General features: G+C 68.1%; 63 protein-coding genes (2 of these 63 cut by a window edge). 35 read left to right on the top strand and 28 right to left on the bottom strand.

The genetic code is table 11. The features are described from left to right. The 7 genes from BM133_RS21680 to BM133_RS21650 all read left to right on the top strand — a co-directional run. On the top strand, positions 1–243 hold the 3' portion of the coding sequence (locus BM133_RS21680; protein WP_093438182.1) for an endonuclease/exonuclease/phosphatase family protein. The gene continues 525 nt to the left of window position 1, outside the view; 243 of the gene's 768 nt are visible here — the last part of the coding sequence; its start codon lies off the left edge, out of view; the stop codon is at positions 241–243. A 73-nt stretch (positions 244–316) separates the two neighbouring features. Next, positions 317–1,048, top strand: coding sequence for a GTP cyclohydrolase I (gene folE / locus BM133_RS21675; RefSeq protein WP_093438181.1), 732 nt, complete (start codon positions 317–319; stop codon positions 1,046–1,048). Positions 1,049–1,050: 2 nt separating this feature from the next. Continuing rightward, complete coding sequence (locus BM133_RS21670) at positions 1,051–1,473, top strand: BLUF domain-containing protein (RefSeq protein WP_013543155.1); 423 nt, start codon at positions 1,051–1,053, stop codon at positions 1,471–1,473. A gap of 103 nt (positions 1,474–1,576) precedes the next feature. Further along, positions 1,577–2,458: an EamA family transporter gene (locus BM133_RS21665; RefSeq protein WP_093438179.1), complete on the top strand. Its 882-nt coding sequence runs from the start codon at positions 1,577–1,579 to the stop codon at positions 2,456–2,458. Positions 2,459–2,462: 4 nt separating this feature from the next. Beyond that, positions 2,463–3,317: a DUF429 domain-containing protein gene (locus tag BM133_RS21660; protein WP_093438177.1), complete on the top strand. Its 855-nt coding sequence runs from the start codon at positions 2,463–2,465 to the stop codon at positions 3,315–3,317. A gap of 121 nt (positions 3,318–3,438) precedes the next feature. Next, a complete protein-coding gene (locus BM133_RS21655; RefSeq protein WP_093438175.1) occupies positions 3,439–3,636 on the top strand; it encodes a CsbD family protein in 198 nt (65 codons plus the stop codon). Between the two features lie 80 nt (positions 3,637–3,716). Beyond that, entirely contained in the window at positions 3,717–4,235 is a 519-nt protein-coding gene (locus BM133_RS21650) for a BON domain-containing protein (RefSeq protein WP_093438173.1), read from the top strand. An 85-nt stretch (positions 4,236–4,320) separates the two neighbouring features. Here the strand turns inward: BM133_RS21650 and BM133_RS21645 are convergent, their stop codons facing one another. The 6 genes from BM133_RS21645 to BM133_RS21620 all read right to left on the bottom strand — a co-directional run bounded on the left by BM133_RS21645 (position 4,321) and on the right by BM133_RS21620 (position 7,933). Continuing rightward, entirely contained in the window at positions 4,321–4,881 is a 561-nt protein-coding gene (locus BM133_RS21645; protein ID WP_093438170.1) for a ferritin-like domain-containing protein, read from the bottom strand. Then, entirely contained in the window at positions 4,878–5,381 is a 504-nt protein-coding gene (locus BM133_RS21640; RefSeq protein ID WP_093438168.1) for a hypothetical protein, read from the bottom strand. Before BM133_RS21640 ends, BM133_RS21645 begins: the two co-directional genes overlap by 4 nt. After that, positions 5,368–5,751, bottom strand: a complete 384-nt coding sequence (locus tag BM133_RS21635; RefSeq protein WP_093438165.1) for a phage holin family protein — start codon at positions 5,749–5,751, stop codon at positions 5,368–5,370. The genes BM133_RS21640 and BM133_RS21635 overlap by 14 nt, the downstream gene beginning before the upstream one ends. Before the next feature lie 38 nt (positions 5,752–5,789). Further along, positions 5,790–6,167: a hypothetical protein gene (locus BM133_RS21630; protein ID WP_093438163.1), complete on the bottom strand. Its 378-nt coding sequence runs from the start codon at positions 6,165–6,167 to the stop codon at positions 5,790–5,792. Positions 6,168–6,221: 54 nt separating this feature from the next. Beyond that, positions 6,222–6,386, bottom strand: coding sequence for a DUF1328 domain-containing protein (locus tag BM133_RS21625; protein ID WP_013543146.1), 165 nt, complete (start codon positions 6,384–6,386; stop codon positions 6,222–6,224). Positions 6,387–6,613: 227 nt separating this feature from the next. Further along, a complete protein-coding gene (locus BM133_RS21620; protein WP_093438160.1) occupies positions 6,614–7,933 on the bottom strand; it encodes a sensor histidine kinase in 1,320 nt (439 codons plus the stop codon). A 131-nt stretch (positions 7,934–8,064) separates the two neighbouring features. Between BM133_RS21620 and BM133_RS21615 the strand changes: the two genes are divergently transcribed. Beyond that, entirely contained in the window at positions 8,065–8,697 is a 633-nt protein-coding gene (locus BM133_RS21615) for a response regulator (protein ID WP_007837167.1), read from the top strand. A gap of 7 nt (positions 8,698–8,704) precedes the next feature. Here the strand turns inward: BM133_RS21615 and BM133_RS21610 are convergent, their stop codons facing one another. Further along, positions 8,705–9,106: a response regulator gene (locus BM133_RS21610; RefSeq protein ID WP_093438157.1), complete on the bottom strand. Its 402-nt coding sequence runs from the start codon at positions 9,104–9,106 to the stop codon at positions 8,705–8,707. 236 nt (positions 9,107–9,342) lie between these two features. Here BM133_RS21610 and BM133_RS21605 point away from each other — a divergent pair, with 236 nt between their 5' ends. Beyond that, the gene (locus tag BM133_RS21605; RefSeq protein WP_093438155.1) at positions 9,343–11,355 is read left to right on the top strand and encodes an AsmA family protein; all 2,013 of its coding nucleotides are present in this window, start codon (positions 9,343–9,345) and stop codon (positions 11,353–11,355) included. On the opposite strand, the gene BM133_RS21600 is transcribed toward BM133_RS21605, so the two are convergent. From BM133_RS21600 to gpmA, 3 genes are all read right to left on the bottom strand, one after another. Further along, positions 11,352–12,119: a HesA/MoeB/ThiF family protein gene (locus tag BM133_RS21600; protein WP_093438152.1), complete on the bottom strand. Its 768-nt coding sequence runs from the start codon at positions 12,117–12,119 to the stop codon at positions 11,352–11,354. The genes BM133_RS21605 and BM133_RS21600 overlap by 4 nt on opposite strands. Positions 12,120–12,235: 116 nt before the next feature. After that, a complete protein-coding gene (locus BM133_RS21595) occupies positions 12,236–13,678 on the bottom strand; it encodes a S41 family peptidase (protein WP_093438276.1) in 1,443 nt (480 codons plus the stop codon). A 106-nt stretch (positions 13,679–13,784) separates the two neighbouring features. Next, a complete protein-coding gene (gpmA, locus tag BM133_RS21590; protein ID WP_093438150.1) occupies positions 13,785–14,528 on the bottom strand; it encodes a 2,3-diphosphoglycerate-dependent phosphoglycerate mutase in 744 nt (247 codons plus the stop codon). A 105-nt stretch (positions 14,529–14,633) separates the two neighbouring features. Here gpmA and BM133_RS21585 point away from each other — a divergent pair, with 105 nt between their 5' ends. From BM133_RS21585 to nadA, 6 genes are all read left to right on the top strand, one after another. Next, positions 14,634–15,017, top strand: a complete 384-nt coding sequence (locus BM133_RS21585) for a rhodanese-like domain-containing protein (protein ID WP_371286353.1) — start codon at positions 14,634–14,636, stop codon at positions 15,015–15,017. Positions 15,018–15,048: 31 nt separating this feature from the next. Further along, complete coding sequence (grxC, locus tag BM133_RS21580) at positions 15,049–15,309, top strand: glutaredoxin 3 (RefSeq protein WP_093438145.1); 261 nt, start codon at positions 15,049–15,051, stop codon at positions 15,307–15,309. Positions 15,310–15,427: 118 nt separating this feature from the next. Continuing rightward, positions 15,428–15,892 carry a protein-export chaperone SecB gene (gene secB / locus BM133_RS21575; RefSeq protein ID WP_093438142.1) on the top strand — a complete coding sequence of 155 codons (465 nt, stop codon included), beginning with the start codon at positions 15,428–15,430 and terminating at the stop codon, positions 15,890–15,892. Positions 15,893–15,917: 25 nt separating this feature from the next. After that, entirely contained in the window at positions 15,918–16,958 is a 1,041-nt protein-coding gene (locus tag BM133_RS21570; RefSeq protein WP_093438139.1) for an NAD(P)H-dependent glycerol-3-phosphate dehydrogenase, read from the top strand. A gap of 20 nt (positions 16,959–16,978) precedes the next feature. Continuing rightward, positions 16,979–17,857: a carboxylating nicotinate-nucleotide diphosphorylase gene (nadC, locus tag BM133_RS21565; protein ID WP_093438137.1), complete on the top strand. Its 879-nt coding sequence runs from the start codon at positions 16,979–16,981 to the stop codon at positions 17,855–17,857. Positions 17,858–17,864: 7 nt separating this feature from the next. Beyond that, complete coding sequence (gene nadA, locus BM133_RS21560; RefSeq protein ID WP_093438134.1) at positions 17,865–18,983, top strand: quinolinate synthase NadA; 1,119 nt, start codon at positions 17,865–17,867, stop codon at positions 18,981–18,983. A gap of 39 nt (positions 18,984–19,022) precedes the next feature. On the opposite strand, the gene BM133_RS21555 is transcribed toward nadA, so the two are convergent. From BM133_RS21555 to BM133_RS21525, 7 genes are all read right to left on the bottom strand, one after another. After that, positions 19,023–19,385: a 6-carboxytetrahydropterin synthase gene (locus BM133_RS21555; RefSeq protein ID WP_093438132.1), complete on the bottom strand. Its 363-nt coding sequence runs from the start codon at positions 19,383–19,385 to the stop codon at positions 19,023–19,025. A 13-nt stretch (positions 19,386–19,398) separates the two neighbouring features. Continuing rightward, positions 19,399–20,037 carry a 7-carboxy-7-deazaguanine synthase gene (queE, locus tag BM133_RS21550; RefSeq protein WP_093438129.1) on the bottom strand — a complete coding sequence of 213 codons (639 nt, stop codon included), beginning with the start codon at positions 20,035–20,037 and terminating at the stop codon, positions 19,399–19,401. Next, positions 20,034–20,873: a pantoate--beta-alanine ligase gene (gene panC, locus BM133_RS21545; RefSeq protein ID WP_093438127.1), complete on the bottom strand. Its 840-nt coding sequence runs from the start codon at positions 20,871–20,873 to the stop codon at positions 20,034–20,036. The genes queE and panC overlap by 4 nt, the downstream gene beginning before the upstream one ends. A gap of 20 nt (positions 20,874–20,893) precedes the next feature. Beyond that, a complete protein-coding gene (gene panB, locus BM133_RS21540; protein WP_093438124.1) occupies positions 20,894–21,784 on the bottom strand; it encodes a 3-methyl-2-oxobutanoate hydroxymethyltransferase in 891 nt (296 codons plus the stop codon). Positions 21,785–21,857: 73 nt separating this feature from the next. Further along, positions 21,858–23,438 carry an L-aspartate oxidase gene (gene nadB, locus BM133_RS21535; RefSeq protein ID WP_093438122.1) on the bottom strand — a complete coding sequence of 527 codons (1,581 nt, stop codon included), beginning with the start codon at positions 23,436–23,438 and terminating at the stop codon, positions 21,858–21,860. Positions 23,439–23,460: 22 nt separating this feature from the next. After that, positions 23,461–24,297, bottom strand: a complete 837-nt coding sequence (locus BM133_RS21530; RefSeq protein WP_093438120.1) for a segregation and condensation protein A — start codon at positions 24,295–24,297, stop codon at positions 23,461–23,463. 71 nt (positions 24,298–24,368) lie between these two features. Beyond that, positions 24,369–24,575, bottom strand: coding sequence for a DUF3460 family protein (locus tag BM133_RS21525; protein WP_093438119.1), 207 nt, complete (start codon positions 24,573–24,575; stop codon positions 24,369–24,371). A 69-nt stretch (positions 24,576–24,644) separates the two neighbouring features. On the opposite strand from BM133_RS21525, the gene BM133_RS21520 reads away from it, so the two are divergent. Continuing rightward, on the top strand, positions 24,645–25,121 hold the full coding sequence (locus BM133_RS21520; RefSeq protein ID WP_093438273.1) for an outer membrane protein assembly factor BamE: 477 nt from the start codon (positions 24,645–24,647) through the stop codon (positions 25,119–25,121). On the opposite strand, the gene BM133_RS21515 is transcribed toward BM133_RS21520, so the two are convergent. Next, positions 25,118–26,773 (bottom strand): SulP family inorganic anion transporter, encoded by a 1,656-nt coding sequence (locus BM133_RS21515; protein ID WP_093438116.1) that lies wholly within the window; start codon positions 26,771–26,773, stop codon positions 25,118–25,120. The genes BM133_RS21520 and BM133_RS21515 overlap by 4 nt on opposite strands. Positions 26,774–26,934: 161 nt before the next feature. On the opposite strand from BM133_RS21515, the gene BM133_RS21510 reads away from it, so the two are divergent. Then, complete coding sequence (locus BM133_RS21510; protein ID WP_093438114.1) at positions 26,935–28,656, top strand: enoyl-CoA hydratase-related protein; 1,722 nt, start codon at positions 26,935–26,937, stop codon at positions 28,654–28,656. 11 nt (positions 28,657–28,667) lie between these two features. On the opposite strand, the gene BM133_RS21505 is transcribed toward BM133_RS21510, so the two are convergent. The 4 genes from BM133_RS21505 to BM133_RS21490 are packed head-to-tail and all read right to left on the bottom strand — an operon-like array spanning position 28,668 to position 31,862. Continuing rightward, positions 28,668–28,880, bottom strand: coding sequence for a hypothetical protein (locus BM133_RS21505; protein ID WP_093438111.1), 213 nt, complete (start codon positions 28,878–28,880; stop codon positions 28,668–28,670). Positions 28,881–28,912: 32 nt separating this feature from the next. Beyond that, positions 28,913–30,100: a CaiB/BaiF CoA transferase family protein gene (locus tag BM133_RS21500; RefSeq protein WP_256219298.1), complete on the bottom strand. Its 1,188-nt coding sequence runs from the start codon at positions 30,098–30,100 to the stop codon at positions 28,913–28,915. Further along, positions 30,097–31,068 (bottom strand): Bug family tripartite tricarboxylate transporter substrate binding protein, encoded by a 972-nt coding sequence (locus BM133_RS21495; protein WP_093438108.1) that lies wholly within the window; start codon positions 31,066–31,068, stop codon positions 30,097–30,099. The genes BM133_RS21500 and BM133_RS21495 overlap by 4 nt, the downstream gene beginning before the upstream one ends. 38 nt (positions 31,069–31,106) lie before the next feature. Then, positions 31,107–31,862 (bottom strand): enoyl-CoA hydratase/isomerase family protein, encoded by a 756-nt coding sequence (locus tag BM133_RS21490; RefSeq protein WP_093438106.1) that lies wholly within the window; start codon positions 31,860–31,862, stop codon positions 31,107–31,109. A gap of 58 nt (positions 31,863–31,920) precedes the next feature. Between BM133_RS21490 and BM133_RS21485 the strand changes: the two genes are divergently transcribed. Then, entirely contained in the window at positions 31,921–32,592 is a 672-nt protein-coding gene (locus BM133_RS21485; RefSeq protein ID WP_093438103.1) for a GntR family transcriptional regulator, read from the top strand. A 12-nt stretch (positions 32,593–32,604) separates the two neighbouring features. On the opposite strand, the gene metG is transcribed toward BM133_RS21485, so the two are convergent. Continuing rightward, positions 32,605–34,704 carry a methionine--tRNA ligase gene (gene metG, locus BM133_RS21480; RefSeq protein WP_093438100.1) on the bottom strand — a complete coding sequence of 700 codons (2,100 nt, stop codon included), beginning with the start codon at positions 34,702–34,704 and terminating at the stop codon, positions 32,605–32,607. 100 nt (positions 34,705–34,804) lie between these two features. On the opposite strand from metG, the gene BM133_RS21475 reads away from it, so the two are divergent. From BM133_RS21475 to BM133_RS21450, 6 genes are all read left to right on the top strand, one after another. Continuing rightward, a complete protein-coding gene (locus tag BM133_RS21475) occupies positions 34,805–35,443 on the top strand; it encodes an LbetaH domain-containing protein (RefSeq protein WP_093438098.1) in 639 nt (212 codons plus the stop codon). An 80-nt stretch (positions 35,444–35,523) separates the two neighbouring features. Then, positions 35,524–36,555, top strand: a complete 1,032-nt coding sequence (locus BM133_RS21470; RefSeq protein WP_093438096.1) for an isocitrate/isopropylmalate dehydrogenase family protein — start codon at positions 35,524–35,526, stop codon at positions 36,553–36,555. Between the two features lie 18 nt (positions 36,556–36,573). Beyond that, positions 36,574–37,281, top strand: a complete 708-nt coding sequence (locus BM133_RS21465; RefSeq protein ID WP_093438093.1) for a phosphodiester glycosidase family protein — start codon at positions 36,574–36,576, stop codon at positions 37,279–37,281. 50 nt (positions 37,282–37,331) lie between these two features. Continuing rightward, complete coding sequence (locus BM133_RS21460) at positions 37,332–38,018, top strand: YceH family protein (RefSeq protein ID WP_093438089.1); 687 nt, start codon at positions 37,332–37,334, stop codon at positions 38,016–38,018. 49 nt (positions 38,019–38,067) lie between these two features. After that, positions 38,068–38,313, top strand: a complete 246-nt coding sequence (locus BM133_RS21455; RefSeq protein WP_093438087.1) for a hypothetical protein — start codon at positions 38,068–38,070, stop codon at positions 38,311–38,313. After that, positions 38,310–38,675 carry a hypothetical protein gene (locus BM133_RS21450; protein WP_093438084.1) on the top strand — a complete coding sequence of 122 codons (366 nt, stop codon included), beginning with the start codon at positions 38,310–38,312 and terminating at the stop codon, positions 38,673–38,675. The genes BM133_RS21455 and BM133_RS21450 overlap by 4 nt, the downstream gene beginning before the upstream one ends. Before the next feature lie 21 nt (positions 38,676–38,696). Here the strand turns inward: BM133_RS21450 and BM133_RS21445 are convergent, their stop codons facing one another. Further along, a complete protein-coding gene (locus BM133_RS21445; RefSeq protein ID WP_093438081.1) occupies positions 38,697–39,176 on the bottom strand; it encodes an Lrp/AsnC family transcriptional regulator in 480 nt (159 codons plus the stop codon). An 82-nt stretch (positions 39,177–39,258) separates the two neighbouring features. Between BM133_RS21445 and BM133_RS21440 the strand changes: the two genes are divergently transcribed. Together BM133_RS21440 and BM133_RS21435 are read left to right on the top strand one after the other, a co-directional pair. Continuing rightward, positions 39,259–40,428, top strand: coding sequence for a M20 aminoacylase family protein (locus BM133_RS21440; RefSeq protein ID WP_093438079.1), 1,170 nt, complete (start codon positions 39,259–39,261; stop codon positions 40,426–40,428). Between the two features lie 32 nt (positions 40,429–40,460). After that, positions 40,461–41,666: a diaminopropionate ammonia-lyase gene (locus BM133_RS21435; RefSeq protein ID WP_093438077.1), complete on the top strand. Its 1,206-nt coding sequence runs from the start codon at positions 40,461–40,463 to the stop codon at positions 41,664–41,666. A gap of 4 nt (positions 41,667–41,670) precedes the next feature. Here the strand turns inward: BM133_RS21435 and BM133_RS21430 are convergent, their stop codons facing one another. Further along, positions 41,671–42,864: a patatin-like phospholipase family protein gene (locus BM133_RS21430; RefSeq protein WP_093438075.1), complete on the bottom strand. Its 1,194-nt coding sequence runs from the start codon at positions 42,862–42,864 to the stop codon at positions 41,671–41,673. Positions 42,865–42,938: 74 nt separating this feature from the next. Here BM133_RS21430 and apbC point away from each other — a divergent pair, with 74 nt between their 5' ends. From apbC to BM133_RS21415, 3 genes are all read left to right on the top strand, one after another. After that, on the top strand, positions 42,939–44,030 hold the full coding sequence (gene apbC / locus BM133_RS21425) for an iron-sulfur cluster carrier protein ApbC (RefSeq protein ID WP_093438072.1): 1,092 nt from the start codon (positions 42,939–42,941) through the stop codon (positions 44,028–44,030). Positions 44,031–44,097: 67 nt separating this feature from the next. After that, positions 44,098–45,045, top strand: a complete 948-nt coding sequence (locus BM133_RS21420) for a LysR substrate-binding domain-containing protein (RefSeq protein WP_093438070.1) — start codon at positions 44,098–44,100, stop codon at positions 45,043–45,045. Between the two features lie 177 nt (positions 45,046–45,222). Beyond that, on the top strand, positions 45,223–46,881 hold the full coding sequence (locus BM133_RS21415; protein WP_177224899.1) for an OFA family MFS transporter: 1,659 nt from the start codon (positions 45,223–45,225) through the stop codon (positions 46,879–46,881). Positions 46,882–47,001: 120 nt separating this feature from the next. On the opposite strand, the gene BM133_RS21410 is transcribed toward BM133_RS21415, so the two are convergent. After that, complete coding sequence (locus tag BM133_RS21410; protein ID WP_143100175.1) at positions 47,002–47,589, bottom strand: molybdopterin-binding protein; 588 nt, start codon at positions 47,587–47,589, stop codon at positions 47,002–47,004. 109 nt (positions 47,590–47,698) lie between these two features. Between BM133_RS21410 and BM133_RS21405 the strand changes: the two genes are divergently transcribed. Both BM133_RS21405 and tsaA read left to right on the top strand, forming a co-directional pair. Continuing rightward, complete coding sequence (locus BM133_RS21405) at positions 47,699–48,046, top strand: winged helix-turn-helix domain-containing protein (protein WP_093438061.1); 348 nt, start codon at positions 47,699–47,701, stop codon at positions 48,044–48,046. 73 nt (positions 48,047–48,119) lie between these two features. Continuing rightward, on the top strand, positions 48,120–48,614 hold the full coding sequence (tsaA, locus tag BM133_RS21400; protein WP_093438059.1) for a tRNA (N6-threonylcarbamoyladenosine(37)-N6)-methyltransferase TrmO: 495 nt from the start codon (positions 48,120–48,122) through the stop codon (positions 48,612–48,614). Here the strand turns inward: tsaA and BM133_RS21395 are convergent. Continuing rightward, positions 48,575–49,252, bottom strand: a complete 678-nt coding sequence (locus BM133_RS21395; protein ID WP_093438056.1) for a nitroreductase family protein — start codon at positions 49,250–49,252, stop codon at positions 48,575–48,577. The genes tsaA and BM133_RS21395 overlap by 40 nt on opposite strands. Continuing rightward, a complete protein-coding gene (locus BM133_RS21390) occupies positions 49,249–49,488 on the bottom strand; it encodes a hypothetical protein (protein WP_093438268.1) in 240 nt (79 codons plus the stop codon). The genes BM133_RS21395 and BM133_RS21390 overlap by 4 nt, the downstream gene beginning before the upstream one ends. A gap of 109 nt (positions 49,489–49,597) precedes the next feature. Between BM133_RS21390 and modB the strand changes: the two genes are divergently transcribed. The 4 genes from modB to BM133_RS21370 form a co-directional block, all read left to right on the top strand. Then, the gene (modB, locus tag BM133_RS21385) at positions 49,598–50,281 is read left to right on the top strand and encodes a molybdate ABC transporter permease subunit (RefSeq protein ID WP_093438053.1); all 684 of its coding nucleotides are present in this window, start codon (positions 49,598–49,600) and stop codon (positions 50,279–50,281) included. A gap of 34 nt (positions 50,282–50,315) precedes the next feature. Further along, positions 50,316–51,065, top strand: a complete 750-nt coding sequence (modA, locus tag BM133_RS21380) for a molybdate ABC transporter substrate-binding protein (protein ID WP_093438051.1) — start codon at positions 50,316–50,318, stop codon at positions 51,063–51,065. Further along, on the top strand, positions 51,062–51,850 hold the full coding sequence (locus BM133_RS21375; protein ID WP_093438048.1) for an ABC transporter ATP-binding protein: 789 nt from the start codon (positions 51,062–51,064) through the stop codon (positions 51,848–51,850). The genes modA and BM133_RS21375 overlap by 4 nt, the downstream gene beginning before the upstream one ends. Before the next feature lie 105 nt (positions 51,851–51,955). Beyond that, positions 51,956–52,313, top strand: partial view of a response regulator gene (locus BM133_RS21370; RefSeq protein WP_093438045.1) — the 5' portion only. The gene runs 302 nt beyond the window's last position; the window shows 358 of its 660 coding nt (coding positions 1–358); its start codon is at positions 51,956–51,958; the stop codon falls past the right edge of the window.

The raw sequence follows: 52,313 nt of genomic DNA, 5'->3' as shown, positions 1-52,313 counted from the left end.
GGCGATTTCAACGACTGGGGTGCGCGCATGCGCTACGCCATGAACGCGATGGGCCTGCGCGACGCGAGCGACCTGCGCGGCCCGCGCACGCTCACCTACCCCTCGCGGCTGCCGGTGGCGCAGCTCGATTTCGTCTACGGCCGCAAGCTCGAGCCGCTTTCGTGCACGGTGCCGCGCGGCCCGATCTGGGCCCGGATGTCCGATCACCTCCCGTTGGTAGCCGACTTCGCGCTACCTAATTGATAGCATTGCTCCGAGAAGGGACGGGCGTTGCAGCCCGAATGTCCTGGAGCCATTCACTGGTACGATCCCCGCCATGCTGAGGAAAACCGACGTCGAACCGCTCCCCGATCGAAAAGACGATGACGAGGGCACGCCCGTCTCCGTCAAGATCCGCGAGCGCCTGAATGCAGCGCGAAAGCGCTTCAACGCCAACGACAACATCGCCGAGTTCATCGAGCCGGGCGAGCTGGAGGCGCTGCTCGACGAGGTCGAGGTCAAGATGAAGGGCGTGCTCGAGAGCCTGGTCATCGACGTGGCGAACGACCACAACACCGACAACACCGCGCGCCGTGTCGCCAAGATGTACGTCAACGAGGTGTTCCGCGGCCGCTACGTGCCGCCGCCCCCGCTCACCGAATTCCCCAACGCCGAACACCTGAACGAGCTCATGATCGTCGGCCCGATCACCGTGCGCAGCGCCTGCTCGCACCACTTCTGCCCGATCATCGGCAAGCTCTGGATCGGCGTGATGCCCAACGAGCACACCAACGTGATCGGCCTGTCGAAGTACGCGCGCCTGGCCGAATGGGTCATGGGCCGTCCGCAGATCCAGGAAGAGGCCGTGGTGCAGCTGGCCGACCTGATCCAGGAAAAGACCCAGCCCGACGGCCTCGCGCTCGTCATGGAAGCCGAGCACTTCTGCATGGCCTGGCGCGGCGTGAAGGAAATGGACAGCAAGATGATCAATTCCGTGATGCGCGGCGTGTTCCTGAAGGACCCGAGCCTGCGCCGCGAATTCCTTTCCCTCCTGCCCAGAAAGAGCTGAACATGCTGGTCCGTCTTCTCTACGCGAGCCGCGCCGTCGACACCAGCCCTGCGGCCATCGAGGCGATCCTTGCCAAATCGCGCACGCACAACCCGGCGTGCGGCATCACCGGCATCCTCTGCTACGGCGCCGGCACCTTCCTGCAGGCCATCGAGGGCGGGCGCGACGCCATCAGCGACCTCTACGGCCACATCCAGCGCGATGCGCGCCATAAAGACGTGGTGCTGCTGCACTACGAGGAAATCTCCGAGCGCCGTTTCGGCGGCTGGACGATGGGGCAGGTCAACCTCTCCAAGCTCAATGCCTCGACGCTGCTGAAGTATTCGGAAAAGCCCGAACTCGATCCGTACAAGGTCTCGGGCAAGGTCTCGCTGGCGCTGCTCGAAGAACTGATGGCTACCGCCGCCATCGTCGGCCGCCACTAGCCACGTGGCTCCCACGCCCGGCACTTCGTGTCCTCGCTGCCCCCGCGACGGGCCGCTCGCGCCTTGGGGCGGCCCGGCGGCGCTCGCTCTCGCATAGCTCGGGGTGCCGCTCTCCGCCTTCGCGCTGATCCTGCTTGCGGGGATCATCCATGCCGGCTGGAACATCGCCGCCAAGAAGGCGAACGGCGATGTGCGCTTCAGCTTCCAGACGAGCGTGTTCAACATGCTCATCTGGGCGCCCGTGGGCATCACGCTGGGCTGGAACGTGGTGCCGGGCTGGGGCCTCACGGAATGGGGCTTCGTCGTGCTCAGCGGCGTGCTGCACATCTTCTATTTCATCGTGCTGCTGCGCGGCTACCGCAGGTCCGACCTGACGGTGGTCTATCCGCTGGCGCGCGGCTCGGGGCCGCTCCTGTCGTCGCTCGCGGCGGTGCTGTTCCTCGGCGAGAGGATCAGCGCGGTCGGCGTGGCGGGCATCGCGGGCGTGGTGGGAGGCGTGTTCCTGGTCGCCGGCGGCCTCAAGCTGTGGCGCAAGGCGCATGACCCGGTGCAGCGCGAACGCGTGGTCAAGGGCATTCGCTACGGCGTGCTCACCGGCGGCTTCATCGCGGCATACACGGTGACCGACAGCTATGCGGTCAAGTTCCTGGCCATGTCGCCGATCCTGCTCGACTACTTCGGCAATCTCGTGCGCATGGTGCTGCTCGCGCCCGTGGCGCTGAAAGACCGCGCGACCACCGCGCGCATGTGGCGTGCGCAATGGAAATACGCGCTGCTGGTGGCGGCCGTGAGCCCGGTGTCGTACGTGCTCGTGCTGTATGCGGTGCAGCAGGCGCCCATCTCGCACGTCGCGCCGGCGCGCGAGGTGTCGATGCTGTTCGCCGCGCTGATCGGCGGGCATCTGCTGCGCGAAGGCGACCGGTTGCTGCGGCTGCTGGGCGCACTCTTCATCGCCGCCGGCGTCGTGGCGCTCGCGCTGGGCTGAGGCCATGCTCTTCGGTTGCGATTTTTCGAGCGCGCCGACCCCGCGCAAACCGATCGTGGTGGCCATCGGGGAAATAGGGGAGACCGGCGCGGTCGGCGAGTTGGCCGGGGCCGGTACAGGCAGCGTCACGCTGACCGGCCTGCAGCGCTTTGCAACGCTCGAAGCCTGGGGCCGATGGTTGCGCGACACGCCTGCGTGGGTGGGCGGTTTCGACTTTCCCTTCAGCCTGCCGCGCGAACTGGTCGAGCACCTGAAATGGCCGCTCGAATGGGCCCCGCTGATGGCGCACTACGCGAGCCTGAGCCGCGTCGAGATCCGCGAGACCTTCGCCGCCTTCTGCGCCGCGCGGCCCGTCGGCGGCAAGTTCGCGCACCGCGCCGCCGATGCACCCGCGGGGTCGAGCCCATCGATGAAGTGGGTCAATCCGCCGGTCGCCTTCATGCTGCATGCGGGCGTGCCGCCGCTGCTGGCGGCCGGCGCCAGCCTGCCGGGCCTGCACGTGGGCGGCCGCGATGACCGCGTCGCGCTGGAGGCCTACCCGGGCCTGCTGGCGCGCGAGCTGATCGGCCGCCGCAGCTACAAGAGCGACGACTTGGCCAAGCAGACGCCCGAGCGCCTCGCGGCACGCACCGACCTCGTCGCCGCGCTCGAGGCGGGCGCGACGCGGCTCGGCCTTCGCCTGCGGCTCAGCGCCGGTCAGCGGGCCGAACTGCTGGCCGACGCCCGCGGCGACCACCTCGACGCGGTGCTGTGTCTCGTGCAGGCCGCCTGGGGCCTGGAACGGGCCGCGAGCCCCGGGCCCGGCTACGGATTGCCGGTGCAATTCGATCCGCTCGAAGGATGGATCGTCACGGCCTGAGCCTTCTTGTCCTACACCGCTTCGGGCCCCCGGCCACGTCCCGGGCCGCGGGGCGGCGACTAGATTGAAATGAGTGGGCCATACCGGCCCACGCATCTCATCCACACAGGAAGGAAGCGACATGAACAAGGACCAAGTGGCAGGCCGCGTCGACGAAGCCAAGGGCAAGCTCAAGGAAGTGACCGGCAAGGTCGTGGGCAACGAAAAGCTCGAAGGCGAGGGCGTTGCCGACCAGGCCGCCGGCAAGGTGCAGAAGACCTACGGCGACGTGAAGGAAAAGACCAAGGACGCCATCAAGTCGGGCGCCGACAAGCTGTGACCGACCCAGGTTGCGCCGCAAAAAAGGCGCAACCCTTTTCTCGTTCCATTTCCATGCGAACGATTGACTGGAGGATTCCAATGAACAAACCCCATCGACCCATCGCCATGCCGTCTTCGCGCGCATGGCTCGCCGTGCTGGTGGCCGGCGCCGCGCTGACGCTGGCGGCCTGCGACAAGTCCGACAACCGCACTGCCGGCGAAAAGCTCGACAGCGCGGTGGCCAAGACCGAACAGGCCGCCGAAACCGCCGCCGCCAAGACCGGCGAAGCCGTGAAGGACGCCAAGGCGAAGGTCGATGCCTCCGGCACCACCTCCGAGGTGAAGGACGGCATGGCCAACGCGAAGGAAGCCGCCAAGGACGCCGGTGCCGCCGTGAGCGCGACGGTGGACGATGCCGCCATCACCGCCTCGGTGTCCGCGGGCCTGGCGAAGGACCCGGACCTGAGCGCGATCAAGATCAACGTCGACACCAAGGGCGGCGCCGTGAGCCTGAAGGGCCCGGCCCCCACGGCAGCGGCGAAGGCCCGCGCCGAGGAAATCGCCAAGGGCGTGCAGGGCGTGACCTCGGTGAGCAACGAGCTGGAAGTGAAGAGCTGATCCTCAGCTCCGCTCCAATGAAAAAGCCCGGTTCGTCCGGGCTTTTTCATGGACGAGGCCTCTTGGGCCCCGGGTCTTCGATCGGTCAGTGGCCGAGCCAGTCCTTCAACTCGTCGGCGTGTTCTTCCTCGTCGGAAAGAATGTCTTCGAGCATGCGGCGGGTGGTGGGGTCCTTGTCGCCGATCAGCACGATCATCTGGCGGTACGTCTCGACGGCAATGCGTTCGGCCACCAGGTTGGCGCGCACCATGGCCTGCAGGTCGGTCGATTCGTCGTAGCCCGCATGGCTGCGCTCCAGCAGGTGGCCGGGTGCGAAGTCGGGCTCGCCGCCCAGCTGCACGATGCGCTCGGCAATGCGGTCGGCGTGGGCGGACTCTTCGTTGGCGTGCACGAGGAACTCCTCGGCGATCGCTGGCGACTCGACGCCGTTGGCCGTGAAGTAATGGCGCTTGTAGCGCAGCACGCACACCAGTTCGGTGGCGAGCGCGTCGTTCAGCAGCTTGACGACGTCTTCGCGCCATGGCCCGTAGCTGGGCGTCACGGCGCCTTCGTCCAGGCTCCGGCTCGCGGCGTCGATGGCGCTCTGGTCAAGCACCAGGTGCTGGTGGGATTCCGCTGCCTTGGCGGATGAAGCATCGGCTTTCATGGGGGGTCCTTTCGTGGGGGGCTTGGGGTCTTCTGCATCAACGTGTTGACGACGTCAGCCACGTCGGATGTCTTGAGTACCGCTGCCAGCACGGCAGTGACCGACAGCAGCCGCCACGGCTTCACGAGCACCAGCAATGCGCCGGTGGCCGCGGCCGCAGCCATGAGCTTGGCCGGCTCCTTGCGCGCGTAGTGCTCCAGCAAGGGGCGGGCGAGTTGGCCCACGGCGTGGGCCGGGTGGCGGCGCCACCAGCGCTGCGCCACGCTGCGCGCCACCGAGCCCCAAACGTTGCCCCGGCCGCGAGAGCGGGGTTCGTCGGCTGGCGCGGTCGAGGCGTCGTGGTGCGCGTATTCGAGGTCGTCGTCGGGTTCGGACGCCAGGTAGCGCGCGTCCTGCGCGTCGCGCGGGTCTTCGCCGCCATGGAGTTGCCGCACCAGCGCGCGGCGCGAAATGGCCAGGCGCTGCTGCGGAGTCAGCGGGGAACGTTCAACGCCGGTCATGGTCAGCTCCGGCAGCGCGCAGGGCCTGCAGGTCGGCCTCCAGTTGCGAGCGAAGGTCTTCGAAACCGTAGCTCGGGCTGGGGCGCGTCGCATACCAACCGCAAACGGCCGCGATCACCACGGCCACGCCTGGCACGGCCACCAGCACCCAGTGAAAGCTGCCGTGGAGCACGCCGAGCAGCACGGCCACACCGATCAGCCCGAGGGCGAGCATGGCGCTGGCGGCTGCCAGCACCCCCGCGACGATGCGGGCGACGAGGCCGCGCCCCGCCTCTGCAGATTCCTGGCGGACGAGGGCGGCGTAGTTGGCGAGGTGTTCAGCGACGAGGTCCGGATGCCCGAGCACCGTGGAGAAAATCGGATGAAGCATGGTGCCGGGGATCCAGGGAACGAAGAAAACTCAAGCGATCAGTAATCGTCCCGGCTGCGGCGGCTGGCCAGCACGATGAGTGCCGTGATGGCGGCGCCGGCGGCTGCAGCCAGCAGCACCGAGCGAACGGGCTGGTCGGAGATGTAGCGCCCCGTGACGTCGGCGGCCGCCTCCAGGCGGCGCTGCGCCCGTGCGCTCGTGGTCGATGCGGCGTCCAGGCCGCGCTGAACGGCTTGCTGCACGCGGGCTGCCAGCTGCTCCACGGCAGGCTCGGCATCGCGGCGCAGTTCGCGGACCTTTTCGCCCGCCGCATTCACCGCGTTCTGAGCGTAGGCGCGGGTGGATTCGACCGCATCGTTGGCGGTCTGGCGCGCGTCGTCGGCGAGTTGCGAGGGAGTCTTGGTCGTCGTGTTCATGTGAAAGTCCTTTCCGGGAAGATGAAATGCGGGAGCCTGTTGATCGTAACTACGCTACTTGCGTCGTAGCAAGCCGGCCAGGAAGCTCGCGATGGCAAGCACGGCGAAGATCACGAAAAGGATCTTGGCGATCCCGACTGCGCTGGCCGCAATCCCACCGAAGCCGAACAGGGCGGCAATCAGTGCGATGACCAGAAACACCACGGCGTAATGCAACATGTGGAACTCCTTCGAGGCTTTCCCTCGTTGTTTTTGGGAACGGCGCATCCGGTCTTCGTGGGAAGCATCGGATGGCACAGGAGCAACCTTAAGTGGGGGCCCCTCCGCACCCTGTCAGCGACCGGGGGCGGGGAGCGTAGGAGACGACCGAGTCCACCCGCGCCAAGGTGTGACGCAATGCCGCGAATGCAGTTTCTTGCGAGCGGCGCTCAGGGCGCTCAGGGCGCTCAGGCGGGTTTGACGACGGGCAGCATCGCGCTCAGGCGCGTGCCCCTGCCGGGCGTCGAGGAAACCGTGAGCTTGCCGCGCGCCGCCTCGACCCGGTGGCGCATGCCCGCAAGGCCGTGCGTGGACGGTCGCATGCGCTGCGTGTCGAAGCCCTTGCCGTTGTCCGTGACCTCCACGATCACGTGGTTCTCGTAGTTCTTCATCACGATCGTCGCTTCGCCGGCCTCGGCGTATTTGCCGATGTTGGTCAGGCTCTCCTGCACCATGCGGTAGATCGTGAGCTGGCGCGACTCGTCCAGCGTCACGGGCTCCAGCGCCATCTCGACCTGCAGCCCCGAGCGCTCGGCGAACTCGCGCCCCAGGATCTCCAGCGACGCGACCAGCCCGAGGTTGGAGAGCGACGAGGGCCGCAGGTCCTCGATGATGCGGCGCTTGAGCGCGATGCCGCTGTTGAGCAGCTCGGTCAGGTGCTGCAGCCGCTGGATGGCATCAGGCGCCTCCGCCAGCCGCGACTTCAGGCGTGCCACGTCGAGCTTGGCGGCGGTGAGCAGCGAGCCGAGCTCGTCGTGCAACTCGCGCGCCAGGTAGCCGCGCTCGGTTTCCCGCACGTCCTGCAGGTGGGTGGCCAGCTCGGCCAGCGAGGCGGTGCGCTCGCGCACCTCGTCTTCCAGCGCATTGCGTTCGCGTTGCAGCGCTTCCTGCTGGCGCTCGCCGATCGAGCGCAAGGCATGCGTCTGGCGCAGGTAGAGAAAGAAGGCGATCAGCGCCGCCAATGCCACGATGGCCGTGCCGATGCGCGCGAGCTGCAGCGACCTGAGCACCTGCACCTGGCCCTCGTGCAGCGTCTGGTTGCTCACGTTGACCAACTGGAGGGCCGTGGCGCGGATGGCGTCCATTTCCTCGCGCCCGACGTCGGTCGTGATGACGAACTTCCAGGCGTCTTCCTTGCCGTCCTGGCGCAGGCGCACGCTCATGTCCATTTCGGCCACCTTGCGCAGCACGTGCTTGGAAAGCTCGCCGATCTGGGCGAGTTCTGCGGGCCTGTCGGCGTACAGTTGCCGCAGGGCCGCGAGATTGCCGTCGACCTCCTTGATCGCCGTGTCGTAGGGTTGCCGATAGCTGGCCTCGCCGGTCAGCAGGTAACCCCGCTGGCCGGTTTCGGCGTCGAGCATGTTCTGCAGGATCTGGTTGACCACGCCGCGCCCCTTCTGGGCCTCGTCGATGTCTGCCAGGGCGCGGGCGGACTGGCGAAAGCCGGCCTCGTTGATGCCGATCAGGGCCAGCGCGGCCAATGCCGCGAGCAGCAGGCTCAAGGCCATTCGAGGGGGGGCTAACCAGTGCATGAAACTTTCAGGGCTGCGTTCGGCGCAAGTTCGTGAATAATTGACAACATTCAGGGACCGGCATGTTGCGGCCTAGGTGGCGCGCAACACAACGACGAAAGTAACAGATGATCAAAATTGGAATTGTGGACGACCACGCCATCGTGCGATCGGGGCTCCGGCAGTTCTTCTCCGAGCACGTGGACCTGCGCGTGGCGGGCGAAGCAGCCAGCGGACGCGAAGCCATCGAGCTCGTGCGCACCACCGAACTCGATGTGCTCGTGATGGACCTTTCCATGCCCGGGCAGAGCGGCATCGATGCGCTCGCCATGATCCGCGCCAAGGCGCCGGATGTCGGGATCCTGATCCTGAGCGGCTATCCCGAAGAGCACTACGCGATGAACCTGATCCGCCAGGGCGCGAGCGGCTACCTGAACAAGGAGTGCGATCCGATCGAGATCGTGAATGCCATCCGCACCATCTCGCTGGGCCGCCGCTACATCACGCCCGCCGTCGCCGAACTGCTCGCGCGCCAGCTCGACCGCAAGGACGACGCCGCGCCGCACGAACAGCTCTCGGAGCGCGAATTCCAGGTGTTCCTGAAGCTGGCCAAGGGCGAGACCGCGGGCGACATCGCCAAGACGCTGTCGCTGTCGGTCAAGACGGTGAGCACCTACCGCACGCGGCTGATGGAGAAGATGAATCTTTCCTCCAACAGCGACCTGACCTACTACGCGCTGAAGAACAAGCTCATCGATTGAGGAGCGCCTAGGCCCCGGGCGAAGTGCGCAATGCCTTCGCCTGCAGGACGCAGAAATCGACCAGCGCATCGATTTCGTTCGACTTGTCGAACACCGCGTCGACGCCGAATTCGGCGCAGCGCCGGCGGATGTCGGGCGTTGCATAGTTGCTGAGCACCACCACCTTCTGGGTCGGACTGCGTGACCGGCAAGCCTGCAGAACACCCAGGCCGCTTCCCTGCTTGAGAAAAAGGTCGACGATGGCAAGGTCCCACCTGTTGCCGGCGCCGAGCAGCCACGCGCGTGCGTGGTCTTCGGTCTCGGCAAAGCCGACGACCGTGGTGCAGGTGAGCTCTTCCAGAGTGCCAATGAGGTTTTCACGGATCGTGAGGTTGTCTTCGACGACGTATGTCTGCAATCTGGAGTCCATGCCGAACCGCGCTTCCTCTCACGTTGGCGGGTGCATCCCGAACGTCCCGCTGGCGGAATGCCTGCATGCGGACACTGAGGCTTCGCTCAAGCGCATCATGCAGGGTTCATGTGCAGGGCGTTGTAGGCGTGTTCCGACGACTTCGTTCGCAGCGCGCCGTCCGTAGGCAATACCGCACGGTTGATGCGGTCCGTTGCCGACCCGTGTGTGGTCTGAAGAGGGTTATTCAAGCAAACATGGCTACGAACATTCTTGGCGCCCGCCCGATGTGGCAAAAATTGCTGGCCTCACTCGTGCTGCTGTTCGCTGCCTTGCTGATCGTGCTCGCGTTCTTTCCCTGGGACGTGCTGCGCGAACCGGTCAATCGCTACGTGAGCGAGAAGACGGGGCGCAAGTTCGAGATCACGCGGCGGCTCGACGTGGACCTGGGCTGGCGCGCGGCCACCGTCAAGTTCGACGGCATCGAGTTCGCCAACCCCGCCTGGGCGCGCGACCCTTACCTCGTCAAGGCGGACCGCGCCGAGTTCGACATCCGGATCTGGCCGCTGGTCACCAGCAAAATCGTCATTCCGCGCCTGGCGCTTTTCTCGCCCACCCTCGGGCTGCAGATGGAGCAGGACGGGCGTCGCACCTGGGCGTTCGGCAAGGACACTTCCGACGCGGGCACGGTGCCGAGCATCGGCCTCATGCAGATCGACAGCGGCGCGATCGACTTCCTCGCCAAGCACCTGGGCGTCGACCTGCACGCCGACGTGAACTACGACACGAGCCTGGGCGAGATGCCCCTGAGCTACCGCATCAAGGGCCGCTACAAGGGCCAGCCCCTGACCGCCGATGGGCGCACGGGCAACGTGCTGCAGATCAACGCGGCCGGCGCGCCGCCGTTCCCGCTGGAGATCAACGCGGCCGCCGGCCAGACCAAGCTGAAGGCGTCGGGCACGGTGGCTGAACTGGCGGGGCTCGATGGCATCGATGCGAAATTCCAGCTCAAGGGCCAGACGCTGGGAGCGCTGTTCCCGCTGTTGGGCATTGCGCTGCCGCAAACCTCGCCTTATGCATTGAGTGGCGACCTGAGCAAGCGCGGCACGCTCTGGCAAGTGGCCGGGCTCAAGGGCAAGCTGGGCCTGTCCGACATCGCCGGGGACATGAAATTCGACCAAGCCACCCAGGTGCCGCACCTGGCCGGCGACCTGCGCTCCAAGGTGATGGACATGGACGACCTCGGCCCGCTCATCGGCCTGCCGCCCACGGCGCGATCGGCTGGCGCGGTCGAAGGCGTGGCACCGCCGCCGAGCATCACCCAGGTGAAGCGCCCGGCGGGCGCCAAGGTGCTGCCGACGGCGCCGCTGGACTTCGAGCGCCTGCGCGCCATGAACGCCGATGTCAAATACACGGCCGACCGCATCCAGAACGTGCGCGAGATTCCGCTCGACCGCGGCAGCGTTCAGGTGAAGCTGAAAGACAGCGTACTGACGCTCGATCCGCTCGACCTGGGCGTGGGCGGCGGCAAGCTGGCTGGCGCGATCCGCATCGATGCTGCGAAGAACCCGGCGGACATCCGCGCCTCGCTCGACCTGCGCGGCATGCAGCTCGCGCGCCTGTTCCCCAAGCTGGAAACCACGGGCAACAGCGTCGGCCGGCTCGACGGGCGGCTCAATCTGTCGGGCTCGGGCAGCTCGGTGGCCACCTGGCTCGGTGGGTCGTCCGGCGACGTGGCGGTGATGGCGGGTCGAGGCCAGTTCGGCAACCTGCTGCCCGTGTTCGCGACGCTGGTGGGCGGGGACATCATCAAGTTCCTGCTGCGCGGCGACCGCAATGTCGAGCTGCGCTGCGCGGCCGTGGCATTCGACGTCAACAAAGGCCTGATGACCGGGCGCACGCTCGTGGTGGACACGACCAACGCGGTCTTCACGGCCACCGGACAGGCCAGCTTGGCCAACGAGACGCTCGACTTCGTCGTGCGGCCGGAGCCCAAGTCGAAGAACATCCTCTCGCTGCGCACGCCGCTGGTGGTGCGCGGCACGTTCGGCGCGCCGTCGGGCGGGGTCGAGGTCGGACCGCTGGCCGGACGCGGGCTGGCCGCGCTCGCGCTGGGCGCCGTCAATCCGCTCCTGGCGCTGGCCGCGACCATCGAGACCGGGCCCGGGCAGGATGCCGATTGCAAGGACGTGGTGGCGGAGGCCAACAAGCCCACCGCGGGTGCCGCGGCCCAGGGCGCAGCCCGCGCCAAGGGCGCGAAACAACCTTAGGCCAGGGGCGTCGCAGGGCGCTGCGCGCAGACGCTGCAGTGCGGATCGCGCACCACGCGCAGGGTGTCGAAGCTCGTGCTGCGCCCGTCGAACATCAGGAGCTTGCCGGCGAGCGAAGGGCCGATGCCGGCCAGCAGCTTCAAGGCCTCGCTGGCTTGCAGCGTGCCGATGGTGCCGACCACGGGACCGAACACGCCCAGCACCGCGCAACGCGTTTCCTCGAAAGCCGCATCGGGCGGGAACAGGCAGGCGTAGCAGGGGGAGGCCGCATCCCGCGTGTCGTACACGCTCAACTGGCCGTCGAAGCGGATGGCGGCACCTGCCACGAGCGGCTTGCCATGCGCCACGCAGGCGCGATTGACCGCATGGCGCGTGGCGAAGTTGTCGCAGCAGTCGACCACCACGTCGGCGGCCGCGACGAGGCGCGACAGCAGGGCCTCGTCGGCGCGCAGGGCGTGCGTCTCGATGGCGATGTCGGGGTTGATGTCGCGCATCGCCTCTGCGGCGGATTCGACCTTCGGGCTGCCCACGCGGGCGTTGGTGTGGGCGACCTGGCGCTGGAGGTTGGTGAGGTCGACCTCGTCGTCGTCCACCAGCGTGATGTGGCCGACGCCGGCTGCCGCCAGATAGAGCGCTACGGGAGAGCCCAGTCCACCCGCGCCGATGACCAATGCGCGGCCGGCACTGACGCGCGCCTGGCCGTCGATGCCGAATTCTTCAAGCAGGATGTGGCGCGAGTAGCGCAGCAGGTCGTGATCATTCATGGCTCGCCCCCAGGCCTGCCCACTTCGCGTGGCGGCCCACCCCCTGCCGGGGGCGATACCTGCGGCCCGGCAAAGCCGGTTCCGCGGTACCTTGGAATGAACCGAGCGCCTGGCGCTCAGTTTTCCTTTTTCTCGTCCTTGTTCTCGACAATGATCTGCGTCTTGCTCACGAGCACAGGCTGGCCCTTGAGGCGGTTGAGTGCCTGCACCAGCGGGAAGTCCTTGTCGGTGCCGAACTCGGGCGCCTTGCGGTCCTGCGGCGGCTTCTTGGCTTCTTCCTCGAGGCGCTTGCGGGCTTCGTCGCGGGCCTTTTCGCGTTCCGGGTCCTTGGTTTCCGGACCCTGGCCGCTGGCCAGGTGCTTCTCGAGGTCGGCCTCGCGCATACGAAGGGCTGCGAACGGGCTGCCCTCGGCGCTTTCGTCGACCAGCACGTTGGGCACGATGCCCTTGGCCTGGATCGAGGTGCCGCTGGGCGTGTAGTAGCGCGCCGTGGTGATCTTGAGGCCCGTGTCCGGGCCGAGCGGGCGCACCGTCTGCACCGAGCCCTTGCCGAAGGTCTGGCTGCCCATGACGATCGCGCGCTTGTGGTCCTGCAGCGCGCCGGCCACGATTTCGCTGGCGGAGGCCGAGCCTTCGTTCACCAGCACCACCAGCGGAACGTTCTTCAGGGCGGCAGGCAGGTTGCGCAGCGGGTCGCTGCCGGAGCGGCGCTGGTAGAACTCGGGCGCTGCCTTGTAGATCGACTTGCTTTCGGCAAGCTGGCCGTCGGTGGTCACCACCGTCACGTTCTCGGGCAGGAAGGCCGAGGACACCGCCACCGCCGCGTCGAGCAGGCCGCCCGGGTCGTTGCGCAGGTCGAGCACCAGGCCCTTGAGGTTCGGGTCTTCCTTGTACAGGTCTTCGACCTTCTTCACGAAGTCGTCGACCGTGCGTTCCTGGAATTGCGACAGGCGGATCCAGCCGTAGCCCGGCTCCATGATCTTGCCGCGCACCGACTGGGTACGGATCTCTTCGCGCGTGATCGTGACCGGGAAGGTGCGGCTCTCGTCCTTGCGGAAGATGGTGAGCAGCACCTTGGTGTTGGCCTCGCCGCGCATGCGCTTGACGGCTTCGTTGAGCGAGAGGCCCCGCACGGCCGTGTCGTCGATCTTGGTGATCAGGTCGTTCGGCTTCAGGCCGGCACGGAAGGCCGGCGAGCCCTCGATGGGCGACACGACCTTGATGAGCCCGTCTTCCTGGGAAATCTCGATGCCGACGCCGACGAAGCGGCCGGTCGTGCCTTCCCTGAATTCCTTGAAGGACTTCTTGTCGAAGTACTGGGAATGCGGGTCGAGCCCGGCGACCATGCCGGAAATGGCGTCGGAAATGAGCTTTTTCTCGTCGACCGGCTCGACATAGTCACTCTTGACCATGCCGAACACGGCAGCGAGCTGCTGCAATTCCTCGAGCGGGAGCGGCGCAAGCGATCCGCGTGCGACCGTCTGCAGGGAGACGGTGGTCAGGACGCCAGCTACGGCGCCGGCGGCGACCCAGCCGGTGATCTTCAGTTTCTGGCCCATCATGAGTGGTTGTCCTTGTCGGCGGCTGTCGAACCAATATACACAGCTTGGAAGCAATTTGTTTGCCGGGGTTCCACGGGGGGACCGGCACGCGGGGGTTTTCTTTTCAGCCCTTGCCTTGCGAGGCCACCGCGGCGGCGGCCTTTTCGGCGGCTGCGGCATCGCCCAGGTAGTAGTGGCGCAGGGGCTTGAGATCGTCGTCCAGTTCGTAGACCAGCGGGATCCCGTTCGGGATGTTCAGCCCGACGATGGCGTCGTCCGAGATGCCGTCCAGGTACTTCACTAGCGCCCGGATCGAGTTGCCGTGGGCCGCCACGACCAGGCGGCGCCCGGTGCGGATGGCCGGCGCCATCGATTCGTTCCAGAACGGCAGCACGCGCGCCACCGTGTCCTTGAGGCACTCGGTCAGCGGGATCTGCTCGGGCGAGAGCTTGGCATAGCGCACGTCGCTGCGTTCGCTGCGCGGGTCGTCCGCTTCCAGCGGCGGGGGCGGGGTGTTGTAGCTGCGGCGCCAGACCAGCACCTGCTCGTCGCCGTACTTCTTGGCGGTTTCCGCCTTGTTCAGGCCCTGCAGGCCGCCGTAGTGGCGCTCGTTCAGGCGCCAGGAGTGCACCACGGGCAGCCAGGTGCGATCGAGTTCGTCCAGCGTGTGCCAGAGGGTGCGCGTGGCGCGCTTCAGGACGCTGGTGTAGGCCACGTCGAAGTCGTAGCCCTCGGCCTTGAGCAGCCGGCCGGCCTGCTTGGCCTGTTCCACGCCGGTCTCGGTCAGGTCGACGTCGGTCCAGCCGGTGAAGCGGTTTTCGAGGTTCCAGGTCGATTCGCCGTGGCGGATCAGTACCAGTTTGTGCATGTGGGAGGCCTTTGGAAGCGCTTGGGAAAACCAGCATTCTAAAATCCCGGGTTTGCCATCCAAGGAACCCCCGTGAAATTGATCGAATTCGTCACCGCGAACTGGATGCTGATCCTGATCGCACTCAGCTCGGGCGGCATGCTGGCCTGGCCGCTGGTCCGGGGTTCTGGCGGCGGGACGCTCACGGCCCAGGGCGCCGTGCAGCTCATCAACCGCGAGCGCGCCGTGCTGGTCGACGTGCGCGAACCCGAAGAATTCGCCACCGGCCACATGATCGGCGCCAAGAACGTGCCCCTGAACCAGCTCGACGAAAAGCTCGCCAGCACGGTCAAGAACAAGAACGTGCCGCTCCTCCTGGTGTGCGCCACCGGCGCCCGCGCCCAGCGCGCCGTCGCCATGGCCAAGAAACTCGGCTACGAGCAGGCCCAAGCGGTTGCCGGCGGACTCAAGGCCTGGAAAGACGCTAATCTGCCGGTTGAAAAGGCCTGAAATCTCCCCGAACTTCCCCGAGATAGAGCGTATGCAAGCAGTCAAGATGTACACCACCGCCGTTTGCCCCTACTGCACGCGTGCGAAGCAAATCCTCAAGTCCAAGGGCGTCGAGCAGATCGAAGAGATCCGCATCGACAGCGACCCCGAGGCCCGCAACACCATGATGGAGATCACCCAGCGCCGCACGGTGCCGCAGATCTTCATCGGCGACACCCACGTGGGCGGTTGCGACGACCTGATGGCCCTGGACAGCCGCGGCGGCCTGGTTCCGCTGTTGCAAGGCGCCTGAAACACAAAGCGCCAGGAACCGTCTTGTGACCGGGCGATAATCGTCTGCTCATCCATCTGCAGCCCGCTGCGGGAACCTCTCCCCGGCGGGCATTGTTTTGATCCTCGAAAGTTCAGCCATGGCCGACCAGCAAGCCCAAGATCCCGTGTTCCAGATCCAGCGCGTCTACCTCAAGGACCTGTCGCTCGAACAACCCAATTCGCCCGCGATCCTGCTGGAGCAGGAACAACCCACCGTCGACATCCAGCTCGGCGTGGACGCCCAGCCCGTGGCCGAAGGCATCTTCGAGATCACCGTCTCGGCCACCGTGCAGACCAAGATCCAGGACAAGACCGTGTTCCTGGTCGAAGCCAAGCAAGCCGGCATCTTCGAAATCCGCAACCTGCCCGAAGACCAGATGGGCGCCATCCTGGGCATCGCCTGCCCGCAGATCGTCTACCCGTACCTGCGCGGCAACGTGGCCGACGTGATCCAGCGCGGCGGCTTCCCGCCCGTGCACCTGGCCGAAATCAACTTCCAGGCGATGTACGAGCAGCAGCAGGCACAGGCCGCCGGCCAGCCTGCGCCGACGCTCGCGCAGTAAGCCTGCACAACTGCCGCCAACGCCGATGAAGATCTGCGTTCATGGCGCCGGTGCCTGGGGCACGGCAGTGGCTGTCAACGCGGCTGCCCGCCACGAGGTCACGCTCTGGGCGCGCGACGCCGCCCAGGCCGATGCCATCGCGAAGGCGCGCCAGAACACCCGCTACCTGCCGGGGCTGGCGCTGCCGGCCTCGCTCGCCGTGCGGGCGGGCGATATCGGCCAGGCCCATGCCGGCGCCGACCTCGTCATCGTGGCCACGCCGATGGCGGCCCTGCGCGAACAGCTCGTCGCCCTGCGCGGCTGCACTGCGCCGGTGGCATGGCTGTGCAAGGGCGTCGAGCCCGCGCTCGATGCCACATCCTTCGGCCTGCTCGCCCACGAAATATGGGGGCAGGTCGCTCCCGACTTGATGGCTGGCGTACTCAGCGGCCCGAGCTTCGCGCAGGAAGTCGCCGAAGGCCGTCCGACCGCGCTGGTCGCCGCCAGCCCGCATGCGGCGGTGCGCGATGCGCTGGTCGACGCCTTCCACGGACCGGCCCTGCGTGTCTACGCCAACGAGGACATCGTCGGCGTCGAGGTCGGCGGGGCGGTCAAGAACGTGCTGGCCATCGCCACGGGCCTGTGCGACGGCCTGGCGCTGGGGCTCAACGCGCGCGCCGCGCTCATCACCCGCGGGCTCGCCGAAATGACCCGCTTCGGCCTTGCGCTCGGCGCCCGCGCGGAAACCTTCATGGGCCTTTCGGGCCTTGGCGACCTCGTGCTGACTTCCACCGGCGACCTGTCGCGCAACCGCAAGGTCGGCCTGCTGCTGGCCCAGGGCCGCACGCTGGCGCAGGCGGTCGATTCGCTGGGCCACGTGGCCGAAGGCGTGTACTGCGCGCGCACCGTGGTGCAGCGCGCCCGGGGCCTGGGGCTCGAGATGCCCATCGCCGAGGGCGTGGTCGCGCTGCTCGACGGCCGCGTGAGCCCCCAGGACGCGGTCGCCGCGCTCACGGGCCGCGACCCGGTGCCGGAATCGGTCGCGGTCCCGTCCGGTGCAGCGGCTTCCCCTCGTCAATCTTCTTAAAAACGCAGAGACAAAGTGCCATGAGCCTTCGCTTCGATTTTTCAGCGTCGGCCGTGGCCGCGCTGGCCCTCGCCGATGCCACCCGTGCATTGCAGGAAGACGTCGCCGACGGCGACCTCACCGCCTCGCTGGTCGATCCCGCCCGCAAGGCCCGCGCCCGCGTGCTGGCGCGCGAAGCCGCCGTGGTGTGCGGCGCGCCCTGGGTCGAAGCGACGCTTCGGCAACTCGATCCGCAGGTGCGCATCACCTGGCTCTGCGCCGAAGGCGAACGCTGCGCGGCCGACCAGACGGTGCTGGAAATCGAAGGCACCGCCCGCGCGCTGCTGACGGCCGAGCGCACCTCGCTCAACTTCCTGCAACTGCTGAGCGCCGTTGCCACCAAGACCGCCCTGTATGCCGACGCCGTAGAGGGCACGCGCGCCCGCATCGTCGACACCCGCAAGACGCTGCCCGGCCTTCGCCTTGCGCAGAAGTACGCGGTGCGCACGGGCGGTGGCCTCAACCACCGCATCGGCCTCTACGACGCGGTGCTCATCAAGGAAAACCATATCGCCGCAGCCGGCGGCGTCGCCGCAGCCCTGCGCGCGGTGGCGCCGGTGGCCGATCGCGCCGCCTTCGTCGAAGTCGAGGTCGAGACGCTGGCCCAGTTGCGCGAAGCGCTTGGCGCCGGCGCGCGCATGGTGCTGCTCGACAACATGGACCTGCCCACGCTGCGCGAGGCCGTCCGCATCAACGACGAGGCGGGCGACGACCGCAAGGCCGTGCTGGAGATCTCGGGCGGCGTCACGCTCGAGGGCCTCCGCGCCTTGGCCGAGACCGGTGTAGACCGCATCTCGGTCGGCGCGTTGACCAAGGACGTCAAGGCCATTGATTTCTCGATGCGTTTCCAGGAAAGCTGATCCGCCCATGTCGTCCCCGGTCATCGATGTCGACTACGAGCAACCCGCAGCGAGGGCAGGCGCCGTCTGCGACACCCGCCACGCCTGGGCACGCGTGCCGGCCGAGCCCTCGCCGGACCAGCGCGTCGCCCTGAAGGAGCGCATCCGCCGCCTGCTGCGGGAGCGCAACGCCGTGATGGTGTCGCACTTCTACGTGCATCCCGACCTGCAGGACCTGGCAGAGGAAACCGGCGGCATCGTGAGCGATTCGCTCGAGATGGCGCGCTTCGGCCGTGACCACGCAGCGACCACGCTGGTGGTGTCGGGCGTGCGCTTCATGGGCGAGACCTCCAAGATCCTCTCGCCCGAGAAACGCGTGCTGATGCCCGACCTGGACGCGAACTGCTCGCTCGACCTGGGCTGCCCGGTCGACGAATTCAGCGCGTTCTGCGACCAGCACCCCGACCGCACCGTGGTCGTCTACGCCAACACCAGCGCGGCCGTGAAGGCGCGCGCCGACTGGCTCGTCACATCGAGCTGCGCGCTGGACGTGGTGGGCGCGCTGCATGCGCAGGGTCGCAAGATTCTCTGGGGCCCCGACCGCCACCTGGGCGACTACATCCAGCGCCAGACCGGCGCCGACATGGTCAGCTGGAACGGCGCCTGCATCGTGCACGACGAGTTCAAGGCACTGGAGCTCGAACTGCTCATCAAGGCGCACCCGTCGGCAAAGGTGCTGGTGCATCCGGAGTCGCCGGCCGACGTGATCGCGCTGGCCGATGCGGTCGGTTCGACCTCGGCGATCCTGAACGCCGCGCAGCGCATGGACGCGAGGGAGTTCATCGTCGCCACCGACACCGGCATGTTGCACAAGCTGCGCACGCTGAACCCCGGCAAGACCTTCATCGAGGCACCCACGGCCGGCAACGGCGGCACGTGCAAGAGCTGCGCGCATTGCCCGTGGATGGCGATGAACGGGCTGGTGGAGCTGGCGAATGCGTTGGAGACGGGGGCCGGCGAAATCCATGTCGACCCGGCGCTGGGCCTGCGCGCGCGGCTGCCGATCGATCGCATGCTGGCGTTCACCGCTGGTCTCAAGAATGGTCAGCCGCCCGGAAGCCTGATCGCCGGCATCGGCGCCGCCTGAAGTGATGTCTCTTCTCCCCAAGGGGAGAGAGAGCAAAGCCTAGAACTCCAGCGTGCAGCTGTCACCCAGCGCTTCGCGCCAGACACGCACCCGCGCGAGCGACGCCCGGAATTCCGGCAGTGCGTCCGCAATGAACACGCAAAGGTTCTCAAGCGTCGGCGGATGCAGCCCCGCCACGTCGTCCAGCAGGTGATGGTCCAGCAGCTCGCGCACGTCTTCGAGCCGCCGGCGCAGCAACCCCAGGTCGATCACCATCCCCGTCACAGGATCGCGCTCCCCCGCGAGCCAGACTTCGGCGTGGTACGTATGGCCGTGGATACGGCGGCTGCCTTCCACCTCGATGTCGCGTTTCAGCGTGTGGGCGGCGTCGAAGAAAAAGCGTTGGCTGATGGTGAAGCGCATAAAAGGCGGGCAGCTATCGGATGCCTGTGATCTTGTGGGTCTGCACGCTCAGGCGCCAGGCGGGCTGGCGCATGCATTCGGCGATGCAGAGTTCGGTATTGGCCACGCGGTCGGGGCCGTCCATGGGTTGCAGGAAACGGTGCGTGAATTCGCCGGTGCGCGCCATCGTGTCGAGGTCGAACGCGGTCTGCGGCCACACCAGCTTGAGCTCCTGCCCGCGCTGCTGCACCCACGGCGCGCCGGCCTTGGGGCTGATGCAGAGCCAGTCGATGCCTTCGGGCGCCGCGACCGTGCCGTTGCTCTCGACCGCGATGCGAAAGCGCCGCGCATGCAGCGCATCGACCAGCGCCGCGTCCACCTGCAAGAGCGGCTCGCCACCGGTCAGCACCACCAGCCGGTGCTCGGCATCGTTGGCGGGCCATTGCGCGGCGATGGTGTCGGCGAGCTGGTCGGCGCTCTTGAACTTGCCGCCGAGCGTGCCGTCGGTGCCCACGAAATCGGTGTCGCAGAAACGGCAGACGGCACTGGCGCGGTCTTCCTCGCGGCCCGTCCAGAGATTGCAGCCCGCGAAGCGGCAGAACACGGCCGGCATGCCCGCCTGGCCGCCTTCGCCTTGCAGTGTGTAGAAGATTTCCTTGACGCTGTAAGTCATGGGGCGAGGGGGGCGATTTCGAGGTTGTCGATAAGCCGCGTGTTGCCCAGGCGCGCCGCAGCGAGCGCCACCAGCGGCTCGCCAGTCGACGGCGCCTGCAGGTCGGCGCGGCGCCGCAGCACAAGATAGTCCGGTTGCCAGCCGCGCTCCGTCAGCGTCTTCATTGCCCGCGCTTGGATCGCGGCCACATCGCGCTCGCCGGATTGCACGGCGGCGGCCATCGCCTTCAGCGCCTTCGACAGGTGCACGGCTTCCGCGCGCTCGGCCTCGCTCAGGTAGCCGTTGCGCGACGACAGCGCCAGCCCGTCGTCCGCGCGGAAGGTCTCGCTGCCCACGATCTCGATGGGCAGCGCGAACTGCCGCACCATGTGGCGGATCATCATCAGCTGCTGGTAGTCCTTCTTGCCGAACACGGCCACGCGCGGTTGCACGCAGGTGAAGAGCTTCATCACCACCGTGCACACGCCGATGAAGAAGCCGGGGCGAAAGTGCCCTTCGAGGACATCGGCCAGCGCCGGGTCGGGGTGCACCTTGCAGGTCTGCGGTTCGGGGTAGAGCTCTTTTTCGTTGGGCGCGAACAGCACGTCGCAGCCGGCATCGCGCAGCTTGGCGCAATCGCTCTCCCAGGTGCGCGGGTAGGTGTCGAAGTCCTCGTGCGGCAGGAATTGCAGGCGGTTGACGAAGATGCTCGCCACCGTCGCGTCACCCAGCGGCCTGGCTTGCGTGATGAGCGCGATGTGCCCGTCGTGCAGGTTGCCCATGGTCGGGACGAACGCGGGGCGCTTGAAAGCCGAGAGATGGTCGCGCAGCTCGGCGATGGTGTGTGCGATGTACATGGAGTCGGTCCCTTTTTTTCTTACCAGGCGTGGAGTCGATCGTCGGGAAAGCTGCCGTCCTTCACCGCGTGCACATAGGCCGCGAGGGCCTCGGCGATGCTCGAGGAATCGGCCATGAAGTTGCGCACGAACTTCGGCATCTTTCCGAGGTTGATGCCCAGCATGTCGTGCAACACCAGCACCTGGCCGGCGGTGGCCTTGCCCGCGCCGATGCCGATGGTGGCGCAGTGCTTCAGCTCTGTGGTGAGCTCGGCGGCCAGGGCAGCCGGCACCATTTCGAGCACCAGCATCGTGGCGCCTGCGTCCTGCAATGCATGCGCATGTTGCTTCAGGAGTGCGCCCGCGTCACCCTTGCCCTGCACCCGGTAGCCGCCGAGTGCATGCACGGTCTGCGGCGTCAGGCCCAGGTGGGCGCACACCGCAATGCCGCGCTCGACCAGGAAGCGCACCGTCTCGGTCGTCCAGCCGCCGCCTTCGAGCTTGACCATGTGCGCGCCCGCCTGCATCAGCACCGTGGCGCTGGCGAGCGCCTGCTCGCGCGACTCCTGGTAGCTGCCGAAGGGCAGGTCGGCGATCAGCCAGGCCGTGCCCTGCACGCGGCGCAGGCCCCGCGAGACGCTGTCGGTGTGATAGCGCATGGTCTCCAGGCTCACGCCCACGGTGCTGGCAAGGCCCTGGCACACCATGCCCAGCGAATCGCCGACCAGGAGGCAATCGACACCCGCCGCATCGGCCATGGCCGCGAAGGTGGCGTCGTAGGCGGTGAGCATCGAGATCTTCTCGCCGCGCGCGTGCATGTCGGCCAGGCGCGGCAGGCTCACGGGCTTGCGCGAGGCGATCGGCGAGGCGGGTGGCAGCGTGCCGTAGGGCGATGCCGGCGGCGTCTCGGTGGGGGCGGTGGTGTTCGACATGGTTGGGTTTCTCCCTGCGGGCGTCGGTGGCCGGGCATCCTTGGGTGGCGAAAGATGAAAACGGGTGGGGCGGTCAGCCGGCCGGCGGCACCAGGACGGTCGGTGCAGTCGGCTCGGCCAGCGTTGGATAGTCGCGGCTGAAATGCAGCCCGCGGCTCTCGTGGCGGGCCTGCGCGGAGCGCACGATCAGCTCGGCCACCTGCACCAGGTTGCGCAGTTCGAGCAGGTCGCGCGTGACGTGGAAGTTCGCATAGAACTCCTGGATCTCGGCCTGCAGCAGCGCGATGCGATGGCTCGCGCGCTCCAGCCGCTTGTTGGTGCGAACGATGCCCACGTAGTCCCACATGAAGCGGCGCAGTTCGTCCCAGTTGTGCGAGATGACGACGGCTTCGTCGGCATCGGTGACGCGGCTGTCGTCCCAGGCGGGCAGGTCGGCGCTTTCATGCACGGGCGCTTCGACGATGGCCGCCGCGGCGGCGCGCGCGAACACCATGCACTCGACCAGCGAATTGCTGGCCAGGCGGTTGGCGCCGTGCAGGCCCGTGCAGGCGGTCTCGCCGATGGCGTAGAGGCCCGGCACGTCGGTGCGACCGGCGAGGTCGCTGAGCACGCCGCCGCAGGTGTAGTGCGCGGCCGGCACCACGGGAATCGGTTCGCGCGTGATGTCGATGCCCAGCTCCGCGCAGCGCGCGAGGATGTTGGGGAAATGTTCCTTCAGGAACGCCGCGGGTTGGTGCGAGATGTCCAGGTACACGCAGTCCAGGCCGTGCTTCTTCATCTCGAAGTCGATGGCGCGGGCCACCACGTCGCGCGGCGCGAGTTCGGCGCGTTCGTCGTGCCTGGGCATGAAGCGCGTGCCTCCTGCCGATTCAGGCAGCTTGAGCAGGCCGCCTTCACCGCGCACCGCCTCGCTGATCAGGAACGACTTGGCATGCGGGTGATAGAGGCACGTCGGGTGGAACTGGATGAACTCCATGTTCGACACCCGGCAGCCCGCGCGCCATGCCGCGGCAATGCCGTCGCCTGTCGCCGTGTCGGGGTTCGTCGTGTACAGGTAGACCTTGCCCGCGCCGCCCGTCGCCAGGATGGTGTGCGACGCGCGGAAGGCCAGCACCTCGTCGGTCGCGTCGTCCAGCGCGTAGAGGCCCACGCAGGCCGGATCTTTCAGTCCGAGCTTGGTGCCCGTCACCAGGTCGACCAGCGTGTGGTGCTCGAAGAGCGTGATGTTCGGCGTGCGGCGCACCCGTTCGATCAGCACCTGCTGCACCGCCGCGCCGGTGGCGTCGGTCACATGCACGATGCGGCGCTGGCTGTGGCCGCCCTCGCGTGTCAGGTGCAGGCCGCCGCCTTCTTCGGAGAACGGCACGCCCAGCTCGCGCAGCCAGCCGATGGCCTCGGGCGCGTGCTCGACGACGAAGCGCGTCGCCTCGGGGTCGCACAGGCCCGCGCCGGCGACCAGCGTGTCTTCCACGTGGGCATCGAAACTGTCGCCCGCGGCCAGCACCGCGGCAATGCCGCCCTGCGCCCAGGCGCTGGAGCCGTCGTTCAGCGCGCGCTTGGTGAGCACGGCCACGCGGTGCGTGGGCGCCAGGTGCAGCGCGGCGGAGAGGCCTGCGAGGCCGCTGCCGACGATGAGGACGTCGAAATCGAGCACGGCGGGATCCTCGGTGCCGGGGTCAGGCCGGCGAATACGCCAGGCGCACGTAGATCGGCGCGAAGGCTTCCGCCTGCGTGATGTCGATCAGCGTTTCCTTCGCGAGCTCGAGCATCGCGATGAAGGTGACGATCAGCACGGGCGCGCCGCGCGACACGTCGAAGAGTTTCTCGAACTCCACGAAGCGCTGGCCCTGCAGGTGGCGCAGCACGATGCTCATGTGCTCGCGCACGTTGAGTTCTTCGCGCGAGATCTTGTGGTGCTGCACGAGCTTGGCGCGCTTCATGATGTCGGCCCACGCATCGCGCAGGTCGATCACGTTCACCTCGGGAAAGCGCGGCTTGAGCGACTGCTCGATGTAGACCTGCCCCTTCCAGAAGTCGCGGCCGTAGGTCGGCATCGCGCTGATGGCGGCGGCCTGCAGCTTGGTCTGCTCGTATTCGAGCAGGCGGCGCACGAGCTCGGCGCGCGGGTCTTCGGCCTCTTCGCCCTCGGCCACCTTCTTGGGCGGCAGCAGCATGCGCGACTTGATCTCGATCAGCATCGCGGCCATCAGCAGGTATTCGGCCGCGAGTTCGAGGTTGGTCTGGCGGATCTCGTCGACGTAGCTCAGGTACTGGCGCGTCAAGCCCGCCATCGGAATGTCCAGGATGTTGAAGTTCTGCTTCCTGATCAGGTACAGCAGCAAGTCCAACGGGCCCTCGAAGGCCTCCAGGAACACCTGCAACGCCTCGGGCGGGATGTACAGGTCCTTGGGCATCGCGAACAGCGGCTCGCCATAGAGCCTGGCGAGCGCGACCTGGTCGACCACCTCGGGCATCGCCATCACCGGCGTGTCGTTGTCCTCGTCTCTTCTCATCGGGCGAACGCTATCATTTCAATAGCTGTTGGCGCAATGCAGACGGGCAACGGATGCCGAATTGGCACCATTTACTTGACTTGGGTCTGGTAGACGTACGGCTGCATCGGCACGCGGGCTTCGCCGTATTCCTCGAGCAGGCCGCGGTCCAGGTGCTTGTCCCAGAGGAGGGCACGGCCGGCGCGCTGTTCGGCCTCCAGCGTCGGCTTCTTTTCTTTCATCTCCTCGATGAAATTGGTGATCTCGGAAGAGTAGTGGGGGCGGCGGAAGATGGACATAGACTGGACCTTTGTAGACCGAATTTTACCGGGGACGGCATGGGACATCGGCAACAGTGGCAGATCGGCATGGCAACGGCGTTGCTGGCGGCGGTGATCGGCCTGGCGGGCTGCGACAACCAGCGCATCGCCGAACTTGAAGAAGGCGTCGCCACGGAAGCCGACGTGCGCACCAGATTCGGCCAGCCCGAGAACATCTGGGACGCCCCGGACGGCGGCCGCGTCTTCGAATACAACCGCCAGCCCCAGGGCCAGAAGAACTACATGATCACCATCGGCCGCGACGGCAAGATGAGCGCGCTGCGCCAGGTGCTCACGCCCGAGAACTTCGCCAAGGTGCAGCCCGGCATGATGATGGAAGACCTGCGCAAGCTGCTCGGCAAGCCCGCCAAGGTCACGCCCTATGCGCTCAAGCGCGAATCCGAATGGGAGTGGCGCTGGGTGCAGCCGCCGAACTCGCCGATGGTGTTCACCGCGACGCTGAACGACGGCCAGCGCGTCGTGCGCAGCGGCTCGTCGCCGGACCGGGCGACCGAAGCCAACTAGCCTTCGGCCGTGTGCGGCCGACCGGCCGCCAGCTCTTCTGCGAACCCCGAGCGCTCGATCACCTCGCGCGGTTGCGGCTGAAGAGATTCGATCCGCAGCACCCCGTCGCGCGCCAGCACCGCGCGGTGCAGCTGGCGCAGCGCATCGATGCCGGTGGCATCCAGGTAGATGAGGTGCGTGGCGTCGAGCACCACCGTCATGCCGCGCGGCGCGCGCTCGGCCGCGTTCACCGCCTCGTCGAGCTTGGCCGCGGCGCCGAAAAACAGCGCGCCGTAGATGCGGTAGGTGAGCACCGGCGGCTGCAGCGTCTCGAGCTCGACGCTGAAGAGCCCGCTCATGCGCCGGATGAAAAGCGCGCATGCGAGCACGATGCCCACCTGCACCGCCACCGTGAGGTCGAACACCACGGTGAGAAAGAACGTGCCGAGCATCAGCAGCCGGTAGTGCCGGCTGAAGTGCCGCAACCGGTCCGGCGTGAACTCGCGCCACTCGCCCATGTTCAGGCCGACAAAGATCAGGATGCCTGCGAGCACGGCGAGCGGCACATGGCGCGCGAGCGGCGCGGCCAGCAGCACCACGACCATCAGCGTCACCGCATGCACGATGCCCGCGACCGGCGAGCTGCCGCCCGAACGGATGTTGGTCACCGTGCGCGCGATGGTGCCGGTGGCCGGCATGCCGCCGAAGAAGGGCGTGACGATGTTCGCGATGCCCTGTGCCATCAGCTCCTGGTTCGGGTCGTGGCGCGGCTGGCCGCTCACCTGGTCGGCCACGCGCGCGCACAGCAGCGATTCGATGGCGCCGAGCAGCGCGATGGTCAGCGTCGGCGTGACCAGTTGCTTGACCGTCTCCCACGAGAAGTCGGGCAGCGCGAAGCCGGGCAGGCCCTCGGGAATGCCGCCGAAGCGCGTGCCGATGGTCTCCACCGGCAGCGCGAAACCCCATGACACCAGCGTGAGCGTGACCAGCGCGACGATCGGCCCCGGCACGCGCGTGCCCATCTGTACCGCGCGCTGGATCGCGCGGTGCGGCACCAGGCGGGCCGTCAGGCGAGGCAGCCGCGGCCACAGCACCAGCCCGGCCACGCAGGCCGCGCCGAGCGCGAAGGCATGGGGGTTGAAGGTGCCGATCTGCAGCGCCATCGCATGCAGCTGCGAGAACACGTCGGCCGGCATCTTTTCGACCGACAGCCCGAGCAGGTCCTTCAGTTGCGACAGCAGGATCAGCACCGCGATGCCGTTGGTGAAGCCCACCACGATCGACAGCGGCACGAAGCGCACCAGCCGCCCGAGGCCGAAGAGCCCCGCCGCGAACAGCAGCACGCCGGCGCAGGCGGTGGAAATCAGCAGGTTCGCCACGCCGTAGCGCTCGACGATGCCGTAGACGATCACGATGAATGCGCCGGCCGGCCCGCCGATCTGCACCGCCGAGCCGCCCAGGAGCGAGATCAGGAAGCCCGCGATGATCGCCGTCCAGATGCCGGCCTCGGGCTTGAGCCCCGAGGCGATGGCGAAGGCCATGGCCAGCGGCAGCGCCACGATGCCGACCGTCGCGCCCGCGCCCAGGTCCTTGAAGAAACGCTCCCGGTTGTAGTCCGCCATCGCGTCCAGCAGGCGCGGGCGAAAGCGGGTGAGGTTCAGCGGGGATGGCATGGGTGGCCGATTGTGGCTCGCGAGCCCCGCAGGGAGCGCCATCGGCAGGGCCATCGGCCGGCATGCGTACTTTCGATCAACTTATCCAGAACGAAGGATGAAGATACAGTTTTCACATTAATTGACATTTTGAAACCAACATTACCGAGGGAGCCGGGCTCATGCACATCCTGCTTGTCGCAAGCGCATTCAATAGCCTGACGCAGAGGGTTCTGGCCGAACTCCAGGACCGCGGCCACACCGTCGGCGTCGAGCTGGCTCTGGGCAACGACGAGGCCTTGCGCGAAGCGGTGCGAACGCATGCGCCCCAACTCATCGTGGCGCCGATGCTGACAACCGCGATCCCCGAGGACATCTGGCGCGCCCACACCTGCCTGATCGTGCACCCCGGCCCGCCAGGCGACCGGGGCCCGTCCTCGCTCGACTGGACGCTGCGCGACGGCGCCGAAAGCTGGGGCGTCACCGTGCTCGCCGCCGTCGCCGAGATGGACGCGGGCGATGTCTGGGCCTGGTCGCCGCTGAAGGTGCCGCCGCTGGCGGGCAAGAGCGATCTCTACCGCGGCGAGGTGGCGGATGCGGCCGTCGACGCGGTGCTGCTCGCGGTCGAGCGCTTCACCTCGGGCACGTACAAGCCGAAACGGCAGAAGGCGGCCGATCTCGCGGCGGGTTGGCGCCCGTTCCTGAAGCAGGCGGAGCGCCGCATCGACTGGACCCGCGAATCGACCGAGTCGGTGCTGCGCCAGCTGCGCGCCGCCGATTCGCAGCCCGGCGTGCTCGACGAACTGCTGGCCGCGCAGTGGTACCTGCACGGCGCGTACCCCGAAGACGAACTGCGCGGCACACCCGGCGAGCTGATCGCCACCCGCGCCGGTGCCGTCTGCCGCGCCACGACGGACGGCGCGGTCTGGATCGTGCAGCTGCGCCCCTGGCGCGCAACGGGCTCGGGGCTTGCCAGCTTCAAGCTGCCGGCCGTCGACGCGCTCGGCGACCTGCTCCCCGCCGGCCTGCCCGAAGTGCCCGCGCCGCTGCAGCTGCCAGCCGGCCGCCGCACCTGGACCGACATGCGCTACAGCGAGCACGGCGAGCATGGCGTGGTGGGCGTGCTGAACTTCTCGTTCCCCGGCGGCGCGATGAGCAGCGTGCAATGCCGCCGCCTGCTGGAGGCCTATCGCTTCGCCTGCACCCGGCCGACCTCGGTGCTGGTGCTCGGCGGGCTGCGCGATTTTTTCTCGAACGGCATCCACCTGAACGTGATCGAGGCGGCGCCCGATCCGGCCGAGGAGTCGTGGGCCAACATCCATGCGATGAACGACCTGGTCGAAGCGGTGATCACCACCACCGACCGGCTCACCGTCGCGGCCCTGGGCGGCAATGCCGCGGCCGGCGGCGTGATGCTGGCGCTCGCGGCGGACGAGGTGTGGTGCAGGGACGGCGCCATCCTCAACCCGCACTACAAGCTCATGGGCCTCTACGGCTCCGAATACTGGACCTACACCCTGCCGCGCCGCGTGGGCCAAAGCGAGGCCGAGCGGCTCACGCAATCGGCGCTGCCGGTGAGCGCGAAGCGCGCGGTCGAGCTCGGCATGGCCGAGCGCGTGCTGCAGGCCGCGCCGGAAGAACTGGGCGATGAAGTGATGCGGCTGGCCACGCAACTCGCGGCCTCGCCCGACCTGGCGGCCCGCATCGCGAAGAAGCAGGCAAAGCGCGCGGAAGACGAATCGGCAAAGCCGCTGCAGCGGTACCGCGATGAAGAACTGACACACATGCGCCGCAACTTCTTCGATCGCAGCGAGCCGCATGCGGCCTTGCGCTCGGCGTTCGTGCGCAAGGAGAAGGCACAGCACACGCCCGCGCACGTCGCGCAGCTGGGCCTGCCGCGCTGAATTCCAGTTGCTTACTTGCTGTCCGGAATGACCGCGTCGGCCGCGGCGCCCACGGCCTTGCCGGTGATGCGCGCGGTGCCGATGGCCGCATCGGCCGCGAGACCCACCGCGCTGGCGCCCACGCTCACGGCGGTGCCGGCGACGGTGACCACGGCGCAGCCGTCGAGCGCGGCGACGAGCAGCGCAAGAACCAGAAGCCGGAAGGGGGAGCGGAGCCTTTGCATGCGCGGATTTTGCACCCGCCCCCGGGCAGGACCTAGTCCTGCGCCAAGCTCGCCAGGATCGCGTCCCGGTCCTGGTCCAGCCGCGGCGGCTGCCGCAGCACCTGCGTGCGGTGCCCGCCCACGTGCACCGGGTTGCCCGCGACCGTGAGCGACCGGCCGCCCTGCGTCTTCACCTGCACCAGCATCTCGCGCGCCTGCACCTGCGGGTCTTTCACCACCGCGGCGACGTCGTTGTACTCGCCGGTCGGAATGTTGTGCGCCATCAGGAGCGCCTGCCAATGCGCGCAGGGCGCGCCGGCCAGGCGCTGCTCCAGCAACTGCTTGAGTGCCTCGTGGTGTTGGCAGCGCGCGGGGTTGCTCGCAAAGCGCGCGTCCTCGGGCAGCGCCGGCAGGTCGAGCGCCGTGCACAGGCGCTGGAACAGCGCGTCGTTGCCCGCCGCGATCACGAACCAGCCGTCCGCCGCGCGGAACACGTCGAACGGCGTGATCGACGGGTGCCGCGAGCCGATCGGGCCCGGTGCGCGCCCGTCGGCTTCCATGCGCGAGATCGCGTTCTCGAGCAGCGCGACCTGGCAGTCGAGCATCGCCACGTCCACGCGGTCGCCCACGCCCGTGCGCCCGCGCTGAAGCAGCGCGGCCTGCGTGCCGATGGCCGCGTAGAGGCCGGCGCCCAGGTCGCCGATCGAGACGCCCACGCGCGTCGGCGGTGCGCCGGGGTGGCCGGTCAGGCTCATGATGCCGCCCATCGCCTGCACCACCATGTCGTAGGCGGGGCGCCGGCTGTACGGCCCCGTCTGGCCGAAGCCCGAGACCGAGGTGAACACGAGACCCGGAAAGCGCGCGTGCAGCGTGGGCCAGTCGTAGCCCAGCTTTTCCATCGTGCCGGGCCGGAAGTTCTCGACCAGCACGTCGGCCGTGGCCAGCAGCCGTTCGAAGATGGCCCGGTCGGCCGGCGCCTTCAGGTCCAGCGCGATCGACTCCTTGTTGCGGTTGACCGACATGAAGTAAGCCGAGTCGCCCTCCACGAACGGGCCGATCTGCCGCGCGTCGTCGCCGAGGCCGGGCTGCTCCACCTTGATGACGCGCGCGCCCAGGTCGGCGAGCAGCAGCGTGCAATAGGGCCCCGCGAGCACGCGCGTCAGGTCGATGACGGTGAAGCCCCGCAGCGGGCCGCCCTGCGGCATGTCCGGCGCCATGTCCGGCGCCATGTCCGGCGTCATTCGACGGTCGCGCCCGAGCGCTCGGTCAGGTCCTTCGACTTCACACCTTCGGCCTGCGCCCAGGTGCGGAATTCGGCGAGCGACGTCGAGGGCGCCGACTCGTTGCCGGACTTCTCCAGCCGCGCCTTCACGTCGGGATCGTTGAGCGCCGCGACGCTCGCGTCGAACAGCTTCTGCGCCATGTCCGGCGGCAGGCCCGCCGGCGCGAAGAGGCCGAACCAGAAGGTGTAGTCGTAGCCCTTCACGCCGGCCTCGGCGACGCTGGGCACGTCGGGAAAGAGCGGCGAGCGCTGGCCCGAGGTGACGGCCAGCACGCGCAGCTTCTGGCCCTGCGCCATCGGCAGCACCGAGGGCGGCGTGCCGAAGGTCAGTTGCACGTCGCCGGCGGCAACCGCCTGGATCGACGGGGCGCCGCCCTTGTAGGGCACATGGAGCATCGTCACGCCGGCCGCCTTCTCGAACGACAGGCCCGCCAGGTGCGTCACCACGCCGGTGCCGGACGACGAATACGCCAGTTTTCCGGGGTTCTGCCGCGCTTGGGCGATCAGCGCCTGCACGGTCTTCGCGCTCACGTCCTTGTTGACCGCGAGCAGCATCGGCGCGGAACTCCAGCGGGAGATCGGCACGAAGCTCCTGGCCCCGTCGTACTTCACGGCCTTGTAGAGCAGCTTGTCGCTGCCGTAGAGGTTGGCGCTGCCCAGCAGCAGCGTGTAGCCATCGGGCGCCGCGCGCGCGACCTGGTCCGATGCGATGGTGGTGCCCGCGCCGGGCTTGTTGTCGATGATGAGGGGCTGCCCGAGGATCTTGGCGAGCTTGTCGCTCACGATGCGCGCCACGGTGTCGGCGCCTCCGCCGGCGGGGAAGCCGATCACGAGGGTGATCGGGCGCGAGGGGTAGGTGTCGGCGAAGGCGCCGGCCGGGGCGAGCAGGGCCGCGGCTGCGAATGAAATGGCTCGAAGTGGGTTCACTGGTTGTCTCCTGTTTTGTGTCGAAGGGGAGGGCGCACTCAGCGGCCCTTGAAGACCGGCGGGCGCTTCTCGCGCCAGGCGCGGCCGCCCTCGGCCAGGTCCTCGGAAGCGACGGTGCGCTGCACCTCGCGCAGGATCGAGGCGGCATCGGCGGTGCCGCGCGCGATCTGGTTCAGGTGCTTCTTCATGCCGAGCAGTGCGAGTGGCGCCATGCCGGCGAGCGTGCTGCGCAGGCGCAGCACTTCGGCATCGAGCGCCGGGGCGTCGTCGACCAGTTGCGTGAGGAATCCGCAGTCGCGCATCGCGGGGCCGTCGAGCTTTTCGGCGGTCAGGAAGAGCCGCTTGGCCGTGTCCAGCCCGAGCCGCGACACGTAGCGTTCCATGCCGCTCTGGTAGTAGTGCAGGCCGAGCCGGGCGGCGGGCATGAACATCTCGGCGGTGCGCACGCCCACGCGGAAGTCGCAGGCCAGCACCAGGTCGGTGGCGCCGCCGAAGACGCCGCCATGCACCGCCGCGATGGTCACGGCGCGGCAGTTTTCCAGCGCATCGACCATGTCGCCGAAGCTGCTGCCCTCGGTCTGGCTGCTGGCGGCGATCTCTGATATATCGTAGCCACTGCAAAAGTACTTGCCTTCGGAGCGGATGACGAGCACCAGCACCTCGGGCGAGCGATTCACCGTCTCCACGTGGCGAACGAGCTCGGGCAGGTCCTCCGGCGTCAGCTTGTTGGCGGCGCTGGGGCGGCGCAATGTCAGGAAGGCGACGCGGCTGTCGATCTCTAGCGAGGGAAGCATTGATGTACCAAACAGATGAATTGATATATTTGTAAGGTTAGCTAATATCCCGATCTCCATGCAACCCGCGAAAACCCTCGACACCAGCAGCCTGCAGGACCAGATCCGCAGCCGCCTCGAACACGACATCCTGGAAGGCATGCTGCCTCCCGGCATGCCCATCGACGAAAAGGCGCTGGCCCTGAGCTTCAACACCTCGCGCACGCCGGTGCGCGAGGCGCTGCTGCTGCTCAGCGCGCGGGGGCTGGTCGACATCGTTCCGCGCACCGGCATCTATGTGCGCCAACTGCGGGCGAACGAGCTCGTCGCGATGATGGAAGCGCTGGGCGAACTCGAAGGGGTGCTGGCGCGGCTGGCGGCCCTGCGCATCGGACCGGTCTTGCGCGGCGAACTCCAGCGCGCACTGGAAGGCACGGCCGCCATGGCACAGGCGGACGATGCAGAGGGCTACCAGCGCGCCAACGCCGCGCTGCACGACGTGATCTATCGCGCGAGCGGCAATCCGTTCATCGTCGAGCAGGCGCAGACGGTGCGCCTGCGCATCGCGGCCTACCGGGGGCGGATGTTCGAGAAGCCGGGCCGGCTCGCCGCCTCGCAGCGGGAGCACGAACGGGTGGTGGAGTGGATCCTCAAGGGCGACGCCGACAACGCCGCGGAGGCGATGCGCGACCACATCTCGGTGGGCGGCAAGGTGTTTGCCGACCTCGTGCTGAACAACAAGTTCGGCTAGTTCTTCGTTTCGTCAGCGAACCCGCATGCCCGGCGTCGCGCCCGGCCACGGCTCGAGCACGTGGATGCCCGGATTGGCTTTCTCGTCGCCGTGGCTCGCGGCCAGCACCATGCCTTCGCTGATGCCGAACTTCATCTTGCGCGGCGCGAGGTTCGCGACCAGCACCGTGAGCTTGCCCACGAGCTGCTCGGGCTGGTAGGCCGAGGCGATGCCGCTGAAAACGTTGCGGGTCTGTCCCTCGCCGGCATCGAGCGTCAGGCGCAGCAGCTTGGTCGAGCCCTCGACCTTCTCGCAGGCCACGATCTTCGCGATGCGCAGGTCGATCTTCGCGAAGTCGTCGATGGTGATCGCGGGCGCGATGGCTTCGCCGCCGGGCAGCGCATCGGCCGCGGCTTCCACGGCAGCAGCGGCCGCCACCGGTTCGGGCGCATCGAACAGCGTGTCCATCACCTTGGCATCGGCACGCTGCATCAGGTGCTTGTACTCGCCGATCGCGTGGCCCGCGGAGAGCGGCTGCGCGGCATCGGACCAGACCAGCGGCGAGATCTTCAGGAACGCCTCGACGTTCACGGCCAGCGCCGGCAGCACCGGCTTCAGGTACAGCGTGAGCAGGCGGAAGGCCTCGATGCACACGGTGCACACGTCGTGCAGCCGCGCCTCGGCGCCTTCCTTCTTGGCCAGTTCCCAGGGCTTGTTCTGGTCGACGTATTCGTTCACCTTGTCGGCCAGCGCCATCACCTCGCGCAGCGCACGGGCGTAGTCGCGCCCGTCGTAGAGCGAATGGACCTGGCCGGCCGCATCGCGCAGCGCGAACAGCAGCGCATCGCCATCGGCCGACACCTCGCCCAGCTGGCCGCCGAAGCGCTTGCCGATAAAGCCCGCCGCGCGGCTCGCGATGTTGATGTACTTGCCCACGAGGTCGCTGTTGACGCGCGCGACGAAGTCCTCGGGGTTGAAGTCGATGTCTTCGTTGCGGCCGTTGAGCTTGGCCGCGATGTAGTAGCGCAGCCACTCGGGGTCCAGCCCGATCGACAGGTACTTGAGCGGGTCGATGCCGGTGCCGCGGCTCTTGCTCATCTTCTCGCCGCTCACCGTGAGGTGGCCGTGCACGTACACCGCGTCGGGCGCCTTGCGGCCGCTGAAGTGCAGCATCGCGGGCCAGAAGAGGGTGTGGAAGGTGATGATGTCCTTGCCGATGAAGTGCACCTGTTCCAGGTCCGGGTCGGCCATGTACTCGGTGTACGAGATGCCGTCGCCGCCCAGTTCGATGCAGCGCTTGTCCAGCAGGTTCTTCAGCGATGCCAGGTAGCCCACGGGCGCGTCGAGCCACACGTAGAAGTACTTGCCCGGCGCATCGGGGATCTCGATGCCGAAGTAGGGCGCGTCGCGGCTGATGTCCCAGTCGCCCAGGCCGCCCTTGCCTTCGTCGTCCTTGTAGAGCCACTCGCGGATCTTGTTCTGCACTTCGGACTGCACGTGGCCGGGGGCGGCGGTCCATTCCTTCAGGTAGGCCTCGCAGCGCGGGTCCGAGAGCTTGAAGAAGAAGTGCTCCGAGCTGCGCAGCTCGGGCTTGGCGCCCGAGAGGGCCGAGTACGGGTTGATCAGCTCGGTGGGCGCATACACGGCGCCGCACACCTCGCAGTTGTCGCCGTACTGGTCCTTCGAGTGGCAGTTGGGGCACTCGCCCTTGATGAAGCGGTCGGCCAGGAACATGCCCTTCTCAGGGTCGTAGAACTGCTCGACGCTCTTGGTTTCGATGAGGCCATTGGCGCGCAGGTCGCGGTAGATGTCCTGCGCGAGCTGGTGGTTCTCGGGCGCGTCGGTCGAGTGCCAGTTGTCGAACGAGATGTAGTAGCCGTCCAGGTAGGGCTTGCGGCCCGCCGCGATCTCGGCCACGAAGGCCTGCGGCGTCACGCCGGCCTTGTCGGCCGCGATGGTGATGGCCGCGCCGTGCGCGTCGTCGGCGCAGACGAAGTTGACCTCGGCGCCGTTCATTCGCTGGTTCCGCACCCAGATGTCGGCCTGGATGTACTCCATCATGTGGCCGATGTGGAACTTGCCGTTGGCATACGGCAGGGCGGTGGTGACGAAGAGCTTGCGCGGGGCGGACATCGGGGAGGGCGCTTTCGGGAGTGACGGACGGGGAACCGGGCATTTTAGGTGGCCGCGTCCGCCCCGCGCCCGGCCCCGTGTTTGATGGCAGCATCGCCCGATGCCGCACGCCATCGCCCTTTCCTCGTACATCGCCGGATTCGCCGCTTCTCCCCTCGCACGGTGGAGCGCCTCGATGCCCTGGGCGTTGGCGCAGCAGGCTCCGGAAATCGTGCGCCGGCTGTTGGCGGAACTGCCGGCCGACGAATACGCCATCGACGGCGACATCGCCATCCATCGCAGCGCCCGGGTCGAGGCCGGCGCGGTGCTCAAGGGACCGCTGATCCTGGGCGCCGGCTGCTTCGTGGCCGCTGGCGCCTACCTGCGCGGCGGCAACTGGGTCGACGCGCGCTGCACCATCGGTCCGGGCACCGAACTCAAGTCTTCCTTCGTCTTCGCGGGCACGGCGCTCGCGCACTTCAACTTCGTCGGCGATTCGGTGATCGGCGCGGGCGTCAACATGGAAGCCGGCAGCATCGTCTGCAACCACCGCAACGAGCGCGCCGCCAAGGAGATCCTCGTGCGCAGCGGCGAGGGCGGCGCGCTGCAGCCCACGGGCTGCGAGAAATTCGGTGCGCTCATCGGCGATGGGGCGCGCATCGGTGCCAACGCGGTCGTCGCGCCCGGTGCGCTGCTGCGGCCCGGCCGTGTCGTCGGCCGCGCCTCGCTGCTGGACCAGGAACTGTCCGGCCACGAGTGACCCACGAAAGCGCGGGGTGTCTCGCACGAGACGTATGCTCGACCCCCCGATACAGAACGCCAGAAAGCGAGCCGCAGCCGATGACCACCCCCATTCCCGCAACCCTCATCCCCGGCGATGGCATCGGCCCCGAAATCGTCGACGCCACGCTGGCCGCGCTCGATGCGCTGAAGGCGCCCTTCACCTGGGACACCCAGATCGCGGGCCTCGGCGGCGTCAAGGCCTCGGGCGATCCGCTGCCCAAGGCCACGCTGGACAGCATCCGCACCACCCGCCTGGCCCTGAAGGGCCCGCTGGAGACGCCCTCGGGCGGCGGCTACCGCTCCTCGAACGTGCGGCTGCGGGAGGAATTCCAGCTCTACGCCAACCTGCGCCCCGCGCGCACCATCATCCCGGGCGGCCGCTTCGACAAGATCGACCTCATGATCGTGCGCGAGAACCTCGAGGGCCTGTACATCGGCCACGAGCACTACGTGCGCATCGACGGCGACCCGCATGCCGTGGGCATGGCCACCGGCATCAACACGCGGCAGGGCTGCCGCCGGGTGCTCGAATACGCGTTCGAGACCGCCATTGCCACCGGCCGCAAGAAGGTCACGCTGGTGCACAAGGCCAACATCATGAAGGTGCTGACCGGCCTGTTCCTGGAGACCGGCGAGCAGCTCTACGCGGAAAAGTACAAGGGCAAGTTCGAGCTCGATTCGATCATCGTGGACGCCTGCGCGATGAAGCTGGTGCTCAACCCCTGGCAGTTCGACATGCTGGTGACGACCAACCTGTTCGGCGACATCCTCTCGGACCTGGTGGCGGGACTCGTCGGCGGCCTGGGCATGGCGCCGGGCGCCAACATCGGCACCGACGCGGCGATCTTCGAAGCGGTGCACGGTTCGGCGCCCGACATCGCCGGCAAGGGCATCGCCAACCCCACGGCGCTGCTGCTGGCCGCCGCGATGATGCTGGACCACACGAAGATGCCCGAGCTGGCCACGCGCCTGCGCACGGCCATCGACCAGACGCTGAACATCGACAACGTGCGCACCGGCGACTTGGGCGGCACGGCGAACACCGCCGCTTTCACCAAGGCGCTGGTCAGCCGCATCAACGGCGGCTGATCCGAAGAGGGTGCGGCCATGAGAAAGCTTCTGCTTCTGCTGGCCGTCGTCCTTGCGAGTTGCGCGTCCGTTGCGGCGGACCCGCGCTACACGGTGGTGAAGGTCGACCTTCGCACCGAGAAGCTCGCGCTGTTCCTGAACGACGACACGGGCGTGGCGTTCAAGCGCTTCGACCGGCTGGATGCGTGGCTGAAGGCGCATGACAGGCAACTCGTCTTCGCGGTCAACGCGGGCATGTACCACGCGGACTTCTCCCCGGTCGGCCTCTTCGTTCGCGACGGCCGCGAAGAGTCGCCGCTCAACCTGGCGAGCGGCACCGGCAACTTCTTCCTGAAGCCGAACGGCGTGTTCCTCGTCACCGACGACGGGCCCCGGGTGATCGAGTCTTCGGAGTACCCGGCGGTCGCCAAGCGCGGCGGCGTGCGCCTTGCCACGCAGTCCGGCCCGCTGCTGCTGCGCCATGGCGTGCTGCACCCGGCGCTCCTTCCCAACTCCGACTCGCGCAAGATCCGCAACGGCGTCTGCGCATCGGGCCGCACGGCGATCTTCGTGATGAGCGAGACGCCGGTGAACTTCCACGATTTCGCGGTGTACTTCCGCGACGTGCTGCACTGCCGCGATGCCCTGTACCTGGACGGCACCGTCTCGGCGCTGCACTCCAAGGCATTGGGGCGAAGCGACTTCGTGCGCGACCTGGGGCCGATACTCGGCGTGGTGTCGCCATGAATCCATCGGCGGCCCCTTGTGTCTTTACTTTCGAATCCTGTCGCTGAGCCATGTCCACACCGCTGCCCATCCTGTCCCTCCTCGAAACCCGCGTGCTCGGCGTGCTCGCCGAAAAGCAGCGCACCGTGCCCGACAGCTATCCGCTCACGCTCAATTCGCTGGTCTCGGGCTGCAACCAGAAGACCAGCCGCAACCCGGTGCTCGAACTCACCGAGTCGCAGATCCAGTCCGCCATCGACAGCCTGAAGGGCTACAGCCTCGTCGCGGAAAGCAGCGGCGGCCGCGCATTCCGCTACGAACACAACATCGACCGCGTGCTGCGCATTCCCTCGCAGTCCGTGATCCTGCTCACCGTGCTGATGCTGCGCGGGCCGCAAACGGCCGGCGAACTGCGCATCGCCTGCGACCGCATGCACAACTTCGCGGACATCTCGTCGGTCGAAGGCTTTCTGGACGAGCTCTCGGAGCGGCCGGCCGGTGCGCTGGTGGTCAAGCTGGCGCGGCTGCCCGGGGCGCGCGAAAGCCGCTGGGCGCACCTGCTGAGCGGGCAGCCGGCGGAAGAGGTCGCGGGGCCGGCCGGCGCATCGGGCGACGGTTCGTACGCATCGCACGATGCATCGCTCGGTGAAGTTGCGGCGCTCAAGGCCAACGTGGCTCGGCTCGAGGCCGAGCTGGCAACGCTGAAGGCACTGGTCGCGCGTGTGTGTTCGGAGCTCGGGATTTCCGACGCGGGCTGACCCGTTCCGGTTTTGCGTTGGGCCTGAACTGCGTTATCTTGCGCAGCGAATGACACCGAAACTCTCGCTGATGCTGACCGGCGTCGCCGTCCTGGCCGGCGTGGCCGTCGCGCTGATGGTGCTCTCCCTTCTTGTCGCCGCGCTGCTTCCGCGAGGGCATCGCGCCGCGGATGCACTCAGGCGATTCGCCGCGTTTGTGCCGTACCTGGCGGTCGGCGCGGGCATGTCGGTATATGCCCTCGGCTTTCTCGCGTTTCTCGTCCTCTTTCCCATCCTGACGATTTTCTTTTCATGAAGTACGACTGTCCGCATTGCAGGAAGCCGGGCATCACCGGCCTCGCCAAACGCTGGTCCAACCGCGCCGCGCCTGCGACGTGCGAAGCCTGCGGCGGCCTTTGCCATGTGCTTGCGAGCACTGCCAGCGGCATCTGGGCAGCAGGGGCCCTGATCCTCGTGGTCTCGCTGATCGCCGCGCTCGGCTGGCCGTCGTCCTATTCCTCTGTGGTCTTCCTCTGCGGGCTGGTGCTGGCCGTGGCCTGCAACCTGCGCGCATGGAAGCGCGCGAAGCTGTGGCCGATCTCCAGGGAGAGCGCGGCCCACGCGACGACCGCGAGCTGGTTCATCACGGGCATCGCGGTGCTTCTCGGGCTTTCCTGACGCGCGCGGCAGCGTCGATGTCTACCCCACCGGCTCCGGCCGCACCGGCACGTCCACGCTGACCTTCACCGGGTCCATCGTCACCAGCGTGCGAAAGCGCTTGACGTTGTTGCTCTGGAAGAAAAGCTTCCGGCTCAGCGTCGTGTACTGCGCCATGTCCTGCACGACCAGGATCAGGATGAAGTCCCACTCGCCCGTCACGTAGTAGCACTGCTGCACCTCTGGGCAGTCCCTGAAACTCTGTTTCATCGCATCGAGCAGGTCGATGCGCTCGCTCTCGACTTCCACCTCGGCCACGATGGACAGCGGATGGCCCAGCGCGGCGGGCGCGAGCACCGCGCCGTAGCGCTGGATCACCCCGTCGTCGCGCATGCGCTTGAGCCGCCGGTTCACGGCCGCCGTCGACAGGTGGATGCGCTCGCCCAGTTCGCTTTGCGACATGCGGCTGTTGGCCTGGATCAGCTCCAGCAGGCGAAGGTCTTGGGCATCGAGAGGGGGCATGGCGGCGTGTGACGCAAAAACGTTGCGTCGAAGGGCCCGATTTTGCGTGCCTGTATCGCCGCATTGTCAATAGCATCGCGCCATGAAATTCCCCGACGAACCCCTGCGCGACCAGCTCTCGGGTTGGCGCCGCCAATTGCACGCGATGCCCGAGACCGGTTTTGAGGAGGCCAGGACCTCGGCCTTCGTGGCCGGCGTGCTGAAGGCGCTGGGCCTGGAGGTGCACACCGGCATCGGCGGCACGGGGCTCGTCGCGAACCTGAAGGTGGGCAGCGGCAAGGGCGTCGTCGGCCTGCGCGCCGAGATGGACGCGCTCAACATCGCCGAGGTGCCGACCGACCGCCCCTACGCCTCGGCCACCCCCGGAAAGATGCACGCCTGCGGCCATGACGGCCACATGTCGATCGTCCTGGGCGCGGCGCGGCTGCTGCGCGAGCGCCAGGATTTCGACGGCACCGTGCGCTTCATCTTCCAGCCCGCCGAAGAGCACGGCCGCGGCGCGAAAGCCATGATGGACGACGGCCTTTTCGCGCGCTTTCCGGTCGACGAGATCTACGGCCTGCACAACATGCCCGGCATGCGCGCGGGCACGATCGCCACGCGCGCGGGCGGCCTCATGGCGAGCGAGGACAACTTCGTCATCCACGTGAAGGGCCGCGGCACGCATGCCGCGCGACCGCACATGGGGATCGACCCGATCGTCATCGGCGCGCAGATCGTGCTCGCGCTGCAGGCCATCGTCTCGCGCACGCTCGACCCGGGCGCGCAGGCGGTGGTCTCGTGCACCGAGTTCATCACCGACGGCATCCGCAACGCGATTCCGTCGAACGTGATCATCAAGGGCGACACGCGCAGCTACGACCCCGAGGTGCAGAAGATGCTGGCGGCGCGCATGCGCGAGATCAGCGAAGGCATCTGCCGCATGCACGGCGCCGGGTGCGAATTCACCTACACGCACGAGTTCGCGCCCACGGTGAACTGGGCCGAATGCATGCCCGTCGCCGTGGCAGCGGCCACGGCCGTGGTGGGGGCGGAGAACGTCGATGCCAACGTGGCGCCGATGATGATTTCCGAGGACTTCGGCGCGTTCCTGAAGGTGGTGCCCGGCGCCTTCGTGTTCCTGGGCAACGGCGCCGAGGGTGCGCCCGGCGGCACGCCGCTGCACAACGGCAGCTACGACTTCAACGACGAGGTGCTCGCGACGGGCGCCCGCTACTTCGCGGAAATCGTCCGCCTGCGCCTTCCGCGCTGACCGACAAGACAACCCCTTTTTCTTTTTTCCCCATGCTGGTCATCAACAAGAACGCCACCCGCGGCGCCTACCCCGGCGAGCTTCGCGACATCCTCTGCATCGCCGAGGCCCGGCGCACGCGCGCCTGGCTCTCGCGCTGGCCGTTGCTCGCGCCCGAGCCCACGCCGCTCTGGCAACTGCCCGACATGGCGGAGGAACTGGGCGTGGCGGGCATCTTCGTGAAGGACGAATCCAAGCGCTCGACGCTCGGCAGCTTCAAGGCGCTGGGCGCGCCGGCCGCGCTCGTGCGGCTCGTTCTTCGGGCCCACCCCGCGTGGGACCCGGTGGCCGTGCTGCGCGGCGCGCATGCGGCAGGGCTCCGGTCGCTGGTCGTCGTCAGCGCCACCGACGGCAACCACGGCCGCGCGCTGGCTGTGGCGGCGCAAAGCATCGGCGTGCGCTGCGTGATCGTGCTGCACCGGCATGTGAGCGTGGAGCGAGAAACCGCCATCGCGGCCTTCGGCGCGGAGATCGTGCGCATCGAGGGCAACTACGACGACTCGGTCGCGCATGCGGCCGCATTGGCCGAAAAGAACGGCTGGCAGGTGGTCTCCGACACCTCCTACGCCGGCTACGAAGACATTCCGCGCGACGTGATGCAGGGCTACGGCATCCTGGCCGACGAGGTGATGGAGCAGCAGGAGGGCATGGCGATGTTCTCGCACGTGATCCTGCAAGGCGGCGTCGGCGGGCTGGCCGCGGGCGTGGCGAGCTACCTGTGGGAGCAGTACGGGGAGAAGCGGCCGACCCTCATCGTCGTGGAGCCGCGCCAGGCCGATTGCCTGCTGCAGAGCGCGATCAACGGCCACGCATCGAATGCCACCGGCAGCGTCGACTCGGTGATGGCCGGCCTTGCCTGCGGCGAGACCTCGCCGCTCGCCTGGCGTTTCCTGGCGCCCTCGGTCGATGCCTTCCTCACCATCGAGGACGGCGACGCCGTCGAGGCGATGCGCCTCTTGGCGCGGGGCTCGGCGCACGACAGCCCCATCGTGAGCGGCGAATCGGGCGCGGCGGGCATCGCGGCGCTGCGCGTGCTCACGCTGTCGGACGACCTGTGGCGAAAGGTTCGCCTCGACGTGCGCTCCAAGGTGCTGCTGATCAGCACCGAGGGCGCGACGGCACCCTCGGTGTACCGCGACCTGGTCGGGCTCGATGCGGACGAGGTCCTGCGCGGGCAGCGCGCGCCGGTGCGGCTCTAGTTCGTCAGGCTGCGTTCCAGCCGAAGAAGCGCAGCACTTCGTCGCGCTGCTTCATCGCATCGGCCCGCCCGAGCGCCATCAGCTCGCGCGTGTAGCCCGACTCGAACAGCAGGTAGCTCGCGAGCGCGCCGCCCTTCACGTCGGCCGCGGCCTTCGAGCCGCCCAGGAGGTGCCGCACCGCGCCGGGCAGCGAATCCACGTGGCGCGCCGCGATCACGTCCAGGCGCTCCGAAGGCGAGATCACCAGCAGGTCGAGCGGGCGCAGCGCGCTCGACGCGCGCACTTCTTCGGGAATCAGCCCCAGCGTGTGGTTGATGCGGCGCAGCCGCTCGATGTCCACCGCCAGCGCATCGAGAAAGATGCTGGAGAGCGCATGGCCCGCGATCTGCGCCATGGTCGGGTAGCCGCTGTGCGTGTTGGGCGCATCGGTCTCGCGCGGCTCGTGCATGCGGCCCGCGCCGATCACCAGGATGCGCTCGGCGCCCAGGTGGATCGCCGCTGCGATGGGCGCCGACTGGCGCATCGAGCCGTCGCCGAAGTATTCGGTGTGGCCCTGCATCGGCAGCGCGGTCGCCGGAAACACGAAGGGAATCGCCGAGGACGCGAGCAGGTGGTGGTGCGTGATGCGGTCGCGCACCGACAGGCGCTGCGAGCGCACCCAGGGCTCCATCGGCACCGCGGCCTCGAAGAAGGTGACGTGCTCGCCCGAGCTGTAGCTCGATGCGGTCACCGCCAGCGCCTTGACATGGCCTGCTTGCATGAGCTGCGGCAGGCGATCCAGCGGCACCATGCGCTGCAGCAGGTCGGCCAGCGGCGCGTTGTCCAGCAGCGACTTGGGCTTCACGCGCATCCAGTTGGCCGCGAAGCGCCCGAACCCCAGCAGCATGCGCCAGCGCGCGCCGCTGCCGATGACCGAGAGCGAATCGGCGCGGTACACCTGCTCTGCGCGAAAGCTGCGCCAGACCTCGGCGATGTGCGCCACCACGTGGTCGAAGTCGTCCGCGCCGCAGGCCAGCGCCGCCGCGTTGATGGCGCCGGCCGAGGTGCCGGTGATGACGGGAAAGGGGTTGCCGGTACCGGCGGCCGGGCCGGCGGCGCGTCGCATTTCGGCAATGGCTTCGAGCACGCCGACCTGGTAGGCCGCCCGTGCGCCGCCTCCGGTGAGCAGAAGGCCGGTGGCGGGGCTTGTCTCTGTCATTTTGGTTATTGGCAGGCTGTTCGGTGAGGGCTTGGGGAGCACCTTAGACTACCCGCCATTCAGGAGTTTGATCAATGGCCATCACCCAAGACGCGATCATGGGCGCCCTCAAGAGCGTCGCAGACCCGAACACCCACAAAGAATTCGCGGCCACCCGCTCGCTCAAGAACCTCCAGGTCGCCGACGGCGACGTGTCGTTCGACCTCGAACTCGGCTACCCCGCCAAGAGCCAGCATGCGGCGATCCGCAAGGCGCTCGTGGCCGCAGCCAGGACCGTGCCGGGCGTGGAGAACGTGTCGGTCAACATCGTCACCAAGGTCATCAGCCACGCGGTGCAGCGCGGCGTGCAGCTGATGCCCAACGTGAAGAACATCATCGCGGTGGCCTCGGGCAAGGGCGGCGTGGGCAAGAGCACCACGGCGGCCAACCTGGCGCTGGCGCTGGCCGCGGAAGGCGCAAGCGTCGGCCTCCTGGACGCCGACATCTACGGCCCCAGCCAGCCCATGATGATGGGCATCGAGGGCCGCCCCGACAGCCCCGATGGCAAGACCATGGAACCCATGCAGCGCCACGGCGTGCAGGTGATGTCCATCGGCTTCCTGGTCGACCAGGACCAGGCCATGATCTGGCGCGGCCCCATGGCCACGCAGGCGCTGGAGCAACTGCTGCGCCAGACCAACTGGAAGGACCTGGACTACCTCATCGTCGACATGCCCCCCGGCACCGGCGACATCCAGCTCACGCTGAGCCAGCGCGTGCCGATGACGGGCGCGGTGATCGTCACCACGCCGCAGGACATCGCGCTGCTCGATGCCAAGAAGGGCATCAAGATGTTCGAGAAGGTCGGCGTGCCGATCCTGGGCATCGTGGAGAACATGGCGGTGCACATCTGCTCGAACTGCGGGCATGCCGAGCACATCTTCGGCAGCGACGGCGGCAAGAAGATGGCGGCCGAATACCAGATGGACTACCTGGGCGCGCTGCCGCTGGACATCAAGATCCGCCTGCAGGCCGACAGCGGCGCGCCCACCGTGGTGGCCGACCCCGAGGGCGAGGTGGCCGGCATCTACAAGGCGGTGGCACGCCAGGTGGCCGTGGGCATCTCGGAGAAGGCGAAGGACTTCTCGTCGAAATTCCCGACCATCTCGATCAGCAAGAACACCTGAACCCGGACGCGCGTTTGCCTTTGATTCGCCCGGTTGTGTCTGAGATGCGCCGATCGGAGGGCCGGGAATGAACCTGCTCGCTTCGATGCGCTACCTGGTCGCCCTGAGCGAGCACAAGCATTTCGGCCGCGCCGCGCAGGCCTGCCACATCACCCAGCCCGCGTTGTCGAACGCGCTGCGGGCGCTGGAAACCGAGTTCGGCGTGGTCATCGTCAAGCGCGCCCGCGTCTACGTGGGCCTCACGCACGAGGGCGAGCGCGTGCTGGCCACGGCGCAGCGCATGCTGCGCGACAACGAGGTGCTGCTGCAGGAGCTGCGCAGCGACGTGGACAACCCGCACGGCCGGTTGCGCATGGCCGCCGTGCCCACCGCCATCCCGATCCTTTCGCGCTTCGCGGCCATGCTGCACCAGCGCCACCCGGGCATCGTGCCGGTCGTGCTGTCGATGAGTTCGCAGGACCTGGAGACCGGCCTGGAAAGCCTCTCCATCGACCTGGCCCTGGGCTACACCGAGCGCATGCACCTGCCGGGCATCAAGCTCACGGCCTGGCCGCAGAGCGTGGAGCACTACTTCCTGCTGCGGCGCGCCGAGACGCCTTCGGCGGACGAGCTGCACATCGGCCAGCCGATCACCTGGGCCGAGGCGGCCAGGCAGCCCCTGTGCCTGCTCACGACCGACATGCACAACCGCGCCATCATGAACCAGGCACTGCGCGAGTCCGGCGTGCCGGTGGCGCCCGCCATCGAGACCAACTCGGTGCTCACGCTCACGCTGGCCGTGAGCGCGGGCACCGTCAGCAGCGTGCTGCCGGGCGCGATGGTCGCGGCCGTGCGCAGCCACCGCGAGCTGGAGGCGCTGCCGCTGGTGGCGCCCGAGGTGCGCACGCCCATCGGCTTCATGACGCAGGACGGCGTGCGCTCTTCGCGCGCGCTCGATGCGGCGCTGGCCTTCCTGCAGACGCCCGAATGGGCCGAGCAGGTCCGCCTGCACAGCGGGACGCTCGGCGGCGACTGAGCGCCCATCCCGCGCCGGGCATTTAGTTATTGAATCGGCCCATGCGCCGATCGAATTTGACGGCGTGTAAAACGTTCAGACACACTCCGCGGCCCGGATTCAACACAAAAGTTACAGGTCCGGCGAACAAGGAGAAATATGGCAGGCTCAACTGCGGGCGTTCTCGATGGAGAGCGCATGGCTGGAGAAGGGGTGCAGCAGCAACCCGGCTTCCTGGATAAAGAACGCATCATCGCGGGCCCCGGTTTCAACCGCTGGCTGGTTCCCCCGGCCGCACTGGCCATCCACCTGTGCATCGGCATGGCCTATGGCTTCTCGGTGTTCTGGCTGCCTCTGTCGAAGGCGCTGGGCACCGCCGGCCACGGCGCGCAGGCCTGCGCGAAGGAGATGAGCTTCTTCGCCGAACTCTTCGCCACCCACTGCGACTGGCGCGTGGCCACCCTCGGCTGGATGTACACGCTGTTCTTCGTGTTCCTGGGCTGCTCGGCGGCGCTCTGGGGCGGCTGGCTCGAACGGGCCGGTCCGCGCAAGGCCGGCGTGGTGTCGGCTGCGTGCTGGTGCGGCGGCATGCTGCTGTCGGCCGTGGGCATCCACCTGCACCAGTTCTGGCTGATGATCCTCGGCTCGGGCGTGATCGGCGGCATTGGCCTGGGCCTTGGCTACATCTCGCCGGTGAGCACGCTGATCAAGTGGTTCCCCGACCGCCGCGGCATGGCCACCGGCATGGCCATCATGGGCTTCGGCGGCGGCGCGATGATCGGCTCGCCGCTGGCGGTCGACCTGATGAAGCGCTTCTCCAGCGCCACCGACGTGGGCGTGATGCAGACCTTCGTCGTGATGGCGCTGGGCTACTTCGTCTTCATGATGGCCGGCGCGCTCGGCTACCGCGTGCCGCCCTCGGGCTGGAAGCCCGAAGGCTGGACGCCGCCCCCGGCGCAGACCGGCAACGCCATGATCACGCAGCGCCACGTGCACGTGAAGAAGGTCTGGGGCATTCCCCAGTTCTGGCTCGTGTGGCTGGTGCTGTGCATGAACGTGAGCGCCGGCATCGGCGTGATCGGTATCTCCTCGCCGATGCTGCAGGAAGTGTTCGGCGGCGCGCTCGTCGGCGTGTCGCAGAAATTCGGCGAGCTCGACAAGGTGCAGCTCGCGGCGATCGCCGTGGTGGCCGGCGGCTTCACGGCGCTGCTGTCGCTCTTCAACATCGGCGGGCGCTTCGTGTGGGCCAGTCTCTCGGACAAGCTGGGCCGCAAGCTCACCTACACGGTGTTCTTCGTGCTGGGCGCGATCCTGTACGCGAGCATTCCCTCGTCGGCCGGTGCGGGCAGCAAGCTGCTGTTCGTGGGCGCGTGCTGCATCATCGTGTCGATGTACGGCGGCGGCTTTGCCACGGTGCCGGCCTACCTGGCCGACCTGTTCGGCACGCAGTTCGTGGGCGCCATCCATGGCCGCCTGCTCACGGCATGGGCCACGGCCGGCATCCTCGGCCCGGTGGTGGTGAACTACATGCGCGAGTACCAGCTGGGCCTGGGCCTGCCGCGCGAGCAGGTCTACAACCAGACCATGTACATCCTCGTGGGCATGCTGGCCATCGGCTTCATCGCCAACCTGCTGGTGCGCCCGGTGGCCGACAAGCACTTCATGACCGAGGCCGAACTGGCCGTCGAGAAGAAGCTCGCGCACGAAAAGGCCTCGGCCGCCGAAGTGGGCAGCGGCTCGGGCGGCGCCGACACGGTGAGCCCGGTCTTCGTGATGCTGGCCTGGGCGGCGGTGGGCATTCCCCTTGCCTGGGGTGTCTACAGGACGCTCGGCAGCGTGGTGAAGTTCTTCAACTGACCGCTTCGCCTTTGTAGCGGCTCATTCGGCAAACACCGCGGAACCGGCTTTGCCGGGCCGCTGGTGTTGCCCCCTGCAAGGGGGTTGGCGAAGCGACACGAAGTGCGCGAAGACTGGGGGTTAGCGACCAGGTTTTGCGGCGAACACCTCGATCGCCGCCAGCCTTGCCACCGACCGGCCCGGCTTGCTGTCGCCGGTCACCACCAGGCGCGCCATGCCGCTCCGGCCCAGCGGCGCGCCGTTCACGCTGTAGGCCACGATCGCGGGCCGGTTGCCGAACTCCGGCGCGATTTCTCCCAGCGCCACCACCGCCCGATAGCCATCGGTGCCGGTGACCAGCGCATACATCGAGAGCATCGGGTTGTGCAGGGCCGTGTCGGGCTTCAGGCCGACCGCACTGTCGTTCAGCAGGGTCCACAGGCTCACGCCGGTGTAGGTGTTGCTGCCGACCGTTTGCGTGATGGGCGGCAGCGCCTTCAGCGCGGCGAGGTCGAAGGTGGCGCGGCGGGCGACGGCGCCCGACACGGTGAAGCTGGGCGACTCGCCTGCGCTGGCGGCTGCCGTTGCCGCTGCCGCTGCCGTTGTGGGAGCGGGAGCGGCACCGGCCGGCGCGCCGCCGGGCGCCGCGCAGCCCGCGAGCACCGACAGCAGGGCCGCCACCACGGCAGCGCCGCACAGCCGGCGCGGGAACAACGTTCGATCTTTCACGGGGACTCCTCGTTTCCCGAAGGGGACGCTGTATTTATTCTTGCATGACGGCGCCGTGCGGCCGCGGGCGGACAATGGCGGCCCCGCATGGTTTACCCTTCGCGCCAAGATGAAATCCAAAGTCCAGTTCCGCCTGCGCGTCTATCGGGACGACACCATCGCCATCGGCCCCGGCAAGATCGCCGTGCTCGAGGCCGTGGCCGAGACAGGTTCGATTTCTGCCGCGGCCCGCCAGCTGGGCATGTCGTACCGCCGGGCCTGGATGCTGGTCGACGAGATGAACAAGGCCCTGACCTCGCCCGCGGTGAACACAGCCGCCGGCGGCTCGCGCGGCGGCGGCACGGCGCTCACGCCGGTGGGCGAGGAAATCGTCAAGCACTACCGGGCCATCGAGAACGCCGCGAAGCTGGCCACGGCCGCCGACATCCGCGCGCTGACCCGGTTGCTGGCCCCATGAGCGACGCGCCGGGCCGCCCCAGGCAAGCTCGCTCCCGCTGGGCCGGAAGGCGCGCAGCGCCAAGGGTGCGCCAATGACTTCGCCCGCCGACCCGGTCGTCTGCCGCCCCGTCGGCCTGGTGCGCAGCCGCTTCACCGAAGCCACCGGCATGCCGATCCAGACGGCCGGCGCACCCGACGAGCCGGGCCGCCTGGAGGTGTTCGCCGAGTTCGCGCCGGGCCTTCGGGACATCGAGGGCTTCGACTACCTGATCCTCATCACCCACTTGCACCAGTGCGCGCACGAGCGGCTGGAGGTGGTGCCCTTTCTGGACAACGAATCGCACGGCGTCTTCGCCACGCGCGCGCCGGCACGGCCGAACCGGCTGGGCCTGTCGATCGTGCGGCTGGTGTCGGTGGAAGGCACGACGCTGCACTTCAGCGGCAACGACATGATGGACGGCACGCCGATACTCGACATCAAGCCCTACGTGCCGCGCTTCGACGTGCGCGAGACCGGGCGCATCGGCTGGTTCGGCGCCAGGCTCGATCAGCTGCCGGGCATCCGGTCCGACGGCAGGATGGGCTGATCGGGCGGGGGCTGGAGGTTGTCCGGGCCCGCCAGGTCGTTGCCCTGCCAGCACGACCACACATCCTGCGAGAGCGTCTCGCGCGCCTGCGGCGGCGCTTCCGCGATGGTGCCCACGCTGATGAATCCCGCCAGGTATTCACCGGGCTGCACGCCGACCTGCCGCACCAGCGTTTCGTCGAAGCAGCGCTCGCCGCTCAGCACGATCGCGCCGTAGCCCAGCTGGTGCGCCGCGGCGAGGATGTTGCCCAGCGCCGCGCCCGCGCAGAGCCACTGCTCCCGGCCGGGGATCTTGCTGCGCTCGCGCGGCGACACCACGAACCCCAGCAGCAGCGGCGGCCGCGTGGCGTGTTCGCGCGCACGCTTCAGGTCCGAGGGGCTCGCGAGCGGATCGCGCCTCAACTTCTCCTGTTCGAAGCACCAGGCCAGCGCCTCGCGGTTCTGCGCACGGAACTCGATCACCCGCCACGGATGCAGCCCGCCGTGGTCGGGCGCGCGCAGGCCCGCCTGCAGGATGCCGTCGAGCTCGTCGGGGTTGGGGCCGGGCTGCTGCAGCCGGCGCGGCGACACCGAGCGCCGGGTCAGCAAAACTTCGAGGATGCGTTCCGCACCCGTCATGTGCCGCCACATCGCAGTCATTGCTCCTGGCGGTCGACCCACACGGCCTTGCGGCGCAGCACCTCGCCGATGTCGCGCGCATCGGCCTCTGCGACGAGGAAGGACTGGCTCTCGCCCCCTGGGGCGATGATGTAGATCACGAAGCTGTCGGAGTCCATCGCGCGTTCGATGCGCCATTCCTGCACCTGCGTCACGTGCCGAAGCTCCGGCCTGCCGGAGATCGAACGGACGACGGTGTCGTGGAGTGAGAGGCGCATGGGCTTGCAGGTGTGCAACGCTATGTTCACCAGTATATGAAGACTGCGCGATTCGCGCACCCCCGTGAGAACCTTAGGGCTCACCGTGTAACAATCGCGCCGTATTTTCATGAACACGACGAGCTCACTCATCGCCACGACCGACTGGTCGCCCCTGGTCCTGTCGCTCAAGGTCGCCGCGGTCGCGACCGTGCTGGCGCTGATCGCGGGCGTGGCGCTGGGCTGGGTGTTCGCGCGCAAGCGCTTCTTCGGCCACACGGTGCTGGAAGCCGTGTTCATGCTGCCGCTGGTGCTGCCGCCCACCGTCATCGGCTACGCGATCCTTGTCGCGGCCGGCCGCCGCAGCCCGCTGGGCGCGTGGCTGCGCGAGCACCTGGACTACACCATCATCTTCAGCTGGCACGGCGCCGTGGTGGCCTCGGCCGTGGTCGCGCTGCCGCTGGTGCTCAAGTCGGCCAGCGCCGCCTTTTCGAACGTCGACCGATCGCTCGAAGCCGCGGCCAGCACGCTGCGGCAGTCGCCGTTCTCGGTGTTCCTGCGCGTGACTCTTCCGCTCGCATGGCCCGGCATCCTGGCCGGCACGCTGCTCGCGTTCGCGCGGGCCATGGGCGAGTTCGGCGCCTCGCTGATGGTGGCGGGCTCGATCCCCAAGCAGACGCAGACGCTCTCGATGGCCATCTACGACGCGGTGCAGGCCGGGCACGACGACCTCGCGCTGCTGCTGGTGATCGTGACCTCGGTGCTGTCGATCGTCGTGCTGGTTCTGTCGAACCGCTTTTTCTCTCTTCGCTGATTCGTTCCTCTCTTCAATAATCCAGGAGATACCCATGCGCCCGTTCCGCCTCTTGTCCCTCGTTGTCGCCCTGGCCCTGCCGCTGGCCGCCGCCGCGCAGCAGATCACCGTGTCCGCGGCCGCGAGCCTGACCGATGCGTTCAAGGAAATCGGCCCCAGGTTCGAGGCCGCCAAGCCCGGCGCCACGGTGCGCTTCAACTTCGCCGCCTCGGGCGTGCTGCTGCAGCAGATCGGGCAGGGCGCGCCGGTCGACGTGTTCGCCAGTGCCGACCAGGAAACCATGAACCGCGGCGTCGAGCAGAAGCTCATCGACACCGCCACCCGCAAGGACTTCGTGACCAACAGCCTCGTGCTGATCGAGCCCGCGAAAGACGGCGTGGGCGTCAAGTCGCTGCAGGACCTGACGGGTGCCAGCGTCAAGAAGATCGCCGTCGGCAAGACCGCCACCGTGCCGGTCGGCCGCTACACCAAGCAGGTGCTGGACGGCGCCAACCTCTGGACCGTGCTCGAACCCAAGTTCGTGCAGGCCGACAGCGTGCGCCAGGTGCTCGACTACGTGAGCCGCGGCGAGGTCGAGGCCGGCTTCGTCTACCGCACCGATGCGGCGGTGGCGGGCGACAAGGTCAAGATCGTGCTCTCGCCCTCGGGCAGCAGCCCCGTGACCTACCCGATCGCGGTGGTCGCCGAGAGCAAGCAGAAGGCAGTGGCCGCCGACTTCCTCAGCTTCCTCTCGACCGCCGCCGCGCAGGAAGTGCTGACCCGCTACGGATTCGGCAAGCCATGATCGACGTCGATCTGAAGCTCACGGTCAAGGACGGGGCGCGACGCTTCGACCTGGCCGCGCGCTTTCAGACCGACGTTCCCTTCGCTGCGCTCTATGGCCCCTCGGGCGCGGGCAAGTCGCTCACGCTGCAGGCCATCGCGGGTCTGCTGCAGCCCTCCGCGGGCCATGTGCGGCTGGACGGCCGCACGCTCTACGACGCGGCGCAGCGCATCGACGTGCCCGCGCCCGAGCGGCGCATCGGCTACCTGTTCCAGAACTACGCGCTGTTCCCGCACCTCACGGTGCGCGAGAACGTGTCCTTCGGCCTCACCTCGTGGCGCCGCCGCCGGCTGCCGCCGAAGGAGGCAGAGACGGTGCAGGCCCTGCTCGAGGGCTTCGGCCTCGCGGGTCTGGCCGACAGCCGGCCGCAGAAACTCTCCGGCGGCCAGCAGCAGCGCGTGGCGCTCGCGCGCGCGCTGGCCTGCCAGCCGCAGGTGCTGCTGCTGGACGAGCCCTTCGCCGCCCTCAACCCCATGCTGCGCAGCGAGTTGCGCAACGAGCTTGCGCAGGTGCGCCGCCAGTGGGGCATTCCGGTGCTGATGATCACGCACGACATCGAGGACGTGCTCGCGCTCGCCGATGTCGCCTTCGTCTACAAGGACGGCCAGGTGGTGCGCGAGATCGACCTGCACACCGCCGAGAGCCGCGACGTCGCGCTGCGCGAAGTCGCCGGCGTGCCGGTCGTCCAGGAGACGCCGCTGCGCAGCAAGTTGCGCGGCCTCCTGATGCAGGACGTGCAGCCCTGACTGGCACCTCCGGTGCCAGGGCTCGCCCCCGGGCCGATTCGGCGTTAACGTTGACCTAACGCTTCTGAGCTACCTTCCGCCTCGCACCAACAAAAGGGGGCCGGTGTGCGCACGCTGCTTGTCGAAGACGACGAAATGATCGGGAAGAGCCTTGTCCGTGGCCTGGAGCGGTCGGGCTGGGCCGTGGACTGGGTGCGCGACGGCCTGCTCGCGCAGAGTGCGATGGCCGACGGCGACTACAGCTGCGTGCTGCTCGACCTGGGCCTGCCCAAGGCGGACGGCCTGGAGGTGCTGCGCCGCGCGCGCAGCCTGAAGGACGACACGCCCATCCTCATCCTCACCGCGCGCGACGGCCTCGGCCAGCGGGTCGAGGGGCTGGACCTGGGCGCCGACGACTACCTGCTCAAGCCCTTCGAGCTGCCCGAGCTCTTGGCGCGGATGCGCGCGGTGGTGCGGCGGCGGC

This window comes from Variovorax sp. 770b2 (assembly GCF_900115685.1).
Lineage (GTDB): Bacteria > Pseudomonadota > Gammaproteobacteria > Burkholderiales > Burkholderiaceae_C > Variovorax.
The sequence above is the reverse complement of the archived record's forward strand: the minus strand, read 5'-3'. Positions and strand labels throughout refer to the sequence as shown.

Excerpts from the sequence above, each read along its gene's own strand:
- folE (WP_093438181.1), top strand. The coding sequence starts at position 317 with ATGCTGAGGAAAACCGACGTCGAACCGCTCCCCGATCGAAAAGACGAT.
- BM133_RS21670 (WP_013543155.1), top strand. The coding sequence starts at position 1,051 with ATGCTGGTCCGTCTTCTCTACGCGAGCCGCGCCGTCGACACCAGCCCT.
- BM133_RS21660 (WP_093438177.1), top strand. The coding sequence starts at position 2,463 with ATGCTCTTCGGTTGCGATTTTTCGAGCGCGCCGACCCCGCGCAAACCG.
- BM133_RS21655 (WP_093438175.1), top strand. The coding sequence starts at position 3,439 with ATGAACAAGGACCAAGTGGCAGGCCGCGTCGACGAAGCCAAGGGCAAG.
- BM133_RS21650 (WP_093438173.1), top strand. The coding sequence starts at position 3,717 with ATGAACAAACCCCATCGACCCATCGCCATGCCGTCTTCGCGCGCATGG.
- BM133_RS21645 (WP_093438170.1), bottom strand. The coding sequence starts at position 4,881 with ATGAAAGCCGATGCTTCATCCGCCAAGGCAGCGGAATCCCACCAGCAC.
- BM133_RS21640 (WP_093438168.1), bottom strand. The coding sequence starts at position 5,381 with ATGACCGGCGTTGAACGTTCCCCGCTGACTCCGCAGCAGCGCCTGGCC.
- BM133_RS21635 (WP_093438165.1), bottom strand. The coding sequence starts at position 5,751 with ATGCTTCATCCGATTTTCTCCACGGTGCTCGGGCATCCGGACCTCGTC.
- BM133_RS21630 (WP_093438163.1), bottom strand. The coding sequence starts at position 6,167 with ATGAACACGACGACCAAGACTCCCTCGCAACTCGCCGACGACGCGCGC.
- BM133_RS21625 (WP_013543146.1), bottom strand. The coding sequence starts at position 6,386 with ATGTTGCATTACGCCGTGGTGTTTCTGGTCATCGCACTGATTGCCGCC.
- BM133_RS21620 (WP_093438160.1), bottom strand. The coding sequence starts at position 7,933 with ATGGCCTTGAGCCTGCTGCTCGCGGCATTGGCCGCGCTGGCCCTGATC.
- BM133_RS21615 (WP_007837167.1), top strand. The coding sequence starts at position 8,065 with ATGATCAAAATTGGAATTGTGGACGACCACGCCATCGTGCGATCGGGG.
- BM133_RS21610 (WP_093438157.1), bottom strand. The coding sequence starts at position 9,106 with ATGGACTCCAGATTGCAGACATACGTCGTCGAAGACAACCTCACGATC.
- BM133_RS21605 (WP_093438155.1), top strand. The coding sequence starts at position 9,343 with ATGGCTACGAACATTCTTGGCGCCCGCCCGATGTGGCAAAAATTGCTG.
- BM133_RS21600 (WP_093438152.1), bottom strand. The coding sequence starts at position 12,119 with ATGAATGATCACGACCTGCTGCGCTACTCGCGCCACATCCTGCTTGAA.
- BM133_RS21595 (WP_093438276.1), bottom strand. The coding sequence starts at position 13,678 with ATGGGCCAGAAACTGAAGATCACCGGCTGGGTCGCCGCCGGCGCCGTA.
- gpmA (WP_093438150.1), bottom strand. The coding sequence starts at position 14,528 with ATGCACAAACTGGTACTGATCCGCCACGGCGAATCGACCTGGAACCTC.
- BM133_RS21585 (WP_371286353.1), top strand. The coding sequence starts at position 14,634 with ATGCTGATCCTGATCGCACTCAGCTCGGGCGGCATGCTGGCCTGGCCG.
- grxC (WP_093438145.1), top strand. The coding sequence starts at position 15,049 with ATGCAAGCAGTCAAGATGTACACCACCGCCGTTTGCCCCTACTGCACG.
- secB (WP_093438142.1), top strand. The coding sequence starts at position 15,428 with ATGGCCGACCAGCAAGCCCAAGATCCCGTGTTCCAGATCCAGCGCGTC.
- BM133_RS21570 (WP_093438139.1), top strand. The coding sequence starts at position 15,918 with ATGAAGATCTGCGTTCATGGCGCCGGTGCCTGGGGCACGGCAGTGGCT.
- nadC (WP_093438137.1), top strand. The coding sequence starts at position 16,979 with ATGAGCCTTCGCTTCGATTTTTCAGCGTCGGCCGTGGCCGCGCTGGCC.
- nadA (WP_093438134.1), top strand. The coding sequence starts at position 17,865 with ATGTCGTCCCCGGTCATCGATGTCGACTACGAGCAACCCGCAGCGAGG.
- BM133_RS21555 (WP_093438132.1), bottom strand. The coding sequence starts at position 19,385 with ATGCGCTTCACCATCAGCCAACGCTTTTTCTTCGACGCCGCCCACACG.
- queE (WP_093438129.1), bottom strand. The coding sequence starts at position 20,037 with ATGACTTACAGCGTCAAGGAAATCTTCTACACACTGCAAGGCGAAGGC.
- panC (WP_093438127.1), bottom strand. The coding sequence starts at position 20,873 with ATGTACATCGCACACACCATCGCCGAGCTGCGCGACCATCTCTCGGCT.
- panB (WP_093438124.1), bottom strand. The coding sequence starts at position 21,784 with ATGTCGAACACCACCGCCCCCACCGAGACGCCGCCGGCATCGCCCTAC.
- BM133_RS21530 (WP_093438120.1), bottom strand. The coding sequence starts at position 24,297 with ATGAGAAGAGACGAGGACAACGACACGCCGGTGATGGCGATGCCCGAG.
- BM133_RS21525 (WP_093438119.1), bottom strand. The coding sequence starts at position 24,575 with ATGTCCATCTTCCGCCGCCCCCACTACTCTTCCGAGATCACCAATTTC.
- BM133_RS21520 (WP_093438273.1), top strand. The coding sequence starts at position 24,645 with ATGGCAACGGCGTTGCTGGCGGCGGTGATCGGCCTGGCGGGCTGCGAC.
- BM133_RS21515 (WP_093438116.1), bottom strand. The coding sequence starts at position 26,773 with ATGCCATCCCCGCTGAACCTCACCCGCTTTCGCCCGCGCCTGCTGGAC.
- BM133_RS21510 (WP_093438114.1), top strand. The coding sequence starts at position 26,935 with ATGCACATCCTGCTTGTCGCAAGCGCATTCAATAGCCTGACGCAGAGG.
- BM133_RS21505 (WP_093438111.1), bottom strand. The coding sequence starts at position 28,880 with ATGCAAAGGCTCCGCTCCCCCTTCCGGCTTCTGGTTCTTGCGCTGCTC.
- BM133_RS21500 (WP_256219298.1), bottom strand. The coding sequence starts at position 30,100 with ATGACGCCGGACATGGCGCCGGACATGGCGCCGGACATGCCGCAGGGC.
- BM133_RS21490 (WP_093438106.1), bottom strand. The coding sequence starts at position 31,862 with ATGCTTCCCTCGCTAGAGATCGACAGCCGCGTCGCCTTCCTGACATTG.
- BM133_RS21485 (WP_093438103.1), top strand. The coding sequence starts at position 31,921 with ATGCAACCCGCGAAAACCCTCGACACCAGCAGCCTGCAGGACCAGATC.
- metG (WP_093438100.1), bottom strand. The coding sequence starts at position 34,704 with ATGTCCGCCCCGCGCAAGCTCTTCGTCACCACCGCCCTGCCGTATGCC.
- BM133_RS21475 (WP_093438098.1), top strand. The coding sequence starts at position 34,805 with ATGCCGCACGCCATCGCCCTTTCCTCGTACATCGCCGGATTCGCCGCT.
- BM133_RS21470 (WP_093438096.1), top strand. The coding sequence starts at position 35,524 with ATGACCACCCCCATTCCCGCAACCCTCATCCCCGGCGATGGCATCGGC.
- BM133_RS21465 (WP_093438093.1), top strand. The coding sequence starts at position 36,574 with ATGAGAAAGCTTCTGCTTCTGCTGGCCGTCGTCCTTGCGAGTTGCGCG.
- BM133_RS21460 (WP_093438089.1), top strand. The coding sequence starts at position 37,332 with ATGTCCACACCGCTGCCCATCCTGTCCCTCCTCGAAACCCGCGTGCTC.
- BM133_RS21455 (WP_093438087.1), top strand. The coding sequence starts at position 38,068 with ATGACACCGAAACTCTCGCTGATGCTGACCGGCGTCGCCGTCCTGGCC.
- BM133_RS21450 (WP_093438084.1), top strand. The coding sequence starts at position 38,310 with ATGAAGTACGACTGTCCGCATTGCAGGAAGCCGGGCATCACCGGCCTC.
- BM133_RS21445 (WP_093438081.1), bottom strand. The coding sequence starts at position 39,176 with ATGCCCCCTCTCGATGCCCAAGACCTTCGCCTGCTGGAGCTGATCCAG.
- BM133_RS21440 (WP_093438079.1), top strand. The coding sequence starts at position 39,259 with ATGAAATTCCCCGACGAACCCCTGCGCGACCAGCTCTCGGGTTGGCGC.
- BM133_RS21435 (WP_093438077.1), top strand. The coding sequence starts at position 40,461 with ATGCTGGTCATCAACAAGAACGCCACCCGCGGCGCCTACCCCGGCGAG.
- BM133_RS21430 (WP_093438075.1), bottom strand. The coding sequence starts at position 42,864 with ATGACAGAGACAAGCCCCGCCACCGGCCTTCTGCTCACCGGAGGCGGC.
- apbC (WP_093438072.1), top strand. The coding sequence starts at position 42,939 with ATGGCCATCACCCAAGACGCGATCATGGGCGCCCTCAAGAGCGTCGCA.
- BM133_RS21420 (WP_093438070.1), top strand. The coding sequence starts at position 44,098 with ATGAACCTGCTCGCTTCGATGCGCTACCTGGTCGCCCTGAGCGAGCAC.
- BM133_RS21415 (WP_177224899.1), top strand. The coding sequence starts at position 45,223 with ATGGCTGGAGAAGGGGTGCAGCAGCAACCCGGCTTCCTGGATAAAGAA.
- BM133_RS21405 (WP_093438061.1), top strand. The coding sequence starts at position 47,699 with ATGAAATCCAAAGTCCAGTTCCGCCTGCGCGTCTATCGGGACGACACC.
- tsaA (WP_093438059.1), top strand. The coding sequence starts at position 48,120 with ATGACTTCGCCCGCCGACCCGGTCGTCTGCCGCCCCGTCGGCCTGGTG.
- BM133_RS21395 (WP_093438056.1), bottom strand. The coding sequence starts at position 49,252 with ATGACTGCGATGTGGCGGCACATGACGGGTGCGGAACGCATCCTCGAA.
- BM133_RS21390 (WP_093438268.1), bottom strand. The coding sequence starts at position 49,488 with ATGCGCCTCTCACTCCACGACACCGTCGTCCGTTCGATCTCCGGCAGG.
- modB (WP_093438053.1), top strand. The coding sequence starts at position 49,598 with ATGAACACGACGAGCTCACTCATCGCCACGACCGACTGGTCGCCCCTG.
- modA (WP_093438051.1), top strand. The coding sequence starts at position 50,316 with ATGCGCCCGTTCCGCCTCTTGTCCCTCGTTGTCGCCCTGGCCCTGCCG.
- BM133_RS21375 (WP_093438048.1), top strand. The coding sequence starts at position 51,062 with ATGATCGACGTCGATCTGAAGCTCACGGTCAAGGACGGGGCGCGACGC.